Origin of the sequence: Mesorhizobium sp. M0991 (genome assembly GCF_040318915.1) — a bacterium.
In the GTDB taxonomy this organism is placed as follows: domain Bacteria; phylum Pseudomonadota; class Alphaproteobacteria; order Rhizobiales; family Rhizobiaceae; genus Mesorhizobium.
The window spans coordinates 1-54,689 of the sequence record NZ_JAMYNE010000009.1 but is presented as its reverse complement, the minus strand read 5'-3'; the positions used below and the strand labels follow the sequence as shown (position 1 = coordinate 54,689).

57 protein-coding genes, 1 tRNA gene, 1 pseudogene and 1 riboswitch (1 of these 60 running past the window's edge) are annotated in these 54,689 nt (G+C 63.4%); of the genes and pseudogenes, 30 read left to right on the top strand and 29 right to left on the bottom strand.

Features of this window, described 5'->3' with window-relative positions:
• Window positions 1-129 carry the 3' portion of an ATP-dependent DNA helicase gene (locus NKH70_RS15390; RefSeq protein ID WP_353025622.1) on the top strand. The gene continues 999 nt to the left of window position 1, outside the view, so 129 of the gene's 1,128 nt are visible here — the last part of the coding sequence; its start codon lies beyond the left edge, outside the window; it ends in the stop codon at window positions 127-129.
• A 10-nt stretch (window positions 130-139) separates the two neighbouring features.
• Here NKH70_RS15390 and NKH70_RS15385 read toward each other — a convergent pair whose 3' ends face one another.
• Window positions 140-544: a SpoIIAA family protein gene (locus NKH70_RS15385; RefSeq protein ID WP_352466911.1), complete on the bottom strand. Its 405-nt coding sequence runs from the start codon at window positions 542-544 to the stop codon at window positions 140-142.
• Window positions 545-658: 114 nt separating this feature from the next.
• On the opposite strand from NKH70_RS15385, the gene NKH70_RS15380 reads away from it, so the two are divergent.
• The 3 genes from NKH70_RS15380 to NKH70_RS15370 all read left to right on the top strand — a co-directional run bounded on the left by NKH70_RS15380 (window position 659) and on the right by NKH70_RS15370 (window position 5,486).
• The gene (locus tag NKH70_RS15380; protein WP_352978578.1) at window positions 659-1,399 is read left to right on the top strand and encodes a pyridoxine 5'-phosphate synthase; all 741 of its coding nucleotides are present in this window, start codon (window positions 659-661) and stop codon (window positions 1,397-1,399) included.
• A 96-nt stretch (window positions 1,400-1,495) separates the two neighbouring features.
• On the top strand, window positions 1,496-3,409 hold the full coding sequence (locus NKH70_RS15375) for a potassium transporter Kup (RefSeq protein WP_352978580.1): 1,914 nt from the start codon (window positions 1,496-1,498) through the stop codon (window positions 3,407-3,409).
• Window positions 3,410-3,566: 157 nt separating this feature from the next.
• Window positions 3,567-5,486, top strand: a complete 1,920-nt coding sequence (locus NKH70_RS15370) for a potassium transporter Kup (protein ID WP_352978582.1) — start codon at window positions 3,567-3,569, stop codon at window positions 5,484-5,486.
• Window positions 5,487-5,529: 43 nt separating this feature from the next.
• Here NKH70_RS15370 and NKH70_RS15365 read toward each other — a convergent pair whose 3' ends face one another.
• Complete coding sequence (locus tag NKH70_RS15365; RefSeq protein ID WP_352978584.1) at window positions 5,530-6,420, bottom strand: SDR family oxidoreductase; 891 nt, start codon at window positions 6,418-6,420, stop codon at window positions 5,530-5,532.
• A 136-nt stretch (window positions 6,421-6,556) separates the two neighbouring features.
• On the opposite strand from NKH70_RS15365, the gene NKH70_RS15360 reads away from it, so the two are divergent.
• Window positions 6,557-6,967, top strand: a complete 411-nt coding sequence (locus NKH70_RS15360; protein ID WP_352466906.1) for a winged helix-turn-helix transcriptional regulator — start codon at window positions 6,557-6,559, stop codon at window positions 6,965-6,967.
• Between the two features lie 258 nt (window positions 6,968-7,225).
• Here NKH70_RS15360 and NKH70_RS15355 read toward each other — a convergent pair whose 3' ends face one another.
• Window positions 7,226-7,951, bottom strand: a complete 726-nt coding sequence (locus NKH70_RS15355; protein ID WP_352978586.1) for a glutathione S-transferase family protein — start codon at window positions 7,949-7,951, stop codon at window positions 7,226-7,228.
• 1 nt (window position 7,952) lies between these two features.
• Window positions 7,953-8,258: a Rieske (2Fe-2S) protein gene (locus NKH70_RS15350; protein ID WP_352978588.1), complete on the bottom strand. Its 306-nt coding sequence runs from the start codon at window positions 8,256-8,258 to the stop codon at window positions 7,953-7,955.
• A 100-nt stretch (window positions 8,259-8,358) separates the two neighbouring features.
• Here NKH70_RS15350 and NKH70_RS15345 point away from each other — a divergent pair, with 100 nt between their 5' ends.
• A complete protein-coding gene (locus NKH70_RS15345) occupies window positions 8,359-8,811 on the top strand; it encodes a MarR family winged helix-turn-helix transcriptional regulator (protein WP_023676665.1) in 453 nt (150 codons plus the stop codon).
• A gap of 37 nt (window positions 8,812-8,848) precedes the next feature.
• Here NKH70_RS15345 and NKH70_RS15340 read toward each other — a convergent pair whose 3' ends face one another.
• Window positions 8,849-9,277, bottom strand: a complete 429-nt coding sequence (locus tag NKH70_RS15340; protein WP_353025587.1) for an anthrone oxygenase family protein — start codon at window positions 9,275-9,277, stop codon at window positions 8,849-8,851.
• Window positions 9,278-9,437: 160 nt separating this feature from the next.
• On the opposite strand from NKH70_RS15340, the gene NKH70_RS15335 reads away from it, so the two are divergent.
• The 3 genes from NKH70_RS15335 to NKH70_RS15325 all read left to right on the top strand — a co-directional run bounded on the left by NKH70_RS15335 (window position 9,438) and on the right by NKH70_RS15325 (window position 12,366).
• Complete coding sequence (locus NKH70_RS15335) at window positions 9,438-10,088, top strand: TetR/AcrR family transcriptional regulator (RefSeq protein ID WP_352978592.1); 651 nt, start codon at window positions 9,438-9,440, stop codon at window positions 10,086-10,088.
• 23 nt (window positions 10,089-10,111) lie between these two features.
• Entirely contained in the window at window positions 10,112-11,131 is a 1,020-nt protein-coding gene (gene ilvC, locus NKH70_RS15330) for a ketol-acid reductoisomerase (RefSeq protein ID WP_352466900.1), read from the top strand.
• A 257-nt stretch (window positions 11,132-11,388) separates the two neighbouring features.
• Window positions 11,389-12,366, top strand: coding sequence for a DUF3592 domain-containing protein (locus NKH70_RS15325; RefSeq protein ID WP_352978594.1), 978 nt, complete (start codon window positions 11,389-11,391; stop codon window positions 12,364-12,366).
• Window positions 12,367-12,418: 52 nt separating this feature from the next.
• Here NKH70_RS15325 and NKH70_RS15320 read toward each other — a convergent pair whose 3' ends face one another.
• A complete protein-coding gene (locus NKH70_RS15320; RefSeq protein ID WP_352978596.1) occupies window positions 12,419-12,814 on the bottom strand; it encodes a hypothetical protein in 396 nt (131 codons plus the stop codon).
• A gap of 51 nt (window positions 12,815-12,865) precedes the next feature.
• Here NKH70_RS15320 and NKH70_RS15315 point away from each other — a divergent pair, with 51 nt between their 5' ends.
• Complete coding sequence (locus NKH70_RS15315; RefSeq protein ID WP_352978597.1) at window positions 12,866-13,387, top strand: hypothetical protein; 522 nt, start codon at window positions 12,866-12,868, stop codon at window positions 13,385-13,387.
• The gene (locus tag NKH70_RS15310) at window positions 13,380-14,003 is read left to right on the top strand and encodes a hypothetical protein (RefSeq protein WP_353025585.1); all 624 of its coding nucleotides are present in this window, start codon (window positions 13,380-13,382) and stop codon (window positions 14,001-14,003) included. The genes NKH70_RS15315 and NKH70_RS15310 overlap by 8 nt, the downstream gene beginning before the upstream one ends.
• 12 nt (window positions 14,004-14,015) lie before the next feature.
• Here the strand turns inward: NKH70_RS15310 and NKH70_RS15305 are convergent, their stop codons facing one another.
• Entirely contained in the window at window positions 14,016-14,300 is a 285-nt protein-coding gene (locus tag NKH70_RS15305) for a PilZ domain-containing protein (protein ID WP_292659122.1), read from the bottom strand.
• 175 nt (window positions 14,301-14,475) lie between these two features.
• The gene (locus NKH70_RS15300) at window positions 14,476-15,060 is read right to left on the bottom strand and encodes a BA14K family protein (RefSeq protein WP_352978601.1); all 585 of its coding nucleotides are present in this window, start codon (window positions 15,058-15,060) and stop codon (window positions 14,476-14,478) included.
• Between the two features lie 187 nt (window positions 15,061-15,247).
• Here NKH70_RS15300 and NKH70_RS15295 point away from each other — a divergent pair, with 187 nt between their 5' ends.
• Both NKH70_RS15295 and NKH70_RS15290 read left to right on the top strand, forming a co-directional pair.
• On the top strand, window positions 15,248-16,360 hold the full coding sequence (locus NKH70_RS15295) for an endonuclease/exonuclease/phosphatase family protein (protein WP_352978603.1): 1,113 nt from the start codon (window positions 15,248-15,250) through the stop codon (window positions 16,358-16,360).
• A 7-nt stretch (window positions 16,361-16,367) separates the two neighbouring features.
• Complete coding sequence (locus tag NKH70_RS15290) at window positions 16,368-17,114, top strand: hypothetical protein (RefSeq protein WP_352718947.1); 747 nt, start codon at window positions 16,368-16,370, stop codon at window positions 17,112-17,114.
• On the opposite strand, the gene NKH70_RS15285 is transcribed toward NKH70_RS15290, so the two are convergent.
• From NKH70_RS15285 to NKH70_RS15270, 4 genes are all read right to left on the bottom strand, one after another.
• Window positions 17,089-17,328 (bottom strand): hypothetical protein, encoded by a 240-nt coding sequence (locus tag NKH70_RS15285; RefSeq protein ID WP_352718946.1) that lies wholly within the window; start codon window positions 17,326-17,328, stop codon window positions 17,089-17,091. The genes NKH70_RS15290 and NKH70_RS15285 overlap by 26 nt on opposite strands.
• A gap of 113 nt (window positions 17,329-17,441) precedes the next feature.
• A complete protein-coding gene (locus tag NKH70_RS15280) occupies window positions 17,442-18,659 on the bottom strand; it encodes an ABC transporter permease (RefSeq protein WP_352718945.1) in 1,218 nt (405 codons plus the stop codon).
• Window positions 18,660-18,661: 2 nt separating this feature from the next.
• The gene (locus tag NKH70_RS15275) at window positions 18,662-19,369 is read right to left on the bottom strand and encodes an ABC transporter ATP-binding protein (protein WP_352978605.1); all 708 of its coding nucleotides are present in this window, start codon (window positions 19,367-19,369) and stop codon (window positions 18,662-18,664) included.
• 2 nt (window positions 19,370-19,371) lie between these two features.
• Window positions 19,372-20,664 (bottom strand): efflux RND transporter periplasmic adaptor subunit, encoded by a 1,293-nt coding sequence (locus NKH70_RS15270; protein ID WP_352978607.1) that lies wholly within the window; start codon window positions 20,662-20,664, stop codon window positions 19,372-19,374.
• Window positions 20,665-20,775: 111 nt separating this feature from the next.
• On the opposite strand from NKH70_RS15270, the gene NKH70_RS15265 reads away from it, so the two are divergent.
• Window positions 20,776-21,681: a PhzF family phenazine biosynthesis protein gene (locus NKH70_RS15265; protein WP_352978609.1), complete on the top strand. Its 906-nt coding sequence runs from the start codon at window positions 20,776-20,778 to the stop codon at window positions 21,679-21,681.
• 105 nt (window positions 21,682-21,786) lie between these two features.
• A tRNA-Lys gene (locus NKH70_RS15260) sits at window positions 21,787-21,862 on the top strand.
• A gap of 100 nt (window positions 21,863-21,962) precedes the next feature.
• Here NKH70_RS15260 and NKH70_RS15255 read toward each other — a convergent pair.
• From NKH70_RS15255 to cbiE, 8 genes are read right to left on the bottom strand one after another with little or no spacing between them, the layout of a single operon-like run.
• On the bottom strand, window positions 21,963-22,703 hold the full coding sequence (locus NKH70_RS15255) for a hypothetical protein (protein ID WP_352978611.1): 741 nt from the start codon (window positions 22,701-22,703) through the stop codon (window positions 21,963-21,965).
• 16 nt (window positions 22,704-22,719) lie between these two features.
• Window positions 22,720-23,730: a nicotinate-nucleotide--dimethylbenzimidazole phosphoribosyltransferase gene (cobT, locus tag NKH70_RS15250; protein ID WP_352718940.1), complete on the bottom strand. Its 1,011-nt coding sequence runs from the start codon at window positions 23,728-23,730 to the stop codon at window positions 22,720-22,722.
• 24 nt (window positions 23,731-23,754) lie between these two features.
• A complete protein-coding gene (locus tag NKH70_RS15245; protein ID WP_352718939.1) occupies window positions 23,755-24,525 on the bottom strand; it encodes an adenosylcobinamide-GDP ribazoletransferase in 771 nt (256 codons plus the stop codon).
• Between the two features lie 3 nt (window positions 24,526-24,528).
• Entirely contained in the window at window positions 24,529-25,878 is a 1,350-nt protein-coding gene (locus NKH70_RS15240; protein ID WP_352978613.1) for a cobyrinic acid a,c-diamide synthase CobB, read from the bottom strand.
• Entirely contained in the window at window positions 25,875-26,681 is an 807-nt protein-coding gene (gene cobA / locus NKH70_RS15235) for a uroporphyrinogen-III C-methyltransferase (RefSeq protein ID WP_353025584.1), read from the bottom strand. Before cobA ends, NKH70_RS15240 begins: the two co-directional genes overlap by 4 nt.
• Window positions 26,678-27,442 carry a precorrin-4 C(11)-methyltransferase gene (gene cobM / locus NKH70_RS15230; RefSeq protein WP_352978617.1) on the bottom strand — a complete coding sequence of 255 codons (765 nt, stop codon included), beginning with the start codon at window positions 27,440-27,442 and terminating at the stop codon, window positions 26,678-26,680. The genes cobA and cobM overlap by 4 nt, the downstream gene beginning before the upstream one ends.
• On the bottom strand, window positions 27,439-27,819 hold the full coding sequence (locus tag NKH70_RS15225) for a cobalamin biosynthesis protein (protein WP_292664838.1): 381 nt from the start codon (window positions 27,817-27,819) through the stop codon (window positions 27,439-27,441). Before NKH70_RS15225 ends, cobM begins: the two co-directional genes overlap by 4 nt.
• Window positions 27,816-29,057, bottom strand: a complete 1,242-nt coding sequence (cbiE, locus tag NKH70_RS15220; RefSeq protein ID WP_352978619.1) for a precorrin-6y C5,15-methyltransferase (decarboxylating) subunit CbiE — start codon at window positions 29,055-29,057, stop codon at window positions 27,816-27,818. The genes NKH70_RS15225 and cbiE overlap by 4 nt, the downstream gene beginning before the upstream one ends.
• A gap of 1 nt (window position 29,058) precedes the next feature.
• Here cbiE and NKH70_RS15215 point away from each other — a divergent pair, with 1 nt between their 5' ends.
• Entirely contained in the window at window positions 29,059-29,841 is a 783-nt protein-coding gene (locus NKH70_RS15215; RefSeq protein ID WP_352978621.1) for a cobalt-precorrin-6A reductase, read from the top strand.
• On the opposite strand, the gene NKH70_RS15210 is transcribed toward NKH70_RS15215, so the two are convergent.
• The 9 genes from NKH70_RS15210 to NKH70_RS15170 form a co-directional block, all read right to left on the bottom strand.
• On the bottom strand, window positions 29,790-30,569 hold the full coding sequence (locus tag NKH70_RS15210; protein WP_352978622.1) for a precorrin-3B C(17)-methyltransferase: 780 nt from the start codon (window positions 30,567-30,569) through the stop codon (window positions 29,790-29,792). The two genes, NKH70_RS15215 and NKH70_RS15210, sit on opposite strands and share 52 nt — an antisense overlap.
• Window positions 30,566-31,324, bottom strand: a complete 759-nt coding sequence (locus NKH70_RS15205; RefSeq protein WP_352916933.1) for a precorrin-2 C(20)-methyltransferase — start codon at window positions 31,322-31,324, stop codon at window positions 30,566-30,568. Before NKH70_RS15205 ends, NKH70_RS15210 begins: the two co-directional genes overlap by 4 nt.
• The gene (locus NKH70_RS15200) at window positions 31,321-31,968 is read right to left on the bottom strand and encodes a precorrin-8X methylmutase (protein WP_502908361.1); all 648 of its coding nucleotides are present in this window, start codon (window positions 31,966-31,968) and stop codon (window positions 31,321-31,323) included. Before NKH70_RS15200 ends, NKH70_RS15205 begins: the two co-directional genes overlap by 4 nt.
• On the bottom strand, window positions 31,965-33,431 hold the full coding sequence (gene cobG / locus NKH70_RS15195; RefSeq protein WP_352916937.1) for a precorrin-3B synthase: 1,467 nt from the start codon (window positions 33,429-33,431) through the stop codon (window positions 31,965-31,967). The genes NKH70_RS15200 and cobG overlap by 4 nt, the downstream gene beginning before the upstream one ends.
• Entirely contained in the window at window positions 33,428-37,078 is a 3,651-nt protein-coding gene (locus NKH70_RS15190; RefSeq protein ID WP_353025582.1) for a cobaltochelatase subunit CobN, read from the bottom strand. The genes cobG and NKH70_RS15190 overlap by 4 nt, the downstream gene beginning before the upstream one ends.
• Window positions 37,079-37,096: 18 nt before the next feature.
• Window positions 37,097-38,137 (bottom strand): cobalamin biosynthesis protein CobW, encoded by a 1,041-nt coding sequence (gene cobW / locus NKH70_RS15185; RefSeq protein ID WP_352978627.1) that lies wholly within the window; start codon window positions 38,135-38,137, stop codon window positions 37,097-37,099.
• The gene (locus NKH70_RS15180; protein WP_352978629.1) at window positions 38,134-38,568 is read right to left on the bottom strand and encodes a DUF1636 family protein; all 435 of its coding nucleotides are present in this window, start codon (window positions 38,566-38,568) and stop codon (window positions 38,134-38,136) included. Before NKH70_RS15180 ends, cobW begins: the two co-directional genes overlap by 4 nt.
• A 38-nt stretch (window positions 38,569-38,606) precedes the next feature.
• Window positions 38,607-38,810: riboswitch (cobalamin riboswitch) on the bottom strand.
• A 59-nt stretch (window positions 38,811-38,869) separates the two neighbouring features.
• On the bottom strand, window positions 38,870-39,565 hold the full coding sequence (locus NKH70_RS15175; protein ID WP_352978631.1) for a DUF6348 family protein: 696 nt from the start codon (window positions 39,563-39,565) through the stop codon (window positions 38,870-38,872).
• 28 nt (window positions 39,566-39,593) lie between these two features.
• Entirely contained in the window at window positions 39,594-40,814 is a 1,221-nt protein-coding gene (locus tag NKH70_RS15170; protein WP_352978632.1) for a winged helix-turn-helix domain-containing protein, read from the bottom strand.
• A gap of 334 nt (window positions 40,815-41,148) precedes the next feature.
• On the opposite strand from NKH70_RS15170, the gene NKH70_RS15165 reads away from it, so the two are divergent.
• From NKH70_RS15165 to NKH70_RS15100, 14 genes and pseudogenes are all read left to right on the top strand, one after another.
• Window positions 41,149-41,514 (top strand): NADH-quinone oxidoreductase subunit A, encoded by a 366-nt coding sequence (locus NKH70_RS15165; RefSeq protein ID WP_023720750.1) that lies wholly within the window; start codon window positions 41,149-41,151, stop codon window positions 41,512-41,514.
• Window positions 41,505-42,086 carry a NuoB/complex I 20 kDa subunit family protein gene (locus NKH70_RS15160; RefSeq protein WP_353025579.1) on the top strand — a complete coding sequence of 194 codons (582 nt, stop codon included), beginning with the start codon at window positions 41,505-41,507 and terminating at the stop codon, window positions 42,084-42,086. The genes NKH70_RS15165 and NKH70_RS15160 overlap by 10 nt, the downstream gene beginning before the upstream one ends.
• A 5-nt stretch (window positions 42,087-42,091) precedes the next feature.
• A complete protein-coding gene (locus NKH70_RS15155) occupies window positions 42,092-42,694 on the top strand; it encodes an NADH-quinone oxidoreductase subunit C (RefSeq protein ID WP_352916945.1) in 603 nt (200 codons plus the stop codon).
• On the top strand, window positions 42,695-43,885 hold the full coding sequence (locus tag NKH70_RS15150) for an NADH-quinone oxidoreductase subunit D (protein WP_292664700.1): 1,191 nt from the start codon (window positions 42,695-42,697) through the stop codon (window positions 43,883-43,885).
• Window positions 43,886-44,956 (top strand): NADH-quinone oxidoreductase subunit NuoE, encoded by a 1,071-nt coding sequence (gene nuoE, locus NKH70_RS15145; protein WP_353025577.1) that lies wholly within the window; start codon window positions 43,886-43,888, stop codon window positions 44,954-44,956.
• A gap of 10 nt (window positions 44,957-44,966) precedes the next feature.
• Window positions 44,967-46,271 carry an NADH-quinone oxidoreductase subunit NuoF gene (gene nuoF, locus NKH70_RS15140; protein WP_023676626.1) on the top strand — a complete coding sequence of 435 codons (1,305 nt, stop codon included), beginning with the start codon at window positions 44,967-44,969 and terminating at the stop codon, window positions 46,269-46,271.
• 77 nt (window positions 46,272-46,348) lie between these two features.
• Entirely contained in the window at window positions 46,349-47,044 is a 696-nt protein-coding gene (locus tag NKH70_RS15135) for a helix-hairpin-helix domain-containing protein (RefSeq protein ID WP_352978637.1), read from the top strand.
• Window positions 47,045-47,119: 75 nt separating this feature from the next.
• Window positions 47,120-49,201 (top strand): NADH-quinone oxidoreductase subunit NuoG, encoded by a 2,082-nt coding sequence (gene nuoG / locus NKH70_RS15130; protein ID WP_352978639.1) that lies wholly within the window; start codon window positions 47,120-47,122, stop codon window positions 49,199-49,201.
• Between the two features lie 2 nt (window positions 49,202-49,203).
• Window positions 49,204-50,247 carry an NADH-quinone oxidoreductase subunit NuoH gene (gene nuoH, locus NKH70_RS15125; protein ID WP_352483051.1) on the top strand — a complete coding sequence of 348 codons (1,044 nt, stop codon included), beginning with the start codon at window positions 49,204-49,206 and terminating at the stop codon, window positions 50,245-50,247.
• Window positions 50,247-50,738, top strand: a complete 492-nt coding sequence (gene nuoI, locus NKH70_RS15120) for an NADH-quinone oxidoreductase subunit NuoI (protein ID WP_023676622.1) — start codon at window positions 50,247-50,249, stop codon at window positions 50,736-50,738. Before nuoH ends, nuoI begins: the two co-directional genes overlap by 1 nt.
• A 118-nt stretch (window positions 50,739-50,856) precedes the next feature.
• Complete coding sequence (locus NKH70_RS15115) at window positions 50,857-51,477, top strand: NADH-quinone oxidoreductase subunit J (protein ID WP_352718917.1); 621 nt, start codon at window positions 50,857-50,859, stop codon at window positions 51,475-51,477.
• A 1-nt stretch (window position 51,478) separates the two neighbouring features.
• Entirely contained in the window at window positions 51,479-51,787 is a 309-nt protein-coding gene (nuoK, locus tag NKH70_RS15110; protein WP_023676620.1) for an NADH-quinone oxidoreductase subunit NuoK, read from the top strand.
• A 10-nt stretch (window positions 51,788-51,797) separates the two neighbouring features.
• Window positions 51,798-53,771: an NADH-quinone oxidoreductase subunit L gene (nuoL, locus tag NKH70_RS15105; protein WP_352978641.1), complete on the top strand. Its 1,974-nt coding sequence runs from the start codon at window positions 51,798-51,800 to the stop codon at window positions 53,769-53,771.
• Window positions 53,771-54,670, top strand: a pseudogene (locus NKH70_RS15100) (NADH-quinone oxidoreductase subunit M); the annotation flags it as partial. The gene nuoL and the pseudogene NKH70_RS15100, both read left to right, overlap by 1 nt.
• Window positions 54,671-54,689: the final 19 nt, after the last annotated feature.

Genomic DNA, 54,689 nt, shown 5'->3' with positions numbered 1-54,689 from the left:
AAGGCGCAGGGATCGCAGTGGAACGAGATCGTGCTTTTCGACGAAAGCTGGGCGTTCAAGGAAACCCGGCAGCGTTGGCTCTACACCGCCATCACGCGCGCGGCCGAACGGCTGACGATCGTCCGATAGGGCGGCCGTATCAGCGCTGGGCGATCGGGTTGGCGCCAAGCCATTCCCAGGCAGCGGCTTCGTCCTTGGCCCCGAAATGCCGGAGTTCGATAGGCAAAGAGGCGGGCAAAAAGGCTCTTGCCTCCGCTATCCAGTTCGGCTCACCGACCGCCGCGCAGCGGCCGATATGCTCCACCGCATGAGCTATGCCCTGTTCGATCGTCTCGTCCGATACATCGGTCCAGTCGACACCCTCATGGTCGATCAGGCGCACCAGCACGTCGATTTTCGGGTGCAGCGCGTAGGCTGCCTCCAGCAATCCGAACAGGTTTTCGGCGTCGGCCGCTGCGACATGGCCGACGACATCGATGGCGAAGAGGTCTTCGCGATCGGTATCGATGCGGCGGATCGCCGGTACGGCATCGAGAAAATTCAACAGGGAACTCCTTGCGCTCGATTTTCTTCGTTCCCTTGGAACACCTGAAACCCTCTGTCTGTTCCCCTTAAAGACGGTATAGATGCGCGCCGAGATCAGCCTGGAACCGTGCAAATGCCTGCAAAGCTTTCCGTCAACCTCAATGCCATCGCCATGCTGCGCAACCGGCGCGACCTGCCGTGGCCAAGCGTGACAGGGCTCGGACGCACCGCCCTTGCCGCCGGCGCGCATGGGCTGACGGTGCACCCGCGACCCGACGAGCGGCACACCAGGCATTCCGATCTGCCTGAGATCAGAGCGCTGATCGACGACGAGTTCCCGAATGCGGAATTCAACATCGAGGGCTATCCGACCGAGGATTTCCTGGCGCTTGTGGAAAAGCATCAGCCCGAGCAGGTGACGCTGGTGCCCGACGACCCGGCGCAGGCGACCTCCGACCATGGCTGGAACTTCGCCGCCGAGGCTGCGTTCCTGACACCGGTCGTCAAGCGCCTGAAGAAGGGAGGCTTTCGCGTATCGCTGTTTTCCGATCCGGATCCCGCTGGCGTGAAAGCCGCTCGCGACACCGGCGCCGACCGGATCGAACTCTATACAGGTCCATATGGCAGCTATCATTCCGATTCGGCAAAAGCGGCGAGGGAATTGGAGAAATTGGGAAAGACTGCGGATGCCGCACTTGCTGCAGGGCTCCAGGTCAATGCCGGGCACGATCTTGTGGTGAGCAATTTGCCGGCACTGGCCAGGCGCATCCCGGCATTGGCCGAAGTGTCGATCGGACATGGGTTGACAGCCGATGCGTTGGAGTATGGCATGGCCGCAACGGTCAGGCGGTTTCTGAAGGCTTGTGGCTGGTAGAGAGAGGCGAGCCGATAAGCCATGCGTTCCCGGCATGGCAGCGCATCCTTTCCATCCCGCACTTTAGAGCACCGCACGTCTATGGGAGTGTCGTCCATGGCCCTTGCCCACGCTGGTAGCGAGGCAGAACCCATCGAACAATCCAGCCACTCCAAGGCCGAGCAGCACAGCACCAGAGTTTTGATGCTGGGCGCGTTGGGCGTGGTTTACGGCGATATCGGCACGAGCCCAATCTACGCGTTTCGGGAAGCGCTGCACGCATCGTCGGGACCGGTAGCGCGCAATGACGTCCTTGGCGTGCTGTCGCTTATCGTCTGGGCGCTGACGATCATCGTCACGATAAAGTACGTCGCTTTCGTGCTCAGAGCCGACAACAAGGGTGAGGGCGGCACGCTGTCGCTGATGGCGCTTGCGCGCAACGCTTATCCAAAGGGAGCCCGGTTCATTCTGGGGATCGGACTTTGCGGCGCGGCGCTTTTTTTCGGCGACGCCATCATAACGCCGGCCATCTCCGTGCTTTCGGCGGTTGAAGGGCTGGAAGTGGTAACCCCGACGCTGGAAACCTTTGTGGTTCCGATCACGCTGATCATCCTTGCAATGCTTTTTGCCGTGCAACGCTTTGGCACCAGCAGGGTGGCGGCCGTGTTCGGGCCGGTGACGGCAACGTGGTTCCTGGCCATCGGCGCCGCCGGGGTCTATCATCTGCTGGACGACCCGTCGGTCCTGCTGGCGATCAATCCCTATTACGCGGTCGCTTATCTGGCCAATACGCCCACCGGCGCCTTCGTCACGGTCGGGGCGGTGTTCCTAGCGGTCACCGGGGCCGAGGCCCTCTATGTCGATCTCGGTCATTTCGGGCGCAGGCCGATCGTGCTGGCGTGGTTCTCCGTGGTGTTCCCTTGTCTGCTCCTCAACTATTTCGGACAAGGCGCGTTCGTTCTGGCCAACGGCGGCAAACCCACTAATCCATTCTTCCAGATGCTGCCGGAATGGGCGCTAATGCCCATGGTTGGGCTGGCCACGGCAGCGACGGTGATCGCTAGCCAGGCGGTGATCTCCGGCGCTTTCTCGCTGACCCGCCAGGCGGTGCAGCTCAATCTGCTGCCGCGCATCGAGGTGCAGCATACTTCCGAGATGCAATCCGGCCAGATCTACATGCCGCGGGTCAATCTGGTGGTCGCGCTCGGCGTGATGCTGCTGGTGGTCGGCTTTGGCAGTTCGAGTTCGCTGGCTTCCGCTTATGGCATTTCGGTGACTGGCGAAATGCTGATGACAACCATCCTGCTGTTTGTGGTGATGCGGTTCCGGTGGAAATGGCAGCTTGCACTGGCAGCCGCGCTCACACTGCTGTTTGGCACGATCGATACCGGATTTTTCCTCGCTAACGTCGTCAAGATCCTCGAAGGCGGGTGGGTGTCGATCACGGTCGCTTGCGGCATGGGGTTGATCATGTCCACATGGATCCGCGGCACCCGCTATTTGTTCGACAAGACGCGCCGGAACGAGATCCCGCTGGATTTCCTTGCCGGCAATCTGCTGAAGAAGAAGCCGCATTTGGTGTCGGGCACCGCGGTGTTCCTGACCAGCGACCCGCTGAGCGCGCCGACCGCGCTGATGCACAGCCTGAAGCACTACAAGGTGCTGCACGAGCAGAACGTTATCCTTTCGGTGGTGACGGCACCGCAGCCGGTCGTGCCCGACAGCGAGCGCGTCAAGATGGAAACGGTCAACGAGCTGTTCATGCGGGTGACGCTGACCTTCGGCTACATGGAGCAGCCCAACATTCCGCGTGCGCTGGCGATCTGCCGCAAGCAGGGCTGGAAGTTCGACATCATGACGACGTCCTTCTTCCTGTCGCGGCGTTCGCTCAAGGCCTCGCCCAATTCCGGCATGCCGGTCTGGCAAGACAAGCTGTTCATCGGGCTGGCGCGCTCGGCGGCCGATGCGACGGAGTATTTCCAGATCCCAACCGGACGTGTCGTCGAGATCGGAACACAAGTAGCGATCTGATACGTGCGTGTTGCCGCATTCCGGCTAGTCTGCCGATAGGATTGAGTCTGCCAAGTGATGGAAGACTCGCAATTCCGACGCGGACTCATTACGTGACGGCACTTGATATTGCAGCGCAGCAAGCGTAGAGCACCGCCCGCTTATCGGAGTGTCGTCCATGGCCCTTACCAATGCTGGTAACGAGGCAGAACCTGTCGAACAATCGAGCCATTCTGAGGTCGAGCAGCACAGCACCAAGGTGCTGATGCTGGGTGCGCTCGGCGTGGTTTACGGCGATATCGGCACCAGCCCGATCTATGCATTCCGAGAGGCGTTGCACGCATCGGCCGGTGGCAACGTCGCCAACCGTGGCGACATCCTCGGCGTACTCTCGCTGATCATCTGGTCGCTGACGATCACCGTCACCATCAAATACATCATGTTCGTGCTCCGTGCCGACAATCGAGGCGAGGGCGGGGTCCTGTCGCTGATGGCGCTGGCGCGCAACAGTTTCCCGACGCGCTCGGCGGTGATCCTCGGCATCGGCATCGTCGGCGCGGCGCTTTTTTTCGGCGATGCAGTCATTACGCCGGCGATCTCGGTGCTGTCGGCGGTCGAAGGTATGAATGTCGTCACGCCGACATTCCAGCCCTATGTGGTGCCGCTGACACTGGCCATCCTCGCGATCGTGTTTGCGGTACAGCGGTTTGGCACCGGCGGCGTAGGATTGGTGTTCGGACCAGTCACAGCGCTATGGTTCCTGGCCATCGGCGTTTCCGGCATTAACCACATCATCGCCGATCCGGAAATCCTGCTGGCGATCAGCCCGCATTACATCGTGTCGTTCCTGGTCAACTCGCCCGATGTCGCCTTCGTCACGGTTGGTGCGGTCTTCCTCGCCGTCACCGGCGCCGAGGCGCTCTATGCCGATCTCGGCCATTTCGGCCGCAAGCCGATCGTGCTCGCCTGGCTGGCAATCGTGTTCCCTTGTCTGTTGCTCAATTATGTCGGGCAAGGCGCCTTCGTGCTGGCAAATGGCGGCGTTGTCGGTCATCCCTTCTTCGAGATGAACCAGGGCTGGACGCTTATTCCGATGGTCGTGCTGGCGACGGCGGCGACCGTCATCGCCAGCCAGGCGGTGATCTCCGGCGCTTTCTCGCTGACCAGGCAGGCGGTGCAGCTCAATATGCTCCCGCGTTTCGTCATCCAGCACACGTCGGAAAAACAGTCGGGCCAGATCTATCTGCCGCGCATCAACCTGATGCTGGCGCTGGTGGTGATGCTGCTGGTGGTCGGCTTCGGCGAATCCAGCCGGCTGGCCTCGGCCTACGGTATTTCGGTGACCGGCAACATGCTGGTGACGAACGTACTGCTTTTTGTTGTGATGACGCGCATCTGGAAATGGCCGCTCGGCGTCGCGGCCGCCTTGATGGCGGTGTTCGCCTTCGTCGATACCGGCTTCTTTGCAGCCAACATAGTCAAGGTGTTTGAAGGGGGCTGGTCCTCGCTTGCCATTGCCGCAGTTATTGTGCTGACCATGTGGACCTGGATCCGCGGTACCCGCTATTTGTTCGACAAGACGCGCCGGAACGAGATCCCGCTGGATTTCCTTGCCGGCAATCTGCTGAAGAAGAAGCCGCATTTGGTGTCGGGCACCGCGGTGTTCCTGACCAGCGATCCGCTGAGCGCGCCGACCGCGCTGATGCACAGCCTGAAGCACTACAAGGTGCTGCACGAGCAGAACGTCATCCTTTCGGTGGTGACGGCACCGCAGCCGGTTGTGCCCGATAGCGAGCGCGTCAAGATGGAAACGGTCAACGAGCTGTTCATGCGGGTGACGCTGACCTTCGGCTACATGGAGCAGCCCAACATCCCGCGCGCGCTGGCGATCTGCCGCAAGCAGGGCTGGAAGTTCGACATCATGACGACCTCCTTCTTCCTGTCGCGGCGCTCTCTCAAGGCCTCGCCCAATTCCGGCATGCCGGTCTGGCAGGACAAGCTGTTCATCGGGCTGGCGCGCACGGCGGCCGATGCGACGGAATATTTCCAGATCCCGACCGGACGCGTCGTCGAGATCGGAACGCAGGTGGCCATCTGAACAAACGGCCGCGCCCTTCGAAGGGCACGGCCATTTGTCAGGCTCAGCTCACCAGAGCCGCCCTGTTTGCTTCAAGAAATTGCTTCAGCGGCTGCGGCTTCCTGCCGGACAGCGTCTCGACAGCGTCGGTTACCATGCTGATGCGGCCGGAGCGCGTGTTGGTGTCGAAGGAAACGATAACGGGGGCGAAAGCCTCGGGAACGCCGGCTGCCTTCAATCCCTCGGTCAGCGCTTCATCCGAAAGCTGGACAACTTCGATCGGCTTGCCGGTGACCTCGGTGACGAGGGCTGCAATCTCGGCCATCGTGTGGGCCTTGGGGCCGGTCAGCGTGTATGTCGTGCTTTCGGTTGCGCTCGAAGCGAGACCGGCGGCGATCGCGGCTGCCATATCGTCGCGCGCGCCATGGGCAATGCGGCCGTCTCCAGCGGATGTGTACCACTGCCCCGAGGCGATGGCGTGCGGCAGCACCATGAACAGGTTCTCCTGGTACCAGCCGTTGCGGAAGATGGTGTAGGGGATACCGCTCGCCTTGATCGCCTGCTCGGTGCCGTGGTGATCGGGCGCAAACAGCACCGGCGATCCTGGCTCCGGATTGGGCATCGATGTGTAGAGCAGATGCGAAACGCCCGCGCTTTTTGCGGCGGCGACCGCGGCCTCATGTTGCTTCAGGCGCTTGCCCGGAAGGGCAAGCTCGTTTGTCGAAATGATCAGAACCCTGTCGGCGCCGGTAAACGCACTGGCCAGCGATGCTGTGTCGTCGAAGTCGGCCGCCCTGATGGTGACGCCGCGCGCTGCCAGATCGGCCAGATTTTCCGGATTGCGGGTGGCGGCGATGACGCGCTGAGGCGAGACCTTGAGCGTGTCAAGCAGATGATTGATGACGCCGCGGCCAAGCTGGCCGGAGGCGCCGGTGACGAGAAGGGTGTCGGTCATGAAAGGTCCTGACGTTGCGCCGGAGCGGCGGGTTCATATGTTAGTCTCAAAAAGAGACCAGCACTAAAATAGGAATTGACCCATCCTCGTAAAGAAGGCAGTTTTGCGGGAGGTAGGCACACCCAGGGAACCAGCCATGGACGGCAAGATCGTCAATCTGAGATCGAAGCTCGAGATCTATAAAGCAGGCAGCGGTGGCGGAAACCTTGCGGATTGCCCGGTTCGCGACGTGATCCAGGGCATAAGCAATAAATGGAGTTCGCTGCTGATGGAGGCCTTGGCCGAGAAGCCGTACCGCTTTGGCGAGTTGCGGCGCCTCGTGCCCGATATTTCACAGCGCATGCTCACCCAGACGCTGCACGATCTGCAGCGCGACGGCTATGTGCATCGCCAGGTGTTTCCGACCAAACCGCCGAGCGTCGAATACAGCCTCACCGATCTCGGGCGCTCGATGTTTGGACCATTGCATCAGCTGATCCAATGGGCCGAGCTCAATCACGGCGCTGTACGCGAGGCGCGGAAGGTTTTCGATGCTGCCGAAGGCTGAGCCTCCAGGCCGAGACGGCGGCTTGATTTAGCGACAGCGCTGAAGGATTGTCTGGCCTGGGTTTGGTCGGGCAAATGGGCAATTCTCTGGATATCGCAATTGCCGGCGCGGCGATCAGTTACGCGCTCATAGGAACGGACCGTATCGATACTGCGCTGGAGACCTGCGTTCGCGACAGGCTGGTGGCGACAGTGGCAAGAATTCCGCCGGAAACGAATATCCTTGCCTCGATGATGGCTGGAAGGGTGGTCGATCTGTTCAGGCGGATCGGGCTTGCGGAAGCGCTGTGGTTGAATCGTTTTGGCGGATGATTTCCGAAAGGTGCGAACCCTTGGCCTGCAAGAATGCATGGAGGCGTTGCGCATAATCGGGAGCGACCGCGTCCTTTACGGATGAGCGTTCGCGCAGTGCCTTGCGCCAGGCCTGGATATGCGGCTTTCCGTCCAGGATGTCGAAATCGCCGATCCGGTCGAAGACGTCGAAATAGCGGAAAATCGGCCCGTAGACCGCGTCGACCAGTGAAAAGCGCTCGCCGGCGAACCATAGCCCAGCCGCGCCGTTCGCCAGTTCCACTTCCAGGCGATCGAACATTGCCGATAGCGCCTCGCTTTCAGCGAACATCGCGGCTTCCGTAGGCGCTGAATAGAAGCGGCCGACGGCATTGAGGATTGCCGAGCCGAATTCGATCCAGGCGCGATGCCGGGCACGGGCATAGGGATCGGTGGGATGCAGCGGATTGGGTTGGGTTTCCTCGAGGAATTCGAGGATGACGAGCGATTCGAAGATCACCGTTTCCTGGCCGTCATGCTCAACGCGGAGCAGCGGCACCTTGCCGAGCGGCGATATCGCCTTGAACCAGGCAGGCTTGTTGGCGAGATCGACGGCGATGCGCTCGAACGGCACGTCCTTTTCGCGAAGTGAAATCGCCGCGCGCTGCACATACGGACAAAGATGGTGGCTGACGAGGATGAGCTTGTCGGTCATCTCACTCTCCCCAGACATAGTTCAATGCGCCGTCCTCGACGCGGGTGGAGAGGAACATCAGGCGGGAGCCCTTCGGCGCCGGGCCTTCGAGGCGATCACCGTTCGCCATGTCGAACGAGGCGCCGTGCCACTGGCAGACGAGCTTGCCGTCCTTGCAGTCGAGCGGGCCACCGAAATGCAGGCAGACGTTGGCGGCGGCGCGGATACGCTCGCCGCTGCGGTAGACATGGACCTCGCGGCCGAAGAACGGAGCAATCAGGCTGCCTGTTTCCGGAATGTCGGCGATCCTGCAGATTTCATGCTTCATCGGAATTGCCTCTCATGATTGATGCGATTGCATCTATATAGATGCATTTGCATTGATCGTCAAGCTTGATGCAGTTGCATCTATCGCCTACGATGCAATCATGACCGGGATTCCTTCACCTCCAGCAATCAAAGCCTGGGCCCGCCTGATGCGGGTTTCGCGCCAGTTGTTGGAAAGAGCCGAGGACGCGCTAAAGGACAGTGGCCTGCCGCCGCTTGCCTGGTACGACGTCCTGCATGAGCTTGCCGAGGCGGGCGAGGGCGGATTGCGGCCGTTCCAGCTCACCGAGCGCACCCTGTTTGCGCAGTACAACATCTCCCGGCTGCTGGCGCGGCTCGAAGCTGACGGGCAGGTCGAGAAGCTTCCAGTTGCCGATGACGGCCGCGGGCAAACAGTCCGCGTCACAGACAAGGGACGCGAGACGCGCCGCCGCATGTGGGCCGTCTACGGGCGGTCGATCGCGGAGTTGGTCGGCTCCCGGCTTTCCAATGATGAGCTCGACGCGCTGTCAGCTCTGCTTGGGCGCCTGCGAGATCCGCCCGCCCTGGAGTGACACGCCTTCATGACGAAGATGGCGCCGGTTGGCGAGGTCAGGCACTGGCCCAGAGGAATGCCAATGTCGCCAGAACGCCAAGCCCGATGCCGACCATATGCAGATTACCCCATTTGACGATCAATGTCCGAGCTTCATGATTGACGGTGTTCGCGTCCATCGCCTCCAGCAACCTATTTGCCGGCATCATCACCAGCAGCGTCCATGGCCAAGGCAGGATGATCAGCACGGCGCCGACCAGATAAGCGAGATTGCCGGTCAGCCACCACGCAACGAGGCCCAGAATACAGGCGATGACGGCGATCGAGGCCTGCATGGCGGCGCCGCGCTTGTAGGAAGGCTGCCATTCCTGCAGCAATGCCTTGTCATCGAGGCGAAGCCGCGCCGGCTGTTCGGCGACGCTGACGTAGATAGCCGCACCCGCGAACACTGCGGCAACGGTCAAGGCAAGCAATCCGGCGAGCATGGTCCGTGTCTCCCGTGATGCCCCCGCATGGAGCACGCTACAGAAATAAGGGCTTGCGCCGGGTCGGGCAATACGCCATAAAGCCGAACCGTAACGTACGGTACGCCATCGCGTTCGTGTCTGAACTGTGGGTGAGTTTGCCTCCTGAGGAAAGACTGAGTTGCACGCTGTGACCGACATCGACACCAGCGAGGCGCTGACGGAGCGACAGAAGGCCGTCCTCGACGCCGCCCTTCGCCTGCTGGTCGAAGAGGGCGATCAGTTGACCATGACCGCCGTGGCGCGGCGGGCGAGCTGCTCTAAGGAGACGCTCTACAAATGGTTCGGCGATCGCGACGGGCTGTTGACGGCAACGGTACAATGGCAGGCGTCCAAGGTGCGGGTAGTGCCGGTCGACCGCAAGGGGCTCGACCTTGCTTCGCTGACGGCGAGCCTCGAACGCTTCGCTTCGGACTGGCTCACGGTAATTTCGAGCGACACCTCGATCGCGCTGAACCGGGTGGCGGTCGGCCATGCTAGTTCGGGGAAGGACGATCTCGGCGCCATCGTGCTGGAGAACGGCCGATTTGCACTGGCCAGACGCCTGAAGCCGGTGCTGGAGGCCGGCAGACAGGCCGGGTTTCTCCAATTTTCCGACGCGGAGACGGCGTTCCGCACCTTTTTCGGGCTGGTCGCCCGCGACGTGCAGATCCGCCTGCTGCTTGGCGGCCGGCTGGAATTGACTGATGCGGCGATCGGCGGCGATGCCGTCCGGGCGACGCAGCAGTTTCTCGCTCTTTACGGGGCAAAAACCGGGCCGCAAGGCCTCTGAATTCAAAACGGGAAGGAAGAAAAATGCGTGTCTATTACGATCGCGATGCCGATCTCAACCTGATCAAGGGCAAGAAGGTCGCCATCATCGGCTATGGCAGCCAGGGCAGGGCGCATGCGCTCAACCTCAAGGATTCCGGCGTCAAGGACATCGCCATCGGCCTCAAGGCCGGCTCGGCGACGGCCAAGAAGGTCGAGGCCGACGGGCTCAAGGTGATGAGCGTAGCCGATGCCGCCAAGTGGGCCGACCTGATGATGATGGCCACGCCCGATGAGCTGCAGGCCGACATCTACAAATCCGAGATCGCGCCGAACATCCGCGATGGCGCGGCGATCGCCTTCGCCCACGGCCTCAACGTGCATTTTGGCCTGATCGAGCCTAAAGCTTCGGTCGACGTCGTCATGATCGCGCCGAAGGGGCCCGGCCATACGGTGCGCGGCGAATACCAGAAGGGCGGCGGCGTGCCGTGCCTGGTCGCGGTCAACCAGGACGCTTCGGGCAATGCGCTCGACCTGGCGCTCTCCTACGCCTGCGGCGTCGGCGGCGGCCGTTCGGGCATTATCGAGACCAATTTCCGCGAGGAGTGCGAGACCGACCTGTTCGGCGAGCAGGTTGTGCTGTGCGGCGGTCTGGTCGAATTGATCCGCGCCGGCTTCGAGACCCTGGTGGAAGCCGGCTACGCGCCGGAAATGGCCTATTTCGAGTGCCTGCACGAGGTCAAATTGATCGTCGACCTGATCTACGAAGGCGGCATCGCCAACATGAACTATTCGATCTCGAACACCGCCGAATGGGGCGAATACGTCTCGGGCCCGCGCATCATCACCGCAGACACCAAGGCCGAGATGAAGCGCGTGCTGAAGGACATCCAGACCGGCAAGTTTACCTCGGAATGGATGCAGGAATATCGCGCCGGCATGTCGCGCTTCAAGGGCATCCGCCGCAACAACGACAGCCACCAGATCGAGGAAGTCGGCGCCAAGCTGCGCGCGATGATGCCGTGGATTTCCAAGAACAAGCTGGTCGACAAGGCCAAGAACTGAAGGAAATCCACGTTCGTTTCGTTACGTGTCCTCGGGCTTCGCCCTGCGGGCGCGTGGGAATTTCCAAGAACAAGCTGGTCGACAAGGCCAAGAACTGAGCGCAATTTCATTGCCGATCAAGAAAGGCCGGCGGAGCGATCCGCCGGCCTTTTTGCATCAAGATTGTGTAGTTTCCAGGCTTCTGGACAGGCGCACTATCCTGATCACCGTGATATGTCTGTGCGGGGCATGGCACAAAAGTGCCAAGGGGGTGAGCGTTGGAACTCAAATTTCTGTTGGTCGGGTTTGCCTGCGCGGTTGCCGGCATGCTGTCCCTCGTCACCTTGCTGAAGTGGTGGGAGGTGAGGGCGGTCAGCCGCTGGTCTCCGACGCCGGGAAAGATCATCTCGTCGCGGGTCGAGGCTCGCGAGGTGACCAGTTCGGGATCCGGTTCGGACAGCAGAGGGTCGACCGAGATGCGCAACTTCCCGGCGATCACCTTCGAATACAAGGTGAACGGCAAGAAGTTTCGCAGTTCGCACTACAGCGTGCAGGAGAACCTTGGAAACTTTGCCGTGGCGGAAACCCTTGCGAAATTTCCAAACGGGGCCGGCGTAACCGTCTTCTACAATCCGGCCGATCCAGCCAAGGCCGTGATCGAACGCACCATGCCCGACGGCTCCTTCAAGTTCATGGTCCAGCTTTCGGCCGGGCTGGTGGTCGGCGCGCTGGTATTGGTCTTCTCCGTCGGCGGCATCCTCGAAGCGATCCGCCCGTTTTTGCCCAAGCCGCAGAACCTCGGCGCCGCAGCCCTGCTGCTTTTCATGGGATTGTTTGTCCTGCGCATGGGCTTTGCCCAGAAGTCACTTGCGGAACAGGCGGCCAAATGGCCCATCACGGCAGGACGCATCGACGCCTCGGGCCTGCAGAAATTCGAGACCCGCGACAGGTCCGGAGGCGGCTATCGACCCTGGCGCGCAGTCTTCAAATCCCGCATCGTCTACAGCTATAGCGTCGCCGGCCAGCGCTACGCCGCCGATCGCATCGCTTTCGGCGCAAACGTGACGGCTTCGCTGCCGAGCCTCGTCAGCGGTCAATCGCAGCGCTACCTCCAGGGCGATAAGGTCGAGGTCCACTACGACCCCGCCAATCCCGCTGCAGCGGTTCTCGAATGCAGGGTGAGCGGGCTCTGGTTCCTGTGGGTCTGCGCCGCTGGCTTCCTCGGTGGAGCCGCGCTGCTTGTCGGGGTGATCTAGTGCTGAAGCTGCCGTCCGAGACGCTGTAGATCCAGAGGAAGGGCACTTGTCTTCAGCATCTGACAAGAACACCGCTGTCGAAGCCAGGCCAAGTCAATCTCACCGTCGCACCGTCGACAACAATATGGATGACACGGGAGAACGGCTCTTCGGCCGACGGGTTGGATCCGTAGCATTGGCTGGCCCGCGCCACCCAGCCCGTGGGCGTCTTGAGGAACGTTGCGTGTTCGCAGCCGAGAGCAGGGACCGACAGCGCGTCGCGGTACAATGTGTAGACAGTCTGGCGTTGAACATCCGCAACGGCGGTACAGTTCGATCTGTTCCCGGACCATGTGCCCACATACTGTTCCGCGGCGAAGGCGTGGCCGCACGAAAATGCTAGGATCGAAATGAGCATCAAGAGATTTCGCATCATCGATTCTTTCTTTTCGACGTGGCCTTGGGCCATGCTAAAGCATCGATGCTTAAACTTCACAATGATGCTGCTCCAGGGACTTAAATGATCATCCGCAAAGCAGCAGCTATTTTTCTGAGCATGCTGAGCCTGTTGCAAGAAGCGAACGCAACAGAATGTTCGCTCAGCCATGCAACCTATCGCGAGCCGCGTTCGGGAGCGACGATACAGTTCCGGCCCACAGACAACGAGCCGGCTGCGCTGACGACAGAGGTCTTTTCGCTGATCGTGCCCAACACCGACATTCATCTGCCGTCGGACATCACCTGGACCAATGGCAAGTACTCGTTTCCTGTGGGCACGATCCGGCACACCTGCACCGACGACGATCGCGAGGCGGGTCTCGAGGACGGCACCGGGCTGTGCAGAGTGTGGGATGGGCAGGTCTATGCGTTCAACGCAGGCGGTGCCGAGCAGTTGAGCTCCCGCCAAGCCTCGCCGGCACCGGCAGGGTTGCTGTTGCCTGACTTTGGCGCGATTTTTACCGAATGGCCCGATTTCGCCAAAGCCAATCCCGACGGTTCAGCCTGGGACGCCTTTAGCTTGACGGGTTGTAGCGATGACTAGCAAGAGACTGCCGGCCTGCATCTTCGCCCTGCCGGTCCTTATGGCCATGGCCACCGGCGCTCGTGCCGACCAAAGCAAGCCGTCGCGTCCGACTGTCGACAAATGCGCTTGGGAACGGCTGGCGGACAGGGATGTCGGGCTGGCTGCCTGGGTGCAGCGCTGCGATTTCGGTTTTCGCCGGATTCATTTCGAGCTTGGCGGCAATGCGCTTGCCATCAAATACAGCGATGGCGGGCCGGCCGATCCCGTCGTCGAAGTCTTCGATATGCTGCCGGGCGAAGCGGCCGTCGCTGCGTTGCAGCGCATTTTTACGCAGAAGACCGAGAAGGCCGTCAGCACACGTTGCGTGCTCATGCCTTACACCGAAGGGGTCACGCCCGTAGGCATCATGCGATACGTCTTTAGTCCCGACGCCGCCTATCATGAGGAGTTGAACGCCGTCGCCAACCCTGACGAGGTCGGCGAACCGCCTTGCGGCGAATGGGGCGAAGCCCCGGACGGCATTCAGTATTTCGAGGTGCAATCACCCGAACTGCGAACGCTTCTATTCGTTCGCGTCGGCCAGGATGAGCCTTTGTTTGACGAGCAGACACTGCAAGTCCTGCCGCCCGGATAGCGCCGGGAGATATCAGCCGTAATGCCAACTTGGCTTTGGCTGAGTGCCGGTGAACATCACGCCGATGCGATCCTCGCGGCGCCAGCGGACCACGGCCTCGTAGGCAATGCCGTCGGTCGGAACATAGAGCAGGAACTCATCGGGCACGCGCGCGTCGATCGAGACCTTCAATTCGGCGCCGCCGGCATGCATGTTGCGCAGCGTGCATGTGACCTCGGAATTGGTCATGCCGGTCAGGATCGTCGCGCCCTTCAAGACGCGCTGCCGGCGTTTGTCCCTCTGTTCGTCCTCGGCCATTGCACGCAATCCAGCCATCTTCGCGTCTCGGGCGTTCTGATCGGGAGGATTATTAGACCTGCCTGATAAAAATAGCGTTATCACCGTAGTGAGACTGGGCGATTTTCGCGATTCCTGGCTGGAAGAAAAAGGCGCCGCGAAGCACGGCGCCGAATGATGCTTGTTGTCGGCCTGCTTACCTATAGGGCGAGTAGCATTGCTGGCGCGGCCCGTAATAGGGCTGGAAGGTGTTGTCCCAGGCGCGGTACGACCGGTAGCGATTGTAACACCATTGGACATGTGCACTGGAAAGCCGCCCTGCGCGATAATAGCGGCGCGGTGGCGGCGCGTCGTAGTAGTTATAGTTGTTGTACAGGCTGCCAAGGCCGAGCCCCAAGCCCAAGCCAAGAATCGCGGCGCCCGCACCATCATCATAGTAGCCGCCGCGGTAAGGGCGGCGATGGTGGCGCCAGCGCCAGCTGTCGTCCCAGCCGCCATTGTCCCAGTGTCTCGAAAAATGACGGCCGCGGAAATTGTTGGACCGCCATCTCCAATCATTGTCGCCGTGCCATTGCCGAAAGCCGCGATTGCGCCAACGCCAGATCTGCCTGTCGTTGCCGCCTGCCCAATCTTCACGAATTTGCACGATGTCGGCGGCATTGCCCGCCACCGGCAGCAGGGGTTTGGGCATCGGCCCGGCAAGCGAGGGGGCCGAGAGGCCGGCGATCAGACCGAGGGCCATCAGCCCGGATCTGACGGAAGATAAAAAGAGCGGTTTCATCGCACTCTCCGAAGGTTCAGGCCCCACGCCCAGAATACCCCGGGGAAGGGTCTATTGATGGAACTTTCCATCTGAACGGAAGATGAACAAAAAGGTTCCGTCAACCATGGCGAGCGCGCGATCAATCAGAGCCGCTTGGTTTCTGCGCCCTTGTTTTCGGGCGCGCTTGCGGGCAAAGGTCAAAGCTATGTCGCTGCGCCTTGCCACCTTCAACGTCGAAAACCTGATGAACAGGTTTGATTATTCCGGATACCGCAATCAGCTCAACGAAGATCGCACGCTGGCGCTTTTCGACATCCAGAGCGAGGCCGAATACAAGATGCTCGAGCAGGCGCGGGCGATCGCGCAATCCGACGACACGCGGCAGTTGACGGCGCTGGCGATCGCGGCCACCCGCGCCGACATCATCTGCATGCAGGAGGTCGACAATATCGAGGCGCTGAGGGCCTTCGAATATGGCTATCTATTCAAGATGGTGGGGCAAGGTTACCGGCAGAAATACACCACCGCCGGCAATGATTCGCGCGGCATCGACGTCGCCGTGATGATGCGCAACGAGACCGCGCAGGGTCAGCCGATCGAATTCGTGCGCATGACCAGCTACGCCTATGTCACGTTCGAGCAATTCGGGCTGCACACGGCGGAATTGGCAGCGCTCGGTCACCAGGCCAATGAGCGCATCTTCCGGCGCGACTGCCTGGAAGTCGATCTGTCCGTGGCTGGCGCGCCGTTGACGCTCTATCTCGTGCATTTCAAGTCGATGGGCTCGCCCCGCAACGGCCTCGACGGCCGCGAGGCGACAATGCCGCTGCGCATCGCCGAGGCGCAAGCGGTGCGCCGGATCATCGAGGAGCGCTTCGGCAAGGACCATGCCGCCGACAAGCGCTGGGCAATCTGCGGCGACATGAACGACTACCGGCAGCGCGTGAAGATCACCGGCGATGCCGTCGACGGCTATCGCTTCGAGGTCATCGACGAGACCCGGTCCTGCATCGACGTGCTCACTGCCGGCGGCTTTTGCGAAAACGCGGTCGAGCGGCGGCCGGAAATGGATCGCTGGACTTTCTATCACACGCGCGGACCGGAAGAGCGGCATCTCTGCCAGCTCGACTACATCCTTCTGTCGAGGGCGCTAGCCAGACAGAACGCCACCGCCGTTCCCGATATCATCCGCAACGGCCAGCCTTGGCGGACTATTTTTCCGGCGGGTCAGGAGGTCGAGCGCTTTCCACGCGCCGGATGGGACCGGCCGAAGGCATCCGACCATTGCCCTGTAGCAATTGCCCTCGACATGGCGTGAGACAGGCGTGAGTTTCGACCTGCCGCGCAACGTCATCCTGCCGGTCGATGCCATCGACGTCAGGCTCGATCCCGGCCCGCATCCGTTCGAGCGCGATAATGCCGAAGCGATCGCCGCAAACTGGCGGCGTGAGACCGCAGCCAAGCCGGCGCTTTTCGACGGCACCGTGGTGCTGCTTTCCGCTCTCAGCTATCGCGACAATCGCCTCCTTGGCCGCTGCCATGCGGTGCGGTATTCGACCTTCATGCTTTGGCGCGGCAATCGACAGGTGGCCGGGGCCGAGCACGCCTATGCCCATGCCATGCTGGTCGCCGGCGACAATGCGCTGGTGGCGATCCGCATGGCGCCGCATACGGTCAATGCCGGGCGCATCTACTTCGCCGCCGGTTCGTTCGAGCCAACCGATTTCCGCGACGGCCTTGTCGACGTCGACTTGAACATGATCCGCGAGGTGCGGGAGGAGACCGGCCTCGACCTGTCAGGCGCGACACGCGGCAAGCGCCACTACGCCCTGTCGACGGCAAGCGGCACGGTGATCTTTCGCCGCTACCGCGAGACGGCCTCCGCCGACGACCTGGCACAGCGGATCAGCGCTTTCGTCGCGGCCGAGTCAGAGCCTGAAATCGAAGGCCCCGTCATCATCCGCAATGCAGCCGACCTGCCGGACGGGTTGATGCCGCATATGAGACCGCTGATCGAATGGCACTTTGCGGGCAAGGATTCCGACTCTAACGTCGCGACCTGCCTTCAATAGCCTTGTCGCTACGGGCAGCGACAAAATACAGCAGCACGCCGAGACCCAGGAGCGCCCCCATCGCCGTTCCCATCGTCTGCCCAATTACCTGCTGGAAGTCAGCGGTGACGCGATCGGGATTATCCATTCCATAACGGATCAAATTCCACCAAAGCCCTGCCAAGGCGGATTCGACGATCACCATCGCCAGAGCCAGTCGCCCTTTCTTGCTCATCCATTGTTCCCCCTTAGTCCCCAACAGCATTGTTATCATTGCAGATTGTGCTGCGACAAGGGCAGGTTGCATAAAAAATTGGCAGCGTCTGGAGGCGATACTTGCTGCAACGCCTACTCATGCCTCAGCGCGTCGATGGGGTTGAGCCGTGCGCCGCGCAGCGCCGGGAAGAAGCCGAACACCATGCCGATCAGCGCGGAGAAGCCGACCGCAAGCAGGATGACCGCCGGGCTTGGCGCAAACGGGATCGTCAGCGTCACCGAGGCGAGGCCGGCAAGGGCCAGGCCGATCAGGATGCCGATGATGCCGCCAAGCAGCGACAGCACGGTTGCCTCGACCAGGAACTGGATGAGAATATGCTTTTCATGGGCGCCGATAGCGAGCCTGATGCCGATCTCGCGCGTGCGTTCGGTTACCGACACCAGCATGATGTTCATAATGCCGATGCCGCCGACGAGCAGGCTGACGCCGGCGACGGCACCGAGCATGCCAGTCATGGTGGTGGTGGCGCTGGCCATGGCATCGGCGATCTGGGTCATGTCGCGGATCGAGAAATCATCGTCACGGTCGGGCGTGATGCGGCGCGTGTCGCGCAAGATGTCCTCGACGCGCGTCTGCAGCACCGTGGTTGGCGTACGGTCGTCGGCGGCGACATAGATCGATTCGATATCGCGATTGCCGGCAATGCGACGCTGATAGGCGGCGAGCGGCATCAGCACGACATTGTCCTGGTCCTGGCCGAAGCCGGTATAGCCCTTCGGTTCCAGCAGGCCGATGATCTTGCAGGAGGTGCGGTTGACGCGGATGATCTCGCCTTCGGGGTCCCCGGCGCCGAAGAACTGCTGGCGCACCGTCTCGCCGATGAGGCAGACGCCGGTCCCCGAGCGGGTTTCCGAATCGCTGAACGGGCGGCCCGAGACCAGCTTCCAGTCGCGGGCATCGAGATAGGCGCTGTCGGTGCCGGTGACGCCCGAGGTCAGGCTTTCGGTGCCGAAAATGACGCGTACCTGCTTTTGCGAGGCCGGCGAGATGGCGCGCGCGCCGTCCAGATGCGCGACAAGCGCTGCAAGATCCTTGTCGCCGAGCGGCCGGACCACCTGGTCGAGCCCTCCAGGTCCGCCAGGCCCGGCAGGGCGGCCGGAACGGACGACGAGCAGGTTGCTGCCGAGCTTGGAAATATCGGACTTGACCTTTTCGGTGGTGCCCGAGCCGATGGTCAGCATGGCGATGACGGCAGCAACGCCGATGACGATGCCGAGCAGCGTCAGGAACGAGCGCAGCACGTTGCGGCGGATGGAGCGGAGCGAGAGGCGGACGGTTTCCCAGATCATGGCTAGGCCATCTCGAGATTGGCTGTGTCCGAGGCGACATGGCCGTCGAGGAAACGGATCGTGCGCTGCGCATAGCCGGCAACATCGGCTTCGTGCGTGACCATGGCGATGGTCAGGCCGAGCTCGCTGTTCAGCTGCGTCAGGAGCTCCATGATCTCGTGCGTGCGGGCGGTGTCGAGATTGCCGGTCGGCTCGTCGGCAACGAGCAGCGTCGGCCTGGTGACGATGGCGCGGGCGATCGCCACGCGCTGCTGCTGGCCGCCGGACAGCTCGGCCGGCGTATGATGCTCGCGGCCGACAAGGCCGACCTCGGCAAGTGCCTGCATGGCAAGGCCGCGGCGCTCGCGGGCACCGACGCCGCGATAGATCAGCGGCAGTTCTACATTCTCGGCGGCCGTGGTGCGCGGCAAGAGATTATAGCCCTGGAAGACGAAGCCGACATAGAGGTTGCGCAGCACAGCGCGGCGGTTGCGGTCGAGACGGCCGGCGTCGATGCCTTCGAAGCTGTAAGTCCCAGCGGTCGGCGTGTCGAGGCAGCCAATGATGTTCATGGCCGTAGATTTGCCCGAACCGGACGGGCCCATGATGGCGACGAATTCGCCGCGCCTGATGGCGAGGTCGACGCCGGCCAGCGCATGCACCCGGGCCTCGCCCTGGCCATAGCTTTTCCAGACCTTGTCGAAGCCGATGAGGGTCGCGCCCGATGCCACGATCAGCTCCGCTGCTGCGAGGCGGTAATGACTTGCGCGCCTTCCTCCAGGCCGGAGACGATCTCGGTCAGTTCGCCATCTGTCGAGCCGACCCTGACGTTGACCGGATGCGGCCGCCCATTCTCCAGCACGTAGAGCGTGCGCGAGCCGTCGGTGGGCTTCGTCGCCGCCTGGCGCTGGCGGTTGCCGCCGGGGCGTCCCATGCGGCCGGTGAACAGGTCGGTGAGGCTCCAGCCGCGCTCCGCCGTCTGCGCCGGCCGGTAGCGGAAGGCGATCGACGGCACGGTGAGCACGTTTTTGGCCTGCTTGGTGACGACCGAGACGGTGGCGGTCATGCCGGGCCGCAACAGAAGCTCGCTGTTGTCGACATCCAGCCTTGCATCGTATGTGACGACGCCGTCGGTGGTGACCGAGGCATAGGAAATGTCGCGGATTTCGGCGTCGAATGGCCGTTCGGGGAACGCGTCGACGGTGAAGCGCGCATGCTGGCCAGGTTTGACGGCGCCGATATCGGCCTCGTCGACCGCAGCTTTCAGTTCCATGTTCTTCAGATCCGCGGCGATGACGAACAGCACCGGCGCCTGCAGCGAGGAGGCGACCGTCTGGCCGGGATCGACCGAGCGCGTCAGTATGATGCCGTCGATCGGAGCGTAGATGGTACTCTTGGCAAGATCCGTCTGCTGCGCCTTGAGATCGGCATTGGCCATGGCGAGGTTGGCTTTGGCGATATCGAGCGCTGCCTTCGAGCGGTCGCGCGTGGCGGTTGCCGCTTCAAGCGACTGGTCCGTCGCCATGCCGCGCTTGGTCAGTTGCGCCGCGCGCACCAGCGCCTTTTCGTTTTCGGCCAGGGTCACGGTGGCGTCCTCGACGCTCGCCGCCGCTGCCTTGGCGGAGGCCTGGGCGCGCTCGATCTGCACCTCCAGCTTGGCGGTGTCGAGCGCGGCCAGCACATCGCCCTTCTTCACCAGCTGATTCTCGTTGACCGAGACCGAGCGGACGACGCCGGAGAGTTCGCTGGAAATATCGACCTGGGTGAGGGGCTGCAGTGTGCCGGTAGCCGAAACTGCGACGGTAAGATCGGCCATGGCGGCCAGTGTCGTGGTATTCTCGATCTTGGCGGGCGAGCCCGCATACCACTGGTAGCCGACGACGCTCGCGGCGACGGCAAGCAGTGCGAACATTGGGTAAAGCCAACCGCGACGGCGTTTTGTCTTCAGGCCCTGGTGGTCAAGCCCGAGCGCCGTCTCGATGGCGGAAGCGGATTCCGTCTTTGGCAGATTGACAATCTGGTCCACGCCGGACCCCTATGTTCAGTGATATCCCATCAGTGCACAAATCAGGCCTAATGGTTCAAAATTCAAATTAAATTTCGCTCATGTTGGGAATGAGGCAGAGGACTTACTGAGATGCAGCCGCGGAATTACTTGCTTTACGACGTATTCACCACCAACCGGCTGGCCGGCAATCCGCTGGCCGTGGTGCTCGACTGTGACGGGCTGGACGTTGCGGCGATGCAGGCGGTGGCGCGCGAGTTCAACCTGTCCGAAACCGTTTTCGTGCTGCCGCCTGATAATCCCAAGCATCGGGCCCGCATCCGCATCTTCACACCCGACTATGAAATGCCCTTCGCCGGCCACCCAACCGTCGGCTCGGCGATAGCGCTCGCCGAAATGGCGGGAGAGGCCGCCGGCATCTTCGTGCTCGAGGAGAATATCGGCCCGGTGCGCTGCGCTGTCAGCAAGCACGACGGTTCGACCTTTGCCGAGTTCGACCTGGCGAAACTGCCGGCGCAGCTGGAATTGTCGGCCGATCCCGAGGCGATCGGGGCAGCCCTTGGCCTCGGACCGCACGAGATCGGCTTCGAGAACCACCGCGTTTCATTCTGGTCGGCGGGCGTGCCTTACGTGACCATCCCCGTCGCCAATCTGGAGGCGGCCGCCCGGATCAGGTTGGACAACCAGGCCTGGTCGGAACTCGCACCACGTAAAAGCGAATGGGCTTTCGCCAGCCCCTACATCTATTGCCGCGAGACGGTGCACCACGACAGTGCCTTCCATGTCCGCATGATGGTGCCCGGCAATCCGTCCTACGAAGACCCGGCGACCGGCTCAGCGGCCGCCGCCTTCGCCGGCGCGATCATGCATTTCGACCGCCCGACCGACGGCGTTTCACAACAGTGGATCGAGCAGGGGCTCGAGATGGGCCGGCCTTCGCGCATTCGCCTCGAACTGAATGTCGAAGGTGGCAAACTGGCGGCCGCCCGCATCGGCGGCCACGCGGTCAAGGTGGCGGAAGGCAGGCTCTTCGTCTGATCGTTGTCGGCTTCAAGCGATTTGTCGGGAAATGAATCCGGCAGGGCTGGACATGGCGGATGTCGGCGGCTATATGCCCGCCAACGCCGGTTTTTCCGGCCGAGTGGGTGCGTAGCTCAGTTGGTAGAGCAGCTGACTCTTAATCAGCGGGTCCACAGTTCAATCCTGTGCGCACCCACCAAAAATCTCCAGGATTTGGTGGAAAGACCTTAGCGAGCCGCGGCGCGAGACAGCGTTTTGCCCGTCGCACATGTCGGCAAGCGGCTAGTCGACTCGCCCGACTACTGGATAGTGGGCCTCAGATAGGTCAGGATTGCTCGCGTTATGGCCAAGACGCCGTCAACGGCATCGAAGCTTGTCTTGCTTTTGCCGGCGATCCATTCGAGTTCCGGATGCCTGGGCAGTCGAAGTGCATGGAATAGCGCCTCGCCCGAGAGACCGCCCAGGCCAAAGGATGTAGGCTCATCGTCTGCGTAGTAAGGAAGGCTAAAATCCAGCCGGATCGGCCCACCATATCCAAGCTTTAGTTTCATCACGACTAGAACCTCGTGGCCAAAAGCATCTTCTATCGTGCCCCTAAAGCTGAGGTCACGAAGAAAATAATCGTGTGACGATCTATCCAGCCCCATGGAACTCCACAGTCTCCACGTGTGTGCTTTTAACTCCTTGTAATTCGTAAATTTTCTCATCTCGGGGGTGAGGCGCGTGGGCAGATCAGCGTAGCCGGTCTCTTCTCTCCACTCCTCAGCCGCGTTGCGAAAATCCTCAAAAATCCGGACGGTTTCTGGATCCGCGGGTTCCTTGGAAAAGTAGGAAATCCGCTTTTGAGAAATCATCTCGCATAGGTCCTCGACCGAATGGCCTGATCGTTCAGCCCAATCCTCCGTGGCCAACATCCATGGTGAACTGTATGTGAGCCCGGCAAAGGCCCCAGCCTTCCGATCGAAATCGCGGACAATTCGCGCATAGACTTCGCGAATGCCCTGCTTCGGGTCACGAAAAGGATATGGCGGTTCATTCATCGCAGCCGTCTGGTCCTTACTTCTCCGAAACCCCAGCCTCGGCAAAACTTGCCATGCGGGCATGGCACTCCAATGCCGAGCGGACCATGTTGACCGCCAGGCAGGCGCCGGAGCCTTCGCCGAGACGCATGCCGAGATCGAGCAGGGGCGGCAGGCCGAGCGCCTCCAACAGGCGGCGATGGCCCGATTCGGCCGAGACATGGGCTGCCAGTGTGTGCGCGAGGCCGGCCGGATGCAATCTCGCCAATGGTGCCGCGGCGGCGGTGCAGACGAAGCCGTCGAGCAGCACCGGCACGCCGAGATGGCGCGCCGCCAGTGTTGCGCCCAAGATCGCCGCAAGCTCGCGCCCGCCGAGGGCTGCCGCTATCTTCAGGGGGTCGGCTAGCGCCGGGGCGTGGCGCTTCAGGCCGGCCTCGATGGCGACGATCTTGCGCACGAGGCCGGCATCGTCGACGCCGGTGCCGCGCCCTGTCCATCGTTCCGCGCCGCCGCCGAACAGCGCGGTCGAGATGGCTGCCGCCGGCGTGGTGTTGCCGATACCCATTTCGCCGAAGCAGACAAGGTCGAGATCCCTGCTGATCGCGTCGTAGCCGGCCGAGACGGCGGCGAGGAAGGCCTCGTCGTCCATCGACACTTCTTGCGTGAAATCGCCGGTCGGACGGTCGAGGTCGAGCGGGATGACGTCGAGTTCGGCGCCGGCGATGCGGGCAAGCTGGTTGATGGCGGCGCCGCCGCCGGCGAAATTTGCCACCATCTGCACGGTCACCTCCGAGGGGAAGGCCGACACGCCTTGCGCGGTGACGCCGTGATTGCCGGCAAAGACGAAGACCTTGACGCGGTCGAGCTTTGGCATGTCGCGGCCCTGCCAGCGCGCCAGCCAGGCGGCTATCGTCTCCAGCCGGCCGAGGCTGCCTTGCGGCTTGGTCAGCGTGTCCTGGCGGCGGGCGACGGCATTGGCCGCGGCGTCGCTGCCATTGGGCAGGTCGAGGCAGGCGGCGCGCAATTCATCGAGCGATTTGAAAGGCATGGGGGCGAAATCTCCGAAACAGAGTCAGGAAAGGGAAACGGAAGCGACGAGCAGGATTGCGATCTCGCCCAGTTGCTGCAGGGCGCCGACGGTGTCGCCGGTCTGGCCGCCGACCTGGTTCAGGCACAGCGCGCGGAAGGCGGCGAGTAGCCCAAGCAGGATGAGTGCTGCGAAGGCGGCGCCTACCCCAAGCGCCAGCAGCGCGGCCGCACCGAGCACAGCACCGGCTATAGCGGTTTCGGCGGTGACTGTGCCTGCATCAACCGAGAGGCCGTCGGCGCGGGCCGGTGGCAGCAGGAGCATGAAGGCGCCGAGCAGGCCGCGCGAAGCCGCTTGCGCGGCAATGAGGGCCCAGAAGACATGAGCCGGGCCGGCGAATCCAGAGAGCACGCTCCAGCGGATCAGCAGCGAGATGCCGAGCGCGCAGGCGCCGTAGGCACCGATGCGGCTGTCGCGCATGATCTCCAGTTTCCTGTCGCGCGTCTTGCCGCCGCCAAAGCCGTCGGCGACATCCGAAAGCCCGTCTTCATGCAGGCAGCCGGTGGCAAGCAAGATTGCGGCAAGGGTCAACGCTGCAGCAGGACCCTCGGCAAGGCCGAGCTTCGTTCCGACGGCGTAGACCAGCGCACCAGCCAGAGCGACGGCGAGACCGGCAACGGGCGCAGCCCAGATCGCAGCGGCAAGGCTGCGGCCACGGAAGTCGGCTCTCGGCAGCGGCAGCCGGGTAAAGAAGACGAGGCAAAGCGCGATGTCTTCGAGGAGCTGCCGTTGCGAGGGGATCTGGAGTTTGAGCATGATCTATTCTGAAAACCGGCTACCACTTTTCGGGATCATGCTCTCGCCCCTCGCAATGGCATGGAAGAACGTGCCGCTGACATTGCCGCGCCGGTAGCCCGAAGCGCCGAGCGGATTGCCTTGTCCGTCGGCGAGGTCGGCCAGCGGCTCGTCATTGCCGGTCGTAACCATCTGCGCGTAATGGAATTCGTGGCCGCGGATCAGCATGCCTTGGCCGCCGAGCGGACACCCGGACCGCAGCCGCGCCTCGCGGTAGCCGAGATTCATCTTGCGCTTGGCGAAGCTGGTCGAATGGCCCAGCAGGCCAAGCATCCGATGCGTCTCGCCCGACGCGTCCTCGAGCGCCTCGCCGAGCACCATGAAGCCGCCGCACTCACCATGCACCGGCCGCGAGGCGGCGAACCGCGCCATGCCGGCCCTGAAATTCGCCGCGGCCGCGAGGCGGCCGGCATGAAGCTCGGGATAGCCGCCGGGCAGCCAGCAGACATCGCAATTGTCGCCAGGCGCCTCATCGGCGAGCGGCGAGAACGGAACGATCTCGGCGCCGGCCTTGCGCCAATGCGCGGCGACATGCGGATAGAGGAAGGTAAAGGCGGCGTCCTCGGCCAGCGCAATGCGCTGGCCGGGCGGCGGCAGCGCGTCGTCGAAATTGCCCGGCGCGGGCGTGAATGGCGCCGCCAGCGCCATAATGGCGTCGAGGTCGAGCGAGCGCTCGACCATGTCGGCCAGCCGGTCGAGATGCGCCATCAGATTCTCATATTCGCCGGCCTGGACGAGGCCGAGATGGCGCTCGGGCAGGTTCAATGTCGGGTCGCGCAGGATTGAGCCGACGACGGGCAGGCCGAGCGCTTCGATGGCATCGCTGCAAAGCCGGCGATGGCGCTCGCTGCCCAGCCGGTTGAGCACGACCCCGGCCATGCGTACATCCGCGTCATAGGTGGCAAAACCCTTGGCGACGGCCGCTGCCGTGGTCGACTGGCCGGAAACGTCGAGCACCAACAGCACCGGCAGGCCATAAAGTCGGGCAAGGTCGGCGGCCGAGCCGGTGCGGCCCGGAGCAGCCGGAATCCCGTCGAACAGGCCCATGGCGCTTTCGAGGAAGATGAAGTCGGCGTCCTCGGTCGTTTCGCCAGCCAGCGCGTTGAGCAGGGCGGGCGGCATTGCCCAGCTGTCGAGATTGACGCCGGACAACCCCGTAGCGGCAGTGTGGAAGCCGGGATCGATATAGTCCGGGCCGGACTTGGCGCCGCGCACCTTCAGGCCGCGCCGGGCAAGCGCGCGCAAAATGCCGATGGTGACGCTGGTCTTGCCCGAGCCCGAGCGCGGCGCGCCGATGATGATGGCGCGGGTCATGGCTCACCCGCCAGTGCCGCGCGCATCCCGACGATGCCGCCAACGACGATCAGCGCCGGCGAGGTCAGACCGGCTGCGGCCGTTTCTTCGGCAATGGTAGCGAGTGTGGCGACGACGATGCGCTCCTGCGGCGTCGTTGCGGCAACGATGACGGCGGCGGGCGTCGAAGATGGCAGGCCGCCCTCGAGCAGCGAAGCGACGATCAGCGGCAGATTGGCCATGCCCATATAGATGACCACCGGCTGGCCGGTGCGGGCGATGGCGGCCCAGTCGAGATCGTCATCGGTGCCGGCGGCGTGACCGGTTGCCAGGATCAGCGCCTTGTTGATGCCGCGCATGGTGCCGGGAATGCCGGTTGCGGCCAGCGCGCTGAGGCCGGACGTCAGGCCAGGCAGGATGCGGAACGGGATAGTTTCCCCGGCCAGCGCCAGCGCCTCTTCGCCGCCACGCCCGAAAATATAGGGGTCGCCGGCCTTCAGCCTGACGACGCGCCGGCCCGCGCGCGCCAGCCGGACCAGCAGAGCGGTGATGTCGTCCTGCTTCATCGAGGGCTTGCCACCGCGCTTGCCGGCATAGAACAGTTCCGCGCCCTCGGCGACGGCGACGACTTCCGGCGAGACCAGCGCGTCATAGACCAGCGCGTCGCACTGTCCGAGGGCGGCCAGTACTTCCAGCGTCAGGCAGCCGGGATCGCCGGGGCCGGCGCCGGCCAGCCAGACATGCCCGGGCTCAAGCTGGCGCGGCTTGAAGTTCAGCCGGGTGAGCGCCTGCTCGACCGTAGTGTTTCTATTGCTGCCGCTCACAATCCGTCCCGTCCGCGAAAGCGCCGCTGGTAGTGCGCGTCGTAAAGTGAACTTTCGCTAAAATCTTCCGCCGCCAGCGAGCGGCCGACGAAGATGATCGCCGTGCGTTCCATTGGATCGGCGCCTAGCTGCGCCTCAATGGTGGCCAGCGTGCCTGTCAGCACGCGCTCGTCCGGCCAGGAGGCGCGGAAGACAACGGCGACCGGACAGTCAACGCCGTAGTAGGGCGTCAGCTCTGCGACGACGCGGTCGAGGGCGTGGATGGCGAGATGGATGGCCAGCGTGGCGCCGGTGCGGCCGAAGCCGGCCAGCGTTTCGCCGGGCGGCATCTTTGACGCGCGGCCGGAGATGCGGGTCAGCACCAGGCTTTGCGCGACTTCCGGAATGGTCAGCTCGCGGCGCAGCGCGGCGGCCGCGGCGGCAAAAGACGGCACGCCTGGCGTCAGCGTGTAAGGGATGCCGTGCTTTTCCAGCCGGCGGATCTGTTCGGCAACGGCGCTCCACACCGAAAGGTCGCCGGAATGCAGGCGAGCGACGTCATGGCCGGCCGCGTGGGCGGCCAGATATTCGGCCTCGATCTCGTCGAGCGACATCGGCGCGGTGTCGATCAACCGCGTCCCGGGCGCGCAGTGCTGCAACAGCTCCGGCGCGACGATCGATCCGGCATAGAGGCAGACGGGACAACTGCCGAGCAGGCGGCTGCCGCGCAAGGTGATGAGGTCGGCAGCACCTGGACCGGCGCCGATGAAATGGACGGTCATGCCGCATCTCCGCTGATGGCGATGGCGCAGGTGACAGCACCGAGCACGGTGCGCGGCCCGAGCAGTTTTGCGCCTTTGCCGGCGGCGGCAAGCGCCGAGGCTTCGGAAACAGACGGCGTGCCGGCATGCTCCTGCGATAGGTCGGAGTGGCTGGTCGTAGACGCAGCTTTGAGTTCGGCCTGCTCGACAACGATTACCGGAAGGCGGAGTTCGCGTCCGGCGGCGAAGATTGCCGCTTCATCCTGCTTGAGAGACGCGGTCGCGAGGGCCGAAAGCGCGGGCAGGGCAAGCCCGTGCGCTTCCAGGGCGGTTTCTACCGCAGCAAGCACGTCCCGCGCGCTGACGCCTTTGCGGCTGCCGATGCCCGCGACCATCATGGCTTGACCCAGCTCCATTGGGTGACCGGCATAGCCGGCCGCCACGCCTGCATCGAACCGACTGGCGAAGTACGGGATATAGCAATGCGGGTGAGTTCGCCGCCGTGCGCAGCGTTACGGGAAAGCAGCAGCGCCTCCATCTCCAGCGTCACCGCGTTGGCGACGAGGCGGCCGCCGACAGGTAAGGCATCGAGGGCTCTTTCCAGCACTCCGGCATCGCTGCCGCCGCCGCCGATGAAGATCGCCGCCGGCGTTTCCAGTCCGGCAAGAGCTTGCGGTGCCGAACCTTCGACGACGGCGAGACCGGGAACGCCGCAGGCCGCGGCGTTGCGTCGGATGCGGGCGGCGCGGGCCGGATCGGCCTCAACGGCGATCGCGCGCATGGAAGGATGGGCCAGCATCCATTCGATGCCGATGGAGCCCGAGCCGGCGCCGATGTCCCACAGCAGTTCGCCGCGCCTTGGCGCGAGAGCGGACAGGGTGACGGCGCGCACTTCGCGCTTGGTGATCTGGCCGTCATGCTCGAACAAATGATCGGCAAGTCCCGCTGTCAGCGGCAGGATGCGTGCTTGCGGAGTCGATTCAACTTCGATCGCGAGCACGTTGAGCGGATTGATCTTTGCGAGGTCGAAGGTGCCGGCGCTCGCTGAGCGCAGCCTTTCGTTCGAGCCGCCGAGCGCCTCCAGAACGGTCAGCTGCGAGGCGCCGAAGCCGAGCTCTGTCAGCAGACCGGCAATCGCTCCCGGTGCATCGCTGTCCGAGGTCAGTGCGAGAATGCGGGTGCAAGGATGCAGCAACGGCCGGATCAGGTCGAGCGAGCGGCCATGCAACGAAATGGTCTCGACGTCCTGCAGCGCCCAGCCCAGGCGTGAGGCGGCCAGCGAAAAGGCCGAGGGCGCGGGGATCACCCGCATATCCTCTGCCGCGACCTTGCGGGCGAGGGTGACGCCGACACCGTGGTAGAAGGGATCGCCGGAGGCCAGCACGCAGACGCGTCTGCCGGGGAGCGCCAGCACGTCGCGCAGCTCGGCATCGAAAGGCGTCGGCCAGGCGCGCGCTTCACCTTTGGCGAGCGACGCGACGAGGGCAAGGTGGCGCTTGCCGCCGAAGACGAATTCGGCCTCCGCGATCAACCGCTTGGCCTCGTCGCCGAGACCCGCTACACCGTCCTCGCCGATGCCGATGATCGTGAGCCACTTTGAGGTGAGCTTGGCGCCGCGCGGACCTTCAGCAGGCATGATGACCTACCGCATTCTGATCCTCGGCGGAACCACCGAAGCCCGGCAATTGGCCGGAAAGCTGGCCGTGCGCGCGGATATTTCGGTCATGCTGTCGCTGGCCGGCCGCACCGAAAGCCCGGTCGCGCAAGGGGTGCCGGTGCGGGTCGGCGGCTTCGGCGGTGCCGACGGGCTGTCGGCATATCTCCGCCAGAACCAGATCGACCTGCTGATTGACGCCACGCATCCCTATGCGGCGCAAATCTCCGCCAATGCTGCGGAAGCGGCGCGCATGACCGGCGTGACTATCGTTGCGCTCAGGCGTCCGGGCTGGGACCCTGCCGAAGGTGACCACTGGATGTTGGTCGATAGTGTTAACAGCGCGGTGACGGCTCTGGGATCGGTGCCGCGCCGCGTGTTCCTGGCGCTCGGGCGGCAGGAGGTCGCCGCCTTCGAGGCAGCTCCCCAGCATCATTATCTCATCCGCAGTGTCGACCCGGTCGAGCCCAGGCTCGCTGTGCCCGACGCGACCTATCTCTTGGCGCGCGGGCCGTTTCATGAGGTCGATGAGCGCGCGCTGCTCGAAAGCCGTGGCATCGAAGTCGTTGTTTCCAAAAACAGCGGCGGCGAGGCGACCTACGGCAAGATCGCGGCGGCGCGAGCGCTGGGAATCGAGGTTGTGATGATCCGCAGGCCGGCGCTGCCGGACGTCGCGTCGACCGAAACGATCGAATCTCTTGCCGCGATGGTCGATCATTTTCTGGTCAGGCATGTTCTTGGGCCCGCTGCCGAACGCGGCGTGTAGACCAGCGCCGCCTTGTCACCCCGCTTGATGATCCTGGTTTCAGGCGAGCCGATGATGATGCAGGTCGCCATGTCGGCCTTCTCGGCATCGGCGTCGGCCAGTAGAAAAACCTCGATGCGCTCGTCAGGGCGGCCGGCGGCACGGCCAAAGATCACCGGCGTGGTGCCGGGCAGGATCGCCGACAGGCATTCGAAGGCGCGGCCAAGCTGCCAGGGACGTGCCTTGCTGATCGGATTGTAGAGCGCGATGACGAAGCCGGCGCCCGCCGCAGCAAGCAGGCGTAGCTCGATCAGGTCCCACGGCTTCAGATTGTCGGACAGCGAGATGGCGCAGAAATCATGGCCGAGCGGCGCGCCGATGCGGGCGGCGACGGCGAGCATGGCGGTGATGCCGGGCACGATAGAGATGTCGACCGCGCGCCATTCGAGTGGGCCCGCCTCTATCGCCTCGCAGACGGCTGCCGCCATGGCGAAGACGCCGGGATCGCCGCCGGATACGACGGCGACATCGTGGCCTTCCGCGGCCTTCAGCAGCGCGTCCCTGGAGCGGGCGAGTTCCTCGCGATTGTCGGAGGCGATGCGGGTCTGGTCCGCGCGCAGGTCGAGCCGGTCGAGATAAGGCTTGTAGCCGTAGAAGAATTTCGCCTCGGCAACGGCGCGGCTGGCTTCCGGCGTCACCTGGTCGGCGTTGCCTGGCCCCAGGCCGATGACGGTCAGGCGGCCGCTCATGCTTCGGCTCTCAATGCATTTGGCCGGCCCGACCAGCCGGCCACCAGCACGATGGCGAAATAGGGCGCCTGGTCGTCGTTTTTGTCGGCAAGCCGCATCGAGACGCCGCCCGGCATGGTGCCGCGCTCGACATAGATGGCCCGCGCCAGCTTGTCGGTTGCCTCCAGCGCGCGCCTGATCTTGGGCAGGTTGCGTCCGACCTTCATGATCACCGCAGCGTCGGTATCGGCGAGGCGACGCGTCAGCTCGAATTCACTCATCGTGCCCGGCAGCACTGTCAGCACATCGTCGCCCTGGACGATCGGCAGGCCGGTCGCCGACCAGCAGCCGGACATGGCGGTGACGCCGGGAATGACTTCGGTCGGAAAGCGGTGCGCCAGCCGGACATGCAGATGCATATAGGAGCCGTAGAAAAGCGGATCGCCCTCCGACAGTACCGCGACCATCCTGCCGGCGCTGAGGTGCTCGGCGACCTTTTCGGCCGACTGCTCGTAGAAATCCGTTATCTGCGACCGGTAGTCGCGGTGATCCTTGTCGATTTCGGTCGTCACCGGATAGAGCAGCGGCAGTTCAATCAAATCGGGGCGAAAATGCGCGCCGACGATCGCGCGCGCGTTGCTGTTGTTGCCGCGCTTGGCGAAATGCGCGACGACATCGGCCTCGGCCAGCGCGCGCACTGCCTTCAGCGTCAATAGTTCCGGGTCGCCAGGACCGGTGCCGACGCCGACCAGCCTGCCTTTTGCAATCGCATTCATAGGCCCGGCCTTGCCAACGCATTAAGGGCGGCGGCGGTCATGGCGCTGCCGCCCAGCCGGCCGCGCACGATGGCGTAAGGCACGCCATAGGAATTTTCGGCCAGCGCATCCTTCGATTCAGCGGCGCCGACAAACCCAACCGGCATGCCGATGATCGCCGCCGGCTTTGGCGCGCCGTCGCGCAGCTTTTCCAGCAGATAGAAAAGGGCTGTCGGCGCATTGCCGATGGCGACGACCGAACCGGCCATTCGCTCGCCCCACAGGTCGATGGCGGCGGCCGAGCGGGTGTTGCCGATCTTTTTCGCGATGTCGGCGGTCTGCGGATCGCGCAGCGTACAGATTACCTCGTTGCCGGCCGGAAGCCGGGCGCGCGTGACGCCATGCGAGACCATCTGCGCGTCGCAGAAGATCGGCGCGCCGGCCCCCAACGCCGTGCGCGCGGCGGCGACGAAGTCGCTCGAGAAAACGAAGTGCCGCGCAGCCTCGACCTGGCCGCAGGCGTGGATCATGCGGATGGCGATGTCGGCCTCGGCTTCGGAAAAGCGCGACAGGTCGGCCTCGGCGCGGATAATGGCGAAGGAGCGCTCGTAGATCGCCGTGCCATCATGGATGTAGTCGTAGGCGTTCTGGGCGGGCATGCTCATTCCTGTCGGTAGATTTCGGTGATGCCGTCCGCGCCGAGCCTTGCCAGGCAAGCAGCAGCAGTTTCGCCGGGATGTCGTGCGCTGCGGATCGCCGCTGCAATGCGGCCGATGCCGTGCGCAGCGTCGTAGCCCGGCCTGTATCCGGCGGGCAATGCCTTTGCCGTCCCGTCCACGACAAGTCCGGCTCCGTTTTCGCCGCCGACCAGGGTCAGCGCCGCCGGGCCGGGACGGGCGCAGCCCTTGGCGCAGCCGGAGATGTGCAGCGTTAGCGAGGAATCGAGGATGTCGCGGTTTTCTGTAGCGATGATCTCGGCGATGTCGCGGGTGGCGATCCGGCCGGAGGCGCAGGCGGGTGCGCCGGGGCAGGCGGCGATCCTGGTGCGCGGATCGGCTGCGTCGGTGACAAAGCCGACGGTTGCGGCGGTTTTCTGGAGTGAAAGACATGCGGCTTGGGAGAGGCCGAGTAAAAGCAGCGCGCGACCCGGCGCCAGGCGGATTTCGGCGGCGCCGAGGGTGAGGGCCTCTTGCGTCAGGTCGATGAGCTTTTGCGCTGGTATGCTGCCGAAGGGGAGGCCGATACCGAGGGCGGTTCCGGTGGTGGCTAGGTTAAAAACTCCGATGGGCTGGCGTTCCGTCGCACCCCCCTCTGTCCTGCCGGACATCTCCCCCTCAAGGGGGGAGATTGCGCTTTGATCTCTATTTTCGGCAATGTCCGACGCTGCGGAGGAAGAGCCAACGACAAAACCGCCGATCTCCCCCCTTGAGGGGGAGATGTCCGGCAGGACAGAGGGGGGTAAAACGCGCCAACTTGCCAGAGATCCCAACTGTCTCTCGGTCAAATCCCGCGCATGGGCATCGCGGCCCTTTTCGGCAACCATCCTGAGAATGGCGACGGCGATGTCACAAGCCGCATCTTCCTCGGACATCGCCAGCGGCGTGGCACCCTGCGCATCCCCGGCGAGCGATACCCGCCACTTAATTCCGTCGGCGGTCCGCATCGCAGCCAGCCTGACATCGGCCGTAACCGCATCCATCGTCAGCCGTCCGCCACCATCGACAATCACTGAAACCTTTGGGCCGAGGCGCTGCGCCAAGCCGGCTCCATCAATTGCCGCCCGAATCCGCTCCGCCATCGGGCGCGGGTCGGCTATCTCCTCCGGGTCGAGCCCGGCCAGCGGGCCGGTCTCGACCGGCACGCCGGTGCGAACGGCAATACCCAGCGCATCGACCTCCATCGCCAGAAGCCGCGCGCTTGCCGGCATCAGGCCGCGTATCTGCAGGCTGCCGCGGGCGGTCACTTCCACGATGCCGTTGCCATGGCGCAAGGCGGATTCGCAGAGTCCGATCAACGACTTCGGCAACAGCCCTCCAGCGACCGGATTGAGCCGCACCAGCAGCCCGTCGCCGGTTTGCATCGGTGCCGATAAAGCGGGGCAGGCGCCACGGCGCGAGAAAGCGTTCATGCCGCCACCCCCAGCGCTTGCGCTTCGGCAATTAGTGCGGCGAGATCGTCATCGATCGAATTGCGCAGCGGATGCCAGAGACCGCGCCGCCGGGCCGAGAGAAAACGCTCGGCGATGACTTTTGCGGCTGAAGGGTTTTCGCGCAGGATGAAGGCGCGGACCACGGGGTCGCCGAGATAGGCGTCGTGCACGGCCTCGATCAGCGTGCCTGATATGGCATGGGTAGTCTCGGCAAAGCCGACCAGCCGATCAACTGTCTCGGCGAATTCCGAAGCACCGCGCGGCCCGTGGCGCATCTGGCCGGCGATGAAGCGCGGATTGACGGCGCGCGCCCGCACGACCCGGGATACGGCCTCGCCAACCGAGCGCGGCTTCGGCTTTTGCGGGTCCGTGGTGTCGAGCACGATCACGTCGGCGTTTTTGCCGAGCGTGGCAAGCGCTGCCGAAAAGCCGCCGATAAAGGCGACGTCGGCCGAGCCTTCGAGGATGTCGCGGCCGGGGTCGTCGCCGGTATGAACCAGAAGGTCGGCCTCAGCGATGCGGCCCTCAAAAGCGCCGGGCGCCGAAACGCCTTCGCCCTCGGAGCCGCCATAGGCGTGCGAGGTGGCGTCGAGGTAGGCGCGGCCGATCTCTTCGCGCGCGGCCCAGTCGCCGCTCGACAACAAATCCTCGACACCGGCGCCGTAGGTGCCGGGTGAGGTGCCGAAAATGCGCGGGCTGATCTTCCCGTCTGCACGCGTCCTCGCCGCCAGCGGGTTTTCGGAAGCGTCCTCGTCGCGGGCGGCGACGGTGTTGGCCGCGGCGTCGATCAGCGCGATCTGGGTCGGGAACATGTCGCGGAACAGGCCTGATATGCGCCATGTAACGTCGACGCGCGGGCGGCCGAGCGTTGCCGGCGGCAGCACCTCGATGCCGGTGATGCGGCCGGTGGCGGAATCCCATTGCGGCCGGCAGCCCATCAGCGCCAGGCCTTGCGCGATCTCCTCGCCGCCGGTGCGCAGCGAGGCCGAGCCCCAGAGGTCGATGACCAGCGAGCGCGGCCAGTCGCCATGCGATTGCATGTAGCTGCGCAAGACCTCGTCGGCGGCCGCCCTGCCGAGATCGAAGGATGTCGGCGTCGGCATGGTGCGCGGGTCGGCGGTGAACAGATTGCGGCCGGTCGGCAGCACATCGCGCCGGCCACGCGCTGGTGCACCGGCCGGACCGGCAGCGACATGTCGGCCGTCGAGGGCGGCAAGCAGTGCGGTTTTTTCAGCTGCTGCGCTTTGCCGCCGTACCGGATCAGCCTCGCCTTCCGGCGAGCGACCGTAGATATGCAGGCCGTCCTTGATGGCGAAATCCTTGAGATCGCAGAGCCAGGCGTCGACGCGGCGCAGCGCTTCGTCGGGAGCGTCGGTTTGGGCAACCCCGGCGTCCGAGGCGAGGCCAGTTTTTTGCGCGGTTTCGACGATCAGTCTCGCCAGGCGGTCGCGGCGGCGGCGGTCGAGCCCGTCGGCCTGGGCATATTCGTCGACCAGTCGTTCAAGCCTATGCTGGTTTTCGTCAAGCCCGGCGCCGGTCAGCGGCGGCGGCAGATGGCCAAGGGTGACGGCGGCAATGCGCCGCTTGGCCTGTGCTGCCTCGCCGGGGTTGGAGACGATGAACGGATAAATGACGGGCAGGGCGCCGGTGACGATTTCGGGAAAGCAGTTTTCGCTGAGCGCGACGGTCTTGCCGGGCAGCCATTCCAGCGTGCCGTGGGCGCCGACATGGACGATTGCATGGATGCCGAGCGACTTGCGCAGCCAAAGGCCAAAGGCGACCAGCGCATGGCGCGGCGGCAGCGTCGGGTCGTGATAGTCGGCGCGGCGGTCGGCTGAGCGCCCGCGGTCAGGGGCGAGTGCCACGGTGACGTTGCCGAAGGTGGCTGCGCGGAAGGGGAATTTTGCGGCGGCAGGCGCTTGAACACCCCCCTCTGTCCTGCCGGACATCTCCCCCTCAAGGGGGGAGATTGCGCTGTTGTCTCTGCTTTCGCCAATTACCGAGGGCGTTAAGGGAGAGCCGGCGGCGAAACCGCCGATCTCCCCCCTTGAGGGGGAGATGTCCGGCAGGACAGAGGGGGGTGCCTCGCACAAACTTGTGTCATCTTCCGCATTCCCCCATGCGGCCGTCACGGCAGCTATCGCCTCAGCAGGCAATTCCGCCGAGTACTTGAGATAGTCCTCAAACCCCAACCCTTCACCTCCACGCTCCAGCATCTCCAGCAACTTGCGCGGCGTTTGCGGAATCCCTTCAACGGCGTAGCCCTGTTCGCTGAGGTCATGCAGCATCGCCAGCACGCTGGACGGCACGTCGAGGCCAACCGCATAGCCGGTGCGGCCGGGGGCGCTCGGATAGTCGGGGATCAGGATGGCGAGCTTGCGTTCCGCGCGGGGCGTCCGCTGCAGGCGCACGAAGGCCTCGACACGGTTCGCCACTTGCGCCACGCGGTCGGGCTCAGGCCGGTTGGCGAAGGCGCGGAAGGCCAATGCGGGATCGGTTTCGCTTTCGCCCTTGAATGAAATAGCGCCGGCCAGGATGCGGCCGTCGAGCTCGGGCAGGACGACATGCATGGCAAGGTCGGCGGGCGCCAGGCCGCGCTGATTGGTTTGCCAGATGTCGCGGCGGGTGGTCGCGACGATGACCTGGAACACCGGTACGCCGGCGCGGTCGAACAGGGTTTCGACGCCGGGCTCGGCACCCGAGGCGAAAGCCGTCGCAGTGATGATGGCGGCAGGCTTGAGCGTTGCAAGCGCGGTTTCGACAAAGGCGAGCGATGCCGGGTCCTTGAGGCTGGAGACGAAGATAGGGACCGGCGCTATGCCGCGCGCAGTCAGCGCTTCGAAAAGCGCATCGATCGGCGCGACATCGGCGGCGAGCAGCATCGAGCGGTAGAACAGGATTGGCACGACGTCTCCCTCCCCCTCGAGGGGAGGGTGGCCCGAAGGGCCGGGTGGGGTCGTTGCGGCAGTGCTCGACGTTTTTTTCTGTCGGCGCGCTTCGGAGAGGACCCCACCCCCGGCCTGCGGCCGGACCCTCCCCTCGAGGGGGAGCGGGACGCCGCGTTCTGCGACCCCCAGTCCCGGCTCGTAAAATCCCGCCTTTGGCACGCTGACTGGTTCAGCGACCGCCACACCCGATCCGGCGAGACTTGCCAACCTCTGCACCAGCGCCGTCATATTCGCCGGTCCGCCCTCGCGGAAATAGCCAAGCAGGCCGTCCAACTCCTCGCGCGGCAGCGTCGAGCCTTCGATCAGCCGCAAATCCTCGTCGTGGCTCTCGCCCGGCAGCAGCGCCAGCTTGATACCGCGATTTCGCGCGACAACGGCGAGCTGATCGCAGCCATAGCGCCACCAGTCATAGCCGCCGAGGATGCGGACCAAAATGACCTTGGCGTGGCGGGCGACGCTGTCGATCCAGAGATCGACGGACATCGGATGGCGCAGGTCGCGCAAGGCGGCGAGCCGCATCGACGGCAGGCGGTCCGCATCTGCCTTCCACGCCGCCGCCAGCCCGGCCAGGTCGCTGTCGGTGAAGGACAGCGCCACGACATCCGCAGGCGTTTGCCTGAGATCGACAGGCTCGGCGAGATCGTCGAGCGAGGCGGATGTCGTGGTGAGGATGTGCATCGCGGCTCGTACCTGGGGTCAGCCGGCGAGGATACGCTCGATGGCCGGGCGGTTCAGCCCTTTCAGGCCGATGACAACGAGGCGCGAGCGGCGATCGTCTTCAGCGGTCCAGGCGCGATCGTAATAGTGGTTGACGCGCGGACCGACGGCCTGCAGCAGGAGCCGCATCGGCTTGCCGCCGACTTCGACGAAACCCTTGACGCGCAACACGTTTTCCTCCTCCGCAGCCGTGGCGACGCGTTGTGCCAGTTCGTCCGGGTTGGACACGGACGCAATGTCGATGACGAACGAGTCAAAGTCGTCGTGTTCGTGGTCGAGCTCGTCGTCGTGATGGGTCTTGCGGTTCTCGATGTCGTCCTCGACGGCAAGGCCGAGGCCGAGCAGCACCGACGGATCGACCTTGCCTTGCGAAGTCGGCACGATCTTCACCGCCCGGCCAACATGCTTGCCGATGACGGCATTGGCGCGGGCCGCGCCGTCTGCATTCAGCAGGTCGCTCTTCGACAGGATGATCAGGTCGGCGCAGGCGAGCTGGTCCTCGAATACTTCCTCGACCGGATCGTCGTGGTCGAGCGTCTCGTCCTGTGCGCGCTGCGCCTGCAGGGCGTCCATGTCGTTGGCGACGCGGCCATCAGCCAGCGCCGGTCCGTCGACCACGGCGATGACGCCGTCCACCGTGACGCGGCTTTTCACCGACGGCCACTGGAAGGCCTGGACAAGCGGCTTGGGCAAAGCGAGGCCGGATGTCTCGATCAGGATGTGGTCGACCCTCGGCGTCAGCGACAGGATCTGGTCGAGCGCCGGAACGAAATCGTCGGCGACGGTGCAGCAGATGCAGCCATTGGCCAGCTCGACGATGTTTTCCTCGGGGCAGGTGTCCGTGCCGCAGCCCTTGAGGATCTCGCCGTCGATGCCGATGTCGCCGAACTCGTTGACGATAATGGCTAGCCGCTTGCCTTTGGCGCTTTCGAGCAAATGGCGGATCAGCGTCGTCTTGCCCGCGCCGAGAAAGCCGGTGACTACAGTGCAGGGAACGCGCGAAATGGAGGCAGCGGTCATATCAGGTCCTTCAAAAGGTCAAGGGGAGGGATGCGGGCAACCAGGCCGCGCTTCAGGCAATCGGGACGGCCGCGCCATGGAATGAGCCCATCCGTCGAGGTGGCGAACAGCTTTGCGCCGGTCACGAGATCGGCGCCGCTGGTCGCGGTCAGGTCGCCGAAGACGTAACTCCAGCAGCCGTCGCGCAGTATGGCGGCGCTGAGCCGGCGCTTGCAATTACCGAGGCATTCGACGGTGTGGATTTTAATGTTTTCGCAGGAAGCGGCGCGGCGCGTGTCCTCGGCGAGCAGTTCGCCGGCGCGCGGACGAGCGTCCGAACCGGTCTCGTCACGGCAGGACGAGCAGACGATGACGGTAACGCCGGCCGGGGAATCACCATGGCCGGACAATAAATCCGCTGTCTCAGCCGGAAAACTGCTGTCGCGTTCCAAATCAGGCTCCTTGCCCGGAAAACCCGCCAGGCGATCGGATTCTTATGTCCTAGACGGCAGGTCTCCTGGCTCGCGGGTCATCGCCTGGGTGCCGCCTTCCCGGGAATATCCCAGTGGTTTTCGGCCTTGGCTCGTCGCTTACAGTTGCGGGGACAGCCGCGGATTTGAAATCGAGATTTCGCACCGCATTCCCTCTTGGCCCTTGCCGTTGCGGGCAGGGGACCGTCTGGAATGGATTTAGGCTTTTGCAGGCGGTGGTGTCAACGCACGGCTACGACACTGCAATGTCGGCCAAAGGCTGTCATGTCCCGCCTTCCGGCAGTGCCAGGATAACTTGCCGGATTGCTTGATAGCCATCGCCATAGTCCCAATCATGACTGATCGCCAGATTTTGACCTTCTTGCCAAACCGCGTTGTCCAGAAGGACTTCGCCACTAATAAGCGTGCCGTTCAAGCCTGCCAGAAAGGTCCGTACAAAATGGCCTCCGGGGGGTACCGAAGCTGTGAACAGCTTTTCCAGCTTGGCATAGAATGCTGGATAGCCTCGGCTTAGCGAGCATAGCTCGGTAGTGGCTTGGGAAATGACGGGTCCGCCATAGATTTTCCAACGGGCATTGTTGCGCCAGATGTTCCAACGGGCGCTGCTTCGCTGCCAAATCTCTACCTCGGCCTGTATGTCGTCGCAGACATGATCAGCCAGCCCCTCAATGGCGACGTGGAAAACACCACGGATAAATTTTTCAAACGCCTGATTCAATTCTTGTTCGCGCGTGTCGCCGAAGCCAGCAAATGATTCAATGACCGGCTGAACATCAAGCAGCGGAGAGAATATGTAGATTTCAAGAACGAGCCGACCGTTAGAACCCGTCTCGAACACCTCAGCCTCAAACCGAAGTTGCCTCGACTGGAGCGTGACGTCCTGCTCTCTACGTATTGCATCTATTCCATGTGCAATCAGCGCACCATGGATCATGTCGAGCACTTCGTGCGATGCCATTACAAACCTACCAGGTTTCTTGGAGCGTCTATGACAGACGCTGTGGGGGTTGGCCATCTTTCTGACTGGCCAGCGCCGGCCCAAGATCACCGGCAGCTGTCACCTCGATGCGCTCAAGCCCGAGCCAGCCCTGCATCTGCTTCAATTCTTTGAAAAGCTCGGCAGCGGTTTGTGGCGGGGCGCCGGGCTCCGCATAGGCGGCATGGACGCGCAACACGCCGGCCGGGCGGTCGGCCCTGAGGTCGACGCGCCCGACGATGCTGTCGCCGAGCAGGAACGGCAGCACATAATAGCCATACTGGCGTTTTTCGGCCGGCGTGTAGATCTCGATGCGATAGCGGAAGTCGAACAGCCTTTCCGTGCGCGACCGCTCGAAGACGACAGGATCGAACGGCGCGAGCAAGGCGCGCGCCTCGATCCTGCGCGGCAAGCGGGCGTCCTTGTGGAGATAGGCTGCTTTGCTCCAGCCTTCGACGCTCACCGGCAACAGCTCGCCGGCCTCGACCAGCTCCTCGATGCGACCCTTGATATCGGCGGGCGAGAGGCGGAAATAGTCGCGCAGATCGCCTGCCGTGGCGACGCCGTGGGCGCGGGCGGAGATACGCAGCAATTCGCGGTGGGCGTCCTCGGAGGATGGCACTGGCAAAGCGAGTACCGCTGGCGGCAGTACGCGCTCCGGCAGATCGTAGAACCGCTCGAAGCCGCGGCGATACGCGGTGGTGATGCGGCCGGCCCAGAACAGCCATTCGAAGGCATGCTTGGCATGGCTCCAGCCCCACCAGCCGCCCGAACCCTTCTGGCCTTCGAAAGCCGAAGCCGCGATCGGGCCTCGTTCGGCGACCTCGCGATAGATGTCTTCGATATAGGCGGCGTGCTCGCGGCCCCATTTGGCCAGTCCGCTGTACATTTCGTCGCCGCGCTCGGCCCGCTGCATGCGCCAGCGCATCAGCGGATAGGTCTCGACCGGCAAGAAGGAGGCTTCGTGCGCCCAATATTCGAAGACCATGCGCTTGCGCGTTGCGGCGGCGGCGTCGAGCAGCGCAAGCTTGTAGGGGCCAAGCCGCGAATAGAGCGGCATATAGTGGGCGCGCACCACGGCGCTGACGGAATCGATCTGCAGCAGGCCGGTACGGGCAAGCACCCGGGCCAGATGCCTGCGGTCGGGCGTACCGGCGGGGCGGGGGTCATTGAATCCCTGTGCCGCCAGCGCGATGCGACGGGCCATGCGAAGCGAGATTTTTTCTTTCATCAAGGGGTATCCTGATGATGTTGGACACAGCAGAGAATCTGCGATTTCCGTGCCATGCTAGCAGGGTTTTGGCGGCATCCATGTCAGGAGAGAAAAGTGGAGTAGAAAGTGAAGGAAATCAAACAGGAGCGGATCGGACCAGTTTTCCCGGATATGCCGTCCAGCACCGCGATTTGAACAAGGTTTGACTTGCTTCGCCGAAAGCGCTGCGCTAACCCTCGCCGCGTTGCAGCATAGAGCCCCTTAAAACGGTTCAGTGGTTAAACTGTCACGCTTCCGCAAGTGGGTCCGGTGCTGTAATCAGAGTGGATTGGCCGCCAACGGAAACTGCAGCATGAACGCACTTTTAGGTTCGTACCTGCCCATAGTCCTGTTCATCGGCGTGGCGCTGGTGGTCGGGCTGGCGCTGCTCGCCGCACCCTTCCTGGTGGCCTACCGCAACCCCGATCCGGAAAAGCTTTCGGCCTATGAGTGCGGCTTCAACTCGTTCGACGACGCCCGCATGAAGTTCGACATCCGCTTCTACCTGGTGTCGATCCTGTTCATCATCTTCGACCTGGAGGTGGCCTTCCTGTTTCCTTGGGCGGTGTCGTTCAGTCAGATCGGCATGCTCGGTTTCTGGTCGATGATGGTGTTTTTGGCGGTGCTGACCATCGGCTTTGCCTATGAATGGAAGAAAGGAGCGCTGGAATGGGATTGAGCGACAATTCCGGCACGCTCGTCGCGCCGAAGCCCAAGGGCCTCATCGACCCCAACACCGGCAGGCCGGTGGGGGAGGACGATCCATTCTTCCTGGAGATCAACAACGAGCTGGCCGACAAGGGCTTTCTCGTCACCTCGACCGAGTCGCTGATCACCTGGGCGCGCAGCGGCTCGCTGATGTTCATGACCTTCGGTCTCGCCTGCTGCGCGGTCGAGATGATCCATACCTCGATGCCGCGCTATGACTCGGAGAGGTTCGGTGTCGCGCCGCGCGCGTCTCCGCGCCAGTCCGACATCATGATCGTTGCCGGCACGCTGACCAACAAGATGGCGCCGGCGCTGCGCAAGGTCTACGACCAGATGCCCGAGCCGCGCTACGTCATCTCGATGGGCTCCTGCGCCAATGGCGGCGGCTATTATCACTATTCCTATTCGGTGGTGCGCGGCTGCGACCGCATCGTGCCGGTCGACATCTACGTGCCCGGCTGCCCGCCGAGCGCCGAAGCGCTGCTCTACGGCATCCTTCTGCTGCAGAAGAAGATCCGCCGCACCGGCACGATCGAACGGTGAGCGGCATGTCCCAGGCGTTGAATGACCTCTCGACCTATCTCGGCGAGAAGCTGACCGGCCGGATCGGCGAGGCGGTGCTCGCCTATGGCGAACTCACCATCTCGGTCGAGCCGCGCGACCTGATCGAGGTGGTGACCTTCCTGCGCGACGACCCGAAATGCCAGTTCATCTCGATCATCGACGTCTGCGGCGCCGATTATCCGTCGCGGGCAAAGCGCTTCGACGTCGTCTATCATTTGCTGTCGCCGAGGCAGAATATCCGCATCCGCATCAAGGTCCAGGCCGACGAAGAGACGCTGGTGCCGTCGATCACCGGCATATATCCCGGCGCGGACTGGTTCGAGCGCGAGACCTACGACCTCTATGGCGTGCTGTTTTCGGGCCATCCCGATCTGCGGCGGATCCTGACCGACTACGGCTTCGAGGGCCATCCGCTGCGCAAGGACTTTCCGCTGACCGGCTTCGTCGAGGTGCGCTACGACGACGAAGCCAAGCGCGTCATCTACGAGCCGGTGGAATTGAAACAGGAATTCCGCAATTTCGATTTTCTGTCTCCGTGGGAAGGTACGGATTACGTGCTTCCGGGAGATGAGAAGGCAAAGCAGTAAATGGCTGAAACCTCCGTTCGCAACTTCAACATCAATTTTGGCCCGCAACATCCAGCGGCGCATGGCGTTTTGCGCCTCGTGCTGGAGCTTGATGGCGAGGTGGTCGATCGCGTCGATCCGCATATCGGGCTTTTGCATCGCGGCACGGAAAAGCTGATCGAGCACAAGACCTATCTGCAGGCCGTGCCCTATCTCGACCGGCTCGACTATTGCGCGCCGATGAACCAGGAACATGCCTTCGCGCTTGCCGCGGAGCGGCTGCTCGGTATCGAGGTGCCGAAGCGCGGGCAGCTTATTCGAGTTCTCTACTCTGAGATCGGCCGCATCATGTCGCACATCCTCAATGTGACGACGCAGGCGATGGATGTCGGCGCGCTGACGCCGCCGCTGTGGGGCTTTGTCGAGCGCGAAAAGCTGATGGTGTTTTACGAGCGCGCCTCGGGCTCGCGCATGCACGCGGCCTATTTCCGGCCGGGCGGCGTCCACCAGGACCTGCCGCAGAAGCTGATCGAGGACATCGGCAAGTGGATCGACCCGTTCCTGAAGTCGGTCGACGATCTCGACGCGCTTTTGACCGGCAACCGTATCTTCAAGCAGCGCAATGTCGACATTGCCACCGTCTCCTTGGCGGACGCCTGGGCCTGGGGTTTTTCGGGCGTCATGGTGCGCGGCTCGGGTGCACCCTGGGACCTGCGCAAATCGCAGCCCTACGAATGCTATGCCGAGCTGGATTTCGACATTCCGATCGGCAAGAACGGCGACTGTTTCGACCGTTATCTGGTGCGCATGGAAGAGATGCGCCAGTCGGCGAAAATCATGCGCCAGTGCGTCGACCTGTTGCTCGGCAAGGAAGGCGCGGGGCCGGTGTCTAACCTCGACGGCAAGGTGGTGCCGCCGAAGCGCGCAGCGATGAAGCGCTCGATGGAAGCGCTGATCCATCACTTCAAGCTCTACACCGAAGGCTACCGGGTTCCGGCCGGCGAGGTCTATGCCGCTGTCGAGGCGCCAAAGGGCGAGTTTGGCGTCTATCTCGTCTCCGACGGCACCAACAAGCCTTATCGCTGCAAGCTGCGCGCGCCAGGCTTTGCGCATCTGCAAGCCATGGACTTTTTGTGCCGCGGCCACATGTTGGCCGACGTCACCGCCGTTCTCGGCTCCCTCGACATCGTGTTTGGTGAGGTCGATCGCTAAATGTCAGTCCGCCGTCTCGCAGAAGCCAGCCTCCAGCCAGCCTCCTTCGCCTTCAACCGGGCAAATGCGGCAGCGGCGAAGCAGTGGATCAAGAAATATCCGAAGGGGCGCGAGCAATCCGCGATTATCCCCTTGCTCATGCTGGCGCAGGAGCAGGAAGGCTGGGTGACCAAGGCGGCGATCGAGACGATCTCCGACATGCTCGGCATGCCTTATATTCGCGGGCTGGAAGTCGCCACCTTCTATACGCAATACCAGCTCAATCCAGTCGGCACCCGCGCCCATATCCAGGTCTGCGGCACCACGCCCTGCATGCTGCGCGGCTCGGAAGCGCTGATGGATGTGTGCCGCTCGAATATCCATCACGACCAGTTTCACACCAATGACAAGGGCACGCTGTCGTGGGAGGAGGTCGAGTGCCTCGGCGCCTGCGTCAACGCACCGATGGTGATGATATTCAAGGACACCTATGAGGATTTGACGCCGGAGCGGCTTGCCGAGATCATCGACCTCTATGACGCCGGCAAGGGCGCTACGGTGAAACCGGGACCGCAAAACGGCCGCATCACCTCAGAGCCGGCCAGCGGCCTGACGACCCTCAAGAGCGAAAAGGCGATCCTGAAGGCGACCCGCGACCGGGAAACCAGGGCCGCGACCAAGGCCGCCAAGGAAGTGGCGCCGGCGGCTGTCGCCGCAGCACCCGCGGCGCCGGCCCCGCCAGCCGCTCCTGCCGCGCCGGCGCCGGTTGCGCCCTCGAATGCCAGCAAGCCGAAGACGGACGCGGTCGAGACCAGCCCGGCGCTGAAATCGCCGTCGGCGACAAAAGTCGCGCCTGCGGCGGAAAAGGCGGCGAGCGTCACAGCGCCTCTGCATTCGGCCGCCAATGCCAACAAGGCCGAGCCGCAGGTCGAGGACGTCTCGAAACAGCGCAAGGGCCCCAAGAACAAGGCCGAGCCGGCGTCTGCTTTCAAAGCGCCGGAGGCCAAGGTTAAACCGGCGAAGGCTGTCGCCAAGGCGACCAAGCCGTCGCCCGGAACCAAAAGCCGGCCGACCGGCAAGAAGCCGGTCTGAGGAACGAGCAATGCTTCAGGACAGAGACCGCATCTTCAACAACATCTACGGCCGCTTCGACAAGTCGCTGGCCGGCGCCATGGCGCGCGGCGCCTGGGACAACACACCCGGCATCGTTGCCAAGGGGCGCGAGTGGATCGTCAACGAGATGAAGGCGAGCGGCCTGCGCGGCCGCGGCGGCGCCGGTTTCCCGACCGGGCTCAAATGGTCGTTCATGCCCAAGCAAAGCGACGGCCGCCCGAGCTATCTCGTCGTCAATGCCGACGAATCCGAGCCCGGCACCTGCAAGGACCGCGACATACTGCGCCACGACCCGCACACGCTGGTCGAAGGCTGCCTGCTTGCCGGCTTCGCAATGGGCGCGGTCGCCGCCTACATCTATGTGCGCGGCGAGTTCATCCGCGAGCGCGAGGCGCTGCAACGCGCCATCGACGAGGCCTATGCGGCCAAGCTGATCGGCAAGAACAATACCTCCGGCTACGATTTCGACATCTACATGCACCATGGCGCCGGCGCCTATATCTGCGGCGAGGAAACGGCGCTGCTCGAAAGCCTCGAGGGCAAGAAGGGCCAGCCGCGGCTGAAGCCGCCATTTCCGGCCAATGTCGGCCTCTATGGCTGCCCGACGACGGTCAACAATGTCGAGTCCATCGCGGTCGCGCCGACCATCCTGCGCCGCGGTGCCGCCTGGTTCTCGTCCTTCGGCCGGCCCAACAATGTCGGCACCAAGCTGTTCTGCATCTCCGGTCACGTCAACAATCCGTGCACCGTCGAAGAGGCGATGTCGATCCCGTTCCGCGAACTGATCGAGACGCATTGCGGCGGCATTCGCGGCGGCTGGGACAATCTGCTGGCGGTCATTCCGGGCGGCGCCTCGGTGCCGCTTGTGCCGGCCGAGCAGATCATCGACGCGCCGATGGATTTCGACGCGCTGCGCGACCTGAAATCGGGCCTCGGCACGGCGGCTGTCATCGTCATGGACAAATCGACCGATATCGTGAAAGCGATCGCGCGGCTGTCCTACTTCTACAAGCACGAAAGCTGCGGCCAGTGCACGCCCTGCCGTGAGGGCACCGGCTGGATGTGGCGGGTGATGGAACGGCTGGTGCGCGGCGAGGCGCAGAAGCGCGAGATCGACATGCTGCTCGACGTGACCAAGCAGGTCGAGGGCCACACGATCTGTGCGCTGGGCGATGCGGCGGCATGGCCGATCCAGGGCCTGATGCGGCATTTCCGCGGTGAGGTGGAGCGGCGCATCGACGAGTTTTCGCGCAACGCACACCGCGCCGAACCGGTGCTGGCTGCGGCGGAATAGAAGAATTCAAAATGCGGACGAAAGTCCGAAACGAGGAAACGAGCGCGGGGCAGACGGAAACGACCAGGAGACCACTTATGTCGCTGTTTTCGACACCCGACGATTTTACCACCGATATGGACCCGTTGTTGAAGATGAACCAGGATCTGACCAGGATGATGCCGAAGGAGATGGCCAATGCCGTCAATCTTCTGGCGCATCCTCTCGCGGGCGCGGCGGCGATGACGGCACTCGGCATCGGCCTTGCCAACCACGCCTTTGGTATCTGGATGGGCGTGCTCTCAGGCGCGGCCGAGACCTCGCAGCGGCTTTGGCAGCCGGTCGCCGAGGATTTCGAGACCCGGACGGAACGCGTTTCTGCGACCGGCAAAAGCTCCTCGACAAAGGCGCGCGCAGCCACCAAAACCCTGATTGCCGAGGCGCAGTCCTTCGCCAACGATGTGACCGACATTGCGACGAGCACCGCGGCGCGGAGCTTGGCGAATGCGAGCACCGTTGTAGCGGATGCGTCGGCCGGGCTGATGCCGGAAGATTTCAAGCAGCCCAAGGCGATGGACCGGCCCGCCGAGCCCGCCGACCTCAAGGCGATATCGGGCATCGGGCCGAAACTGGAAAAGGTGCTGAACGGCCTTGGCATCTGGACATACGCCCAGATCGCCGCGTGGACGCCGCAAGAGATCGCCTGGGTAGAAGATTACCTGTCGTTGAAGGGCCGCATCGGCCGTGACGGCTGGATCGGTCAGGCGGCCGCGTTGGCCGGGGCCAAAAAGTGAATTTCAATATCGTGCGCGGTCTCGGCCGCGCCCGGAAGGAAAGATTGCGGAACGTCCGCAGGGGTTTGAGGCGAAATGGCAAAGCTCAAGGTCGACGGGAAAGAGATTACTGTACCCGACCATTACACGCTGCTGCAGGCGGCCGAGGACGCCGGCGCGGAAGTGCCGCGCTTTTGCTTCCACGAGCGGTTGTCGATCGCCGGCAATTGCCGCATGTGCCTGATCGAGGTGAAGGGCGGCCCGCCCAAGCCTCAAGCGTCCTGCGCCATGGGCGTGCGCGACCTGCGCCCCGGCCCGAACGGCGAGCCGCCGGAAATCTTCACCAACACGCCGATGGTCAAGAAGGCCAGGGAAGGCGTGATGGAATTCCTGCTGATCAACCATCCGCTGGATTGCCCGATCTGCGACCAGGGCGGCGAGTGCGACCTGCAGGACCAGGCGATGGCGTTCGGCGTCGATTCCTCGCGCTACCACGAGAACAAGCGGGCGGTCGAAGACAAGTATATCGGGCCGCTGGTCAAGACGATCATGAACCGCTGCATCCATTGCACGCGGTGCGTCCGCTTTACCACCGAGATAGCGGGCATATCCGAGCTCGGCCTGATCGGCCGCGGCGAGGATGCCGAGATCACCACCTATCTTGAAAGCGCGATGACGTCGGAGCTGCAGGGCAATGTCATCGACCTTTGCCCGGTCGGCGCGCTGACCTCCAAACCCTATGCCTTCCAGGCACGGCCTTGGGAACTGACCAAGACAGAATCCATCGACGTGATGGACGCCGTTGGCTCGGCGATCCGCGTCGATAGCCGGGGCCGCGAAGTGATGCGCATCCTGCCGCGTACCAACGAGGCGGTGAACGAGGAGTGGATTTCCGACAAGACCCGCTTCATCTGGGACGGCCTGCGCACACAGCGCCTCGACCGCCCCTATGTGCGCAAGGATGGCAGACTGGCCGCGGCAAGCTGGGCCGAGGCGTTTTCCGCTATCAAGGAAGCGGTGTCGAATGCGGCACCCGAAAAGATCGGTGCCATTGCCGGCGATCTCGCTGCCGTCGAGGAGATCTACGCGCTGAAGCTTCTGATGGCTTCGCTCGGCTCCAAGAACACCGACTGCCGCCAGGACGGTGCCGCACTCGATCCGTCGCTCGGCCGGGCGAGTTATGTGTTCAACCCGACCATCGAAGGCATCGAACAGGCCGATGCGGTGCTGATCATCGGCGCCAATCCGCGCTTCGAGGCGTCTTTGCTCAACGCCCGCATCCGCAAGCGCTGGCGGGCCGGCAATCTGCCGGTCGGCGTCATCGGCGATGTCGGCGATACGCGCTATGATTACGAGCAGCTCGGCGCCGGGCCGGAATCGCTGAAGGATCTGGCCGACGGCAACGGCAAATTCTTCCAGCTGCTGAAGAAGGCGACGCATCCGCTGATCATCGTCGGCCAGGGTGCGCTGGCGCGTCCGGACGGCGCGGCCGTGCTCGGCCAGGCGGCGAAGCTCGCCGTCGCCGTCAACGCCGCAAGGGCCGACTGGAACGGCTTTGCCGTGCTGCACACCGCCGCGGCACGGGTCGGCGGCCTCGATGTCGGCTTCGTACCGGGCGAGGGCGGCAGGAATGTCGCCGGCATGCTGGGCGAGACCGACGTGCTGTTCCTGCTCGGCGCCGACGAAATCGATATGGCCAAGACCGACGGCGCTTTCGTCGTCTATATCGGTACGCATGGCGACAAGGGCGCGCACCGCGCCAACGTCATCCTGCCGGGTGCCGCCTATACCGAGAAGTCGAGCACCTTCGTCAATACCGAAGGCCGCGTGCAGCAGACCAACCGGGCCGGCTTTGCGCCCGGCGAAGCGCGCGAGGACTGGGCGATCCTCAGGGCACTGTCGGATGTGCTCGGCCAGAAGCTACCTTTCGATTCGCTGCCTCAGCTGCGCGCAAAGCTCTATGCGGAATACCCGCATCTTGCCCGCATCGACCATGTCGCGGCCGGCGACCCGGCCGACATCGCCAGGGTGGCGAAGCTCGGCGGGCGGCTGAACAAGGGCACCTTCACCTCGCCGGTCAAGGATTTCTACCTGACCAACCCGATCGCGCGCGCTTCCGCGGTGATGGCCGAGTGCTCGGCTTTGGCGAAGAACGGCTTCAGGCAGGCGGCGGAGTAGACATGGACACCTTCTTCTCCTTCTACGTGCTGCCGGCGCTGCTGATCCTTTTGAAGTCGGTCGTGCTGATCGTCGTTCTATTGATATTCGTCGCCTATGTGCTTTACGCCGACCGCAAGATCTGGGCGGCGGTGCAATTGCGCCGAGGCCCGAACGTCGTTGGCCCATGGGGCACGCTGCAGGCCTTCGCCGATCTGCTGAAATTCGTCTTCAAGGAGCCGGTGATCCCGTCCGGCGCCAACAAGGGCGTTTTCCTGCTGGCGCCTTTGGTGTCGGCGGTGCTGGCGATCTCTGCCTGGGCGGTCATACCGGTCAATGAAGGCTGGGCGATCGCCAACGTCAATGTCGGCATCCTCTATGTCTTCGCCATCTCCTCGCTCGAGGTCTATGGGGTGATCATGGGCGGCTGGGCGTCCAATTCGAAATACCCGTTCCTCGGCGCGCTGCGGTCGGCGGCGCAGATGGTGTCCTACGAAGTCTCTATCGGCTTCGTCATCGTCACCGTGCTGCTTTGCGTCGGCTCGCTCAACCTGACCGACATCGTTTTGTCGCAGCAGGACGGGTTGGGCACGCGGATCGGCCTGCCCAACACTTTCCTGGACTGGCACTGGCTGTCGCTGTTCCCGATGTTCATCGTTTTCTTCATCTCGGCGCTGGCGGAAACCAACCGGCCGCCCTTCGACCTCGTGGAAGCCGAATCGGAGCTGGTCGCCGGCCATATGGTCGAATATTCGTCGACGCCGTTCCTGTTGTTTTTCCTCGGCGAATATGTCGCCGTGGTCCTGATGTGCGCGCTCGCCACCATCCTGTTCCTTGGCGGCTGGCTGCCGCCCTTCAATTTCGCGCCGTTCACCTGGGTGCCGGGGCTGATCTGGTTCGTGCTCAAGGTCTGCCTGGTGTTCTTCATGTTCTCGATGGTGAAGGCGTTCGTGCCGCGCTACCGCTACGATCAGCTGATGCGGCTCGGCTGGAAGGTCTTCCTGCCGATCTCGCTGTTCATGGTGGTCGCCACCGCCGCCTTCCTCAAGATCACGGGGTTTGCGTGATGTCTGCATTATCCCAGGCCGCCAAGTCACTGCTTTTGCAGGATTTCGTCAGTGCTTTCTTCCTGTCGATGCGCCAGTTCTTCGCGCCGAAGGAGACGATCAACTATCCGCATGAGAAGGGGCCGGTCAGCCCGCGCTTCCGCGGCGAACATGCGCTGCGCCGTTATCCGAACGGCGAGGAACGCTGCATCGCCTGCAAATTGTGCGAGGCGATCTGCCCGGCACAGGCCATCACCATCGAAGCCGGCCCGCGCCGCAATGACGGCACACGGCGTACCGTGCGCTACGACATCGACATGGTGAAATGCATTTATTGCGGCTTCTGCCAGGAGGCCTGCCCGGTTGACGCCATTGTCGAGGGGCCGAATTTCGAATTCGCGACGGAGACGCGCGAGGAGCTTTATTACGACAAGGACAGGCTTCTGGCCAATGGCGACCGCTGGGAGCGTGAACTGGCGCGCAACATCTCGCTGGATGCGCCTTACCGCTGATATTTGACGCATGGACGGGGCGAGGGGCCTCGTTTAAGGAACACGCAACTTGCCGACCGGAGGCGGTGGCAAAAAACAGGACGAACGTCCTGTTCTGACAGGAAACCCGGGGGAACCCATGCTGAGTGGACTAGAGGCGGCCTTTTTCTACCTCTTCGCCTTTGTCGCGGTGGCATCGGCGTTCATGGTCGTTTCGGCGCGTAATCCCGTGCATTCGGTGCTGTTCCTGATCCTGACCTTCTTCAACGCCGCCGGCCTGTTCATGCTGACCGGCGCCGAGTTCCTGGCGATGATCCTGCTCGTCGTCTATGTCGGCGCGGTCATGGTGCTGTTCCTGTTCGTCGTAATGATGCTCGACGTCGATTTCGCTGAAATGAAGGAAGGCGCCCTGCAATATGCACCGATCGGCGCGCTGGTCGGGCTGATCCTGGCGGCGGAGCTGATCGTCGTGCTCGGCGGCTATACATTCGCGCCGAAACTGGCGGCGACGATTGCGAAACCCATTCCGGACCTGGCCGCGCGCTCGAACACGGCAGCGCTCGGCGACATTCTCTATACGGATTACCTCTACTACTTCCAGGTGGCGGGGCTGGTGCTGCTGGTCGCCATGATCGGCGCCATTGTGCTGACGTTGCGCCACAAGCCGGGCGTCAAGCGGCAGTCGATCGCCGCCCAGGTCGGCCGCACGGCGGCAACCGGAGTGGAAATCCGCAAGGTCAAGACGGGCGAAGGAGTCTGAGATGGTCGTCGGCATCGCGCACTACCTGACCGTATCGGCGATCCTGTTCACGCTCGGCGTGTTCGGCATCTTCTTGAACCGCAGGAACGTCATCGTCATCCTGATGTCGATCGAGCTGATCCTGCTTGCGGTCAACATCAATTTCGTCGCCTTCTCGGCGGCGCTCGGCGATCTTGTCGGCCAGGTGTTTGCACTGTTCGTGCTGACGGTCGCGGCGGCCGAAGCGGCGATCGGCCTTGCCATTCTCGTCGTCTTCTTCCGCAACCGCGGCTCGATCGCGGTCGAAGACGTGAACATGATGAAGGGTTGACGGAACCACCATGTATCAGGCCATCGTCTTCCTTCCGCTGCTCGGCTTCCTGATCGTCGGCCTGTTCGGCACCTCGCTCGGCGCCAAGGCTTCCGAATACATCACCTCCGGCTTCCTGGTGATCGCGGCTGTGCTGTCGTGGATCGCCTTCTTCTCGGTCGGCTTCGGCGGCGGCGAGGTATTCACCGTGCCGGTGATGCGCTGGATCCAGTCTGGCGGCCTCGAAGCGTCTTGGGCGCTGCGGATCGATACGCTGACCGTGGTGATGCTGGTCGTCGTCAATACGGTGTCGGCGCTGGTCCATATCTACTCGATCGGCTACATGCATCACGACCCGGACCGGCCGCGCTTCTTCGCCTATCTGTCGCTGTTCACCTTCGCCATGCTGATGCTGGTGACGGCCGACAATCTGGTGCAGATGTTCTTCGGCTGGGAAGGCGTCGGCCTTGCCTCCTATCTGCTGATCGGCTTCTGGTACAAGAAGCCGTCGGCCAATGCGGCTGCGATCAAGGCGTTCATCGTCAATCGCGTCGGCGACTTCGGCTTTGCGCTCGGCATATTTGGCGTGTTCGTGCTGTTCGGCTCGGTCAATCTCGGCACCATCTTCGCCAATGCGGCGACGTTCATTCCGGCGGAAGGCGCGCCGCAAGGTGCGGCCGTGCTGACCTTCCTCGGCTATGCACTCGATAAGCAGGCTGCGATGACGGTCGTCTGCCTGCTCCTGTTCATGGGCGCCATGGGCAAGTCGGCGCAGGTGCCGCTGCACACCTGGCTGCCCGATGCCATGGAAGGCCCGACGCCGGTCTCGGCACTGATCCATGCCGCGACCATGGTGACGGCAGGCGTGTTCATGCTGGCGCGGCTGTCGCCGCTGTTCGAGCTGTCGCATTCGGCACTGACGGTGGTCACCTTCATCGGCGCCTTCACCGCCTTCTTCGCGGCGACAGTCGGTCTCGTCCAGAACGACATCAAGCGCGTCATCGCCTATTCGACCTGTTCGCAGCTCGGCTACATGTTCGTGGCGCTCGGCGTCGGCGCCTATGGCGCGGCGATTTTCCATCTGTTCACCCACGCCTTCTTCAAGGCGCTGCTGTTCCTCGGCTCGGGCTCGGTCATCCACGCCGTTTCCGACGAGCAGGACATGCGCAAGATGGGCGGCCTCAGGACGCTCATCCCGACGACTTACTGGATGATGGTGATCGGCACGCTGGCGCTGACCGGTGTCGGCATCCCGGTAACAGTCATCGGCACGGCTGGCTTCTTTTCCAAGGACGCCATCATCGAAGCGGCCTTCGCCGGCCACAATGCGGTCGCCGCGTTTGCCTTTATATTGCTGGTGATCGCGGCCTGCTTCACCTCCTTCTATTCCTGGCGGCTGATCTTCATGACCTTCCATGGCGAGCCGCGGGCCAGCCACGAGGTCATGCACCATGTCCATGAATCGCCGCCGGTCATGCTGGTGCCGCTGTTCATCCTGGCGGCGGGCGCGCTGTTCGCCGGCGTGATCTTCCACGGCGCCTTCATCGGCGAGGGCTATGCCGAATTCTGGAAGGCGTCGCTGTTCACGCTGCCGGACAACCACATCCTGCACGAAATCCACGAAGTGCCGTTGTGGGTCGAGCTGTCACCGTTCATCGCCATGCTGATCGGCTTTGCGATTGCCTGGCAGTTCTATATTCGCGCGCCGGAAATGCCTCGGAGCGTCGCCGCCAACCATCGCCTGCTCTACGCCTTCCTGCTCAACAAATGGTATTTCGACGAGCTCTACGACTTCCTGTTCGTGCGGCCGGCAAAGCGGCTCGGCAGCTTCCTGTGGAAGACCGGCGACGGCACCGTCATCGACGGGCTCGGGCCGGACGGCATTTCGGCGCGCGTCGTCGACGTCACCAACCGGGTCGTCAAGCTGCAGACCGGCTATCTCTACCACTATGCCTTCGCCATGCTGATCGGCGTTGCCGCACTCGTCACCTGGATGATGCTCTGATGACCGCCTGGCCGATCCTATCGCTGGTCACCTTCCTGCCGCTGGTTGGTGTGCTGCTCATCCTTTTCGTGCGCGACGACAGCGAGAACGCGCGCCGCAACATCCGCGCCATCGCGCTGTTCACGACTGCGTTCACGTTTGTGATTTCGTTGTTTATCTGGACCGGCTTCGACAATTCGCAGCCTGGCTTCCAGTTCGTCGAGAAGTTTGCCTGGCTGGATTCCGGCATCTCCTACCATATGGGCGTCGACGGCATCTCCATGCTGTTCGTCATCCTGACCACCTTCCTGATGCCGCTCTGCATTCTCGCCTCGTGGGAATCGATCGAGAAGCGCGTCAAGGCCTACATGATCGCTTTCCTGCTGCTCGAGACGTTGATGATCGGCGTGTTCTGCGCGCTCGACATCGTTTTGTTCTACGTCTTCTTCGAAGCCGGCCTGATCCCGATGTTCATCATCATCGGCGTTTGGGGCGGCAAGCGGCGCGTCTATGCCTCGTTCAAGTTCTTCCTCTATACGCTGGCCGGCTCGGTGCTGATGCTGCTCGCCATCATGGCGATGTTCTTCCAGTCCGGCACCACCGATATCCCGACGCTGCTGACGCATAATTTCCCGGCCAATATGCAGACCTGGCTATGGCTCGCCTTCTTCGCGTCCTTTGCGGTGAAGATGCCGATGTGGCCGGTGCATACCTGGCTGCCGGACGCGCATGTCGAGGCACCGACGGCCGGCTCGGTGATCCTGGCCGCCATCCTGCTCAAGATGGGCGGGTACGGCTTCCTGCGTTTTTCGCTGCCGATGTTTCCGATCGCATCCGAAATGTTCGCGCCGCTGATCTTCACGCTCACAGTACTCGCAATTCTCAACAACTCTCTTGTCGCGGTGGAGGAAGTAGAGAAGGAACAGCCTGTCTGATAAA

Excerpts from the sequence above, each read along its gene's own strand:
- NKH70_RS15350 (WP_352978588.1), bottom strand. The coding sequence starts at position 8,258 with ATGAAGCATGAAATCTGCAGGATCGCCGACATTCCGGAAACAGGCAGC.
- NKH70_RS15265 (WP_352978609.1), top strand. The coding sequence starts at position 20,776 with ATGCAGCCGCGGAATTACTTGCTTTACGACGTATTCACCACCAACCGG.
- NKH70_RS15280 (WP_352718945.1), bottom strand. The coding sequence starts at position 18,659 with ATGATCTGGGAAACCGTCCGCCTCTCGCTCCGCTCCATCCGCCGCAAC.
- NKH70_RS15345 (WP_023676665.1), top strand. The coding sequence starts at position 8,359 with ATGACCGGGATTCCTTCACCTCCAGCAATCAAAGCCTGGGCCCGCCTG.
- nuoG (WP_352978639.1), top strand. The coding sequence starts at position 47,120 with ATGGCAAAGCTCAAGGTCGACGGGAAAGAGATTACTGTACCCGACCAT.
- nuoH (WP_352483051.1), top strand. The coding sequence starts at position 49,204 with ATGGACACCTTCTTCTCCTTCTACGTGCTGCCGGCGCTGCTGATCCTT.
- NKH70_RS15115 (WP_352718917.1), top strand. The coding sequence starts at position 50,857 with ATGCTGAGTGGACTAGAGGCGGCCTTTTTCTACCTCTTCGCCTTTGTC.
- NKH70_RS15225 (WP_292664838.1), bottom strand. The coding sequence starts at position 27,819 with ATGATGGTCGCGGGCATCGGCAGCCGCAAAGGCGTCAGCGCGCGGGAC.
- NKH70_RS15170 (WP_352978632.1), bottom strand. The coding sequence starts at position 40,814 with ATGAAAGAAAAAATCTCGCTTCGCATGGCCCGTCGCATCGCGCTGGCG.
- NKH70_RS15300 (WP_352978601.1), bottom strand. The coding sequence starts at position 15,060 with ATGAAACCGCTCTTTTTATCTTCCGTCAGATCCGGGCTGATGGCCCTC.
- NKH70_RS15240 (WP_352978613.1), bottom strand. The coding sequence starts at position 25,878 with ATGACCCGCGCCATCATCATCGGCGCGCCGCGCTCGGGCTCGGGCAAG.
- cobW (WP_352978627.1), bottom strand. The coding sequence starts at position 38,137 with ATGACCGCTGCCTCCATTTCGCGCGTTCCCTGCACTGTAGTCACCGGC.
- NKH70_RS15175 (WP_352978631.1), bottom strand. The coding sequence starts at position 39,565 with ATGGCATCGCACGAAGTGCTCGACATGATCCATGGTGCGCTGATTGCA.
- cobG (WP_352916937.1), bottom strand. The coding sequence starts at position 33,431 with ATGAACGCTTTCTCGCGCCGTGGCGCCTGCCCCGCTTTATCGGCACCG.
- NKH70_RS15365 (WP_352978584.1), bottom strand. The coding sequence starts at position 6,420 with ATGACCGACACCCTTCTCGTCACCGGCGCCTCCGGCCAGCTTGGCCGC.
- NKH70_RS15165 (WP_023720750.1), top strand. The coding sequence starts at position 41,149 with ATGAACGCACTTTTAGGTTCGTACCTGCCCATAGTCCTGTTCATCGGC.
- NKH70_RS15135 (WP_352978637.1), top strand. The coding sequence starts at position 46,349 with ATGTCGCTGTTTTCGACACCCGACGATTTTACCACCGATATGGACCCG.
- NKH70_RS15150 (WP_292664700.1), top strand. The coding sequence starts at position 42,695 with ATGGCTGAAACCTCCGTTCGCAACTTCAACATCAATTTTGGCCCGCAA.
- cobM (WP_352978617.1), bottom strand. The coding sequence starts at position 27,442 with ATGACCGTCCATTTCATCGGCGCCGGTCCAGGTGCTGCCGACCTCATC.
- NKH70_RS15310 (WP_353025585.1), top strand. The coding sequence starts at position 13,380 with ATGACTAGCAAGAGACTGCCGGCCTGCATCTTCGCCCTGCCGGTCCTT.
- NKH70_RS15295 (WP_352978603.1), top strand. The coding sequence starts at position 15,248 with ATGTCGCTGCGCCTTGCCACCTTCAACGTCGAAAACCTGATGAACAGG.
- nuoE (WP_353025577.1), top strand. The coding sequence starts at position 43,886 with ATGTCAGTCCGCCGTCTCGCAGAAGCCAGCCTCCAGCCAGCCTCCTTC.
- NKH70_RS15305 (WP_292659122.1), bottom strand. The coding sequence starts at position 14,300 with ATGGCCGAGGACGAACAGAGGGACAAACGCCGGCAGCGCGTCTTGAAG.
- NKH70_RS15255 (WP_352978611.1), bottom strand. The coding sequence starts at position 22,703 with ATGAATGAACCGCCATATCCTTTTCGTGACCCGAAGCAGGGCATTCGC.
- NKH70_RS15205 (WP_352916933.1), bottom strand. The coding sequence starts at position 31,324 with ATGAATGCGATTGCAAAAGGCAGGCTGGTCGGCGTCGGCACCGGTCCT.
- nuoK (WP_023676620.1), top strand. The coding sequence starts at position 51,479 with ATGGTCGTCGGCATCGCGCACTACCTGACCGTATCGGCGATCCTGTTC.
- cbiE (WP_352978619.1), bottom strand. The coding sequence starts at position 29,057 with ATGCCTGCTGAAGGTCCGCGCGGCGCCAAGCTCACCTCAAAGTGGCTC.
- NKH70_RS15360 (WP_352466906.1), top strand. The coding sequence starts at position 6,557 with ATGGACGGCAAGATCGTCAATCTGAGATCGAAGCTCGAGATCTATAAA.
- NKH70_RS15190 (WP_353025582.1), bottom strand. The coding sequence starts at position 37,078 with ATGCACATCCTCACCACGACATCCGCCTCGCTCGACGATCTCGCCGAG.
- NKH70_RS15370 (WP_352978582.1), top strand. The coding sequence starts at position 3,567 with ATGGCCCTTACCAATGCTGGTAACGAGGCAGAACCTGTCGAACAATCG.
- nuoF (WP_023676626.1), top strand. The coding sequence starts at position 44,967 with ATGCTTCAGGACAGAGACCGCATCTTCAACAACATCTACGGCCGCTTC.
- cobT (WP_352718940.1), bottom strand. The coding sequence starts at position 23,730 with ATGCCTTTCAAATCGCTCGATGAATTGCGCGCCGCCTGCCTCGACCTG.
- ilvC (WP_352466900.1), top strand. The coding sequence starts at position 10,112 with ATGCGTGTCTATTACGATCGCGATGCCGATCTCAACCTGATCAAGGGC.
- nuoI (WP_023676622.1), top strand. The coding sequence starts at position 50,247 with ATGTCTGCATTATCCCAGGCCGCCAAGTCACTGCTTTTGCAGGATTTC.
- NKH70_RS15215 (WP_352978621.1), top strand. The coding sequence starts at position 29,059 with ATGACCTACCGCATTCTGATCCTCGGCGGAACCACCGAAGCCCGGCAA.
- NKH70_RS15285 (WP_352718946.1), bottom strand. The coding sequence starts at position 17,328 with ATGAGCAAGAAAGGGCGACTGGCTCTGGCGATGGTGATCGTCGAATCC.
- NKH70_RS15380 (WP_352978578.1), top strand. The coding sequence starts at position 659 with ATGCCTGCAAAGCTTTCCGTCAACCTCAATGCCATCGCCATGCTGCGC.
- NKH70_RS15375 (WP_352978580.1), top strand. The coding sequence starts at position 1,496 with ATGGCCCTTGCCCACGCTGGTAGCGAGGCAGAACCCATCGAACAATCC.
- NKH70_RS15160 (WP_353025579.1), top strand. The coding sequence starts at position 41,505 with ATGGGATTGAGCGACAATTCCGGCACGCTCGTCGCGCCGAAGCCCAAG.
- NKH70_RS15200 (WP_502908361.1), bottom strand. The coding sequence starts at position 31,968 with ATGAGCATGCCCGCCCAGAACGCCTACGACTACATCCATGATGGCACG.
- NKH70_RS15315 (WP_352978597.1), top strand. The coding sequence starts at position 12,866 with ATGATCATCCGCAAAGCAGCAGCTATTTTTCTGAGCATGCTGAGCCTG.
- NKH70_RS15210 (WP_352978622.1), bottom strand. The coding sequence starts at position 30,569 with ATGAGCGGCCGCCTGACCGTCATCGGCCTGGGGCCAGGCAACGCCGAC.
- NKH70_RS15245 (WP_352718939.1), bottom strand. The coding sequence starts at position 24,525 with ATGCTCAAACTCCAGATCCCCTCGCAACGGCAGCTCCTCGAAGACATC.
- nuoL (WP_352978641.1), top strand. The coding sequence starts at position 51,798 with ATGTATCAGGCCATCGTCTTCCTTCCGCTGCTCGGCTTCCTGATCGTC.
- NKH70_RS15320 (WP_352978596.1), bottom strand. The coding sequence starts at position 12,814 with ATGGCCCAAGGCCACGTCGAAAAGAAAGAATCGATGATGCGAAATCTC.
- NKH70_RS15155 (WP_352916945.1), top strand. The coding sequence starts at position 42,092 with ATGTCCCAGGCGTTGAATGACCTCTCGACCTATCTCGGCGAGAAGCTG.
- NKH70_RS15355 (WP_352978586.1), bottom strand. The coding sequence starts at position 7,951 with ATGACCGACAAGCTCATCCTCGTCAGCCACCATCTTTGTCCGTATGTG.
- NKH70_RS15340 (WP_353025587.1), bottom strand. The coding sequence starts at position 9,277 with ATGCTCGCCGGATTGCTTGCCTTGACCGTTGCCGCAGTGTTCGCGGGT.